Annotated in this window: 49 protein-coding genes and 3 tRNA genes (1 of these 52 running past the window's edge); 23 read left to right on the forward strand and 29 right to left on the reverse strand. The window is 55.5% G+C overall.

Annotated features, from left to right (window positions below):
• Nucleotides 1-43 precede the first annotated feature (43 nt).
• Nucleotides 44-1,318, forward strand: a complete 1,275-nt coding sequence (locus IJT02_08590; GenBank protein ID MBQ7544984.1) for a Glu/Leu/Phe/Val dehydrogenase — start codon at nucleotides 44-46, stop codon at nucleotides 1,316-1,318.
• A gap of 34 nt (nucleotides 1,319-1,352) precedes the next feature.
• On the opposite strand, the gene IJT02_08595 is transcribed toward IJT02_08590, so the two are convergent.
• Entirely contained in the window at nucleotides 1,353-2,636 is a 1,284-nt protein-coding gene (locus IJT02_08595; protein MBQ7544985.1) for an HD domain-containing protein, read from the reverse strand.
• Nucleotides 2,637-2,716: 80 nt separating this feature from the next.
• On the opposite strand from IJT02_08595, the gene IJT02_08600 reads away from it, so the two are divergent.
• The 8 genes from IJT02_08600 to IJT02_08635 all read left to right on the forward strand — a co-directional run bounded on the left by IJT02_08600 (nucleotide 2,717) and on the right by IJT02_08635 (nucleotide 8,732).
• Nucleotides 2,717-2,800: transfer RNA gene (locus IJT02_08600), tRNA-Leu, on the forward strand.
• 15 nt (nucleotides 2,801-2,815) lie between these two features.
• A tRNA-Met gene (locus IJT02_08605) sits at nucleotides 2,816-2,892 on the forward strand.
• 4 nt (nucleotides 2,893-2,896) lie between these two features.
• Nucleotides 2,897-2,973: transfer RNA gene (locus IJT02_08610), tRNA-Met, on the forward strand.
• Nucleotides 2,974-3,222: 249 nt separating this feature from the next.
• Nucleotides 3,223-4,323, forward strand: coding sequence for a nucleotide sugar dehydrogenase (locus IJT02_08615; protein ID MBQ7544986.1), 1,101 nt, complete (start codon nucleotides 3,223-3,225; stop codon nucleotides 4,321-4,323).
• 3 nt (nucleotides 4,324-4,326) lie between these two features.
• On the forward strand, nucleotides 4,327-5,349 hold the full coding sequence (locus IJT02_08620) for an NAD(P)-dependent oxidoreductase (protein ID MBQ7544987.1): 1,023 nt from the start codon (nucleotides 4,327-4,329) through the stop codon (nucleotides 5,347-5,349).
• The gene (locus IJT02_08625; GenBank protein MBQ7544988.1) at nucleotides 5,349-6,065 is read left to right on the forward strand and encodes a glycosyltransferase; all 717 of its coding nucleotides are present in this window, start codon (nucleotides 5,349-5,351) and stop codon (nucleotides 6,063-6,065) included. Before IJT02_08620 ends, IJT02_08625 begins: the two co-directional genes overlap by 1 nt.
• The gene (locus tag IJT02_08630) at nucleotides 6,055-6,756 is read left to right on the forward strand and encodes a class I SAM-dependent methyltransferase (protein ID MBQ7544989.1); all 702 of its coding nucleotides are present in this window, start codon (nucleotides 6,055-6,057) and stop codon (nucleotides 6,754-6,756) included. Before IJT02_08625 ends, IJT02_08630 begins: the two co-directional genes overlap by 11 nt.
• Entirely contained in the window at nucleotides 6,753-8,732 is a 1,980-nt protein-coding gene (locus IJT02_08635; protein ID MBQ7544990.1) for a hypothetical protein, read from the forward strand. The genes IJT02_08630 and IJT02_08635 overlap by 4 nt, the downstream gene beginning before the upstream one ends.
• 43 nt (nucleotides 8,733-8,775) lie before the next feature.
• Here the strand turns inward: IJT02_08635 and IJT02_08640 are convergent, their stop codons facing one another.
• From IJT02_08640 to dprA, 6 genes are all read right to left on the reverse strand, one after another.
• Nucleotides 8,776-10,896, reverse strand: coding sequence for a glutamine synthetase III (locus tag IJT02_08640; GenBank protein ID MBQ7544991.1), 2,121 nt, complete (start codon nucleotides 10,894-10,896; stop codon nucleotides 8,776-8,778).
• 153 nt (nucleotides 10,897-11,049) lie between these two features.
• Entirely contained in the window at nucleotides 11,050-12,354 is a 1,305-nt protein-coding gene (locus IJT02_08645; GenBank protein ID MBQ7544992.1) for an NCS2 family permease, read from the reverse strand.
• Nucleotides 12,355-12,391: 37 nt separating this feature from the next.
• Nucleotides 12,392-14,113 (reverse strand): adenine deaminase, encoded by a 1,722-nt coding sequence (gene ade / locus IJT02_08650; GenBank protein MBQ7544993.1) that lies wholly within the window; start codon nucleotides 14,111-14,113, stop codon nucleotides 12,392-12,394.
• Nucleotides 14,110-14,502 carry a GtrA family protein gene (locus IJT02_08655; GenBank protein ID MBQ7544994.1) on the reverse strand — a complete coding sequence of 131 codons (393 nt, stop codon included), beginning with the start codon at nucleotides 14,500-14,502 and terminating at the stop codon, nucleotides 14,110-14,112. Before IJT02_08655 ends, ade begins: the two co-directional genes overlap by 4 nt.
• Nucleotides 14,499-17,123, reverse strand: coding sequence for a hypothetical protein (locus IJT02_08660; GenBank protein ID MBQ7544995.1), 2,625 nt, complete (start codon nucleotides 17,121-17,123; stop codon nucleotides 14,499-14,501). The genes IJT02_08655 and IJT02_08660 overlap by 4 nt, the downstream gene beginning before the upstream one ends.
• A gap of 72 nt (nucleotides 17,124-17,195) precedes the next feature.
• Nucleotides 17,196-18,269: a DNA-processing protein DprA gene (gene dprA, locus IJT02_08665; protein MBQ7544996.1), complete on the reverse strand. Its 1,074-nt coding sequence runs from the start codon at nucleotides 18,267-18,269 to the stop codon at nucleotides 17,196-17,198.
• A 44-nt stretch (nucleotides 18,270-18,313) separates the two neighbouring features.
• On the opposite strand from dprA, the gene metG reads away from it, so the two are divergent.
• Entirely contained in the window at nucleotides 18,314-20,233 is a 1,920-nt protein-coding gene (gene metG / locus IJT02_08670) for a methionine--tRNA ligase (protein MBQ7544997.1), read from the forward strand.
• A 25-nt stretch (nucleotides 20,234-20,258) separates the two neighbouring features.
• On the forward strand, nucleotides 20,259-21,320 hold the full coding sequence (locus IJT02_08675) for a DUF2157 domain-containing protein (protein ID MBQ7544998.1): 1,062 nt from the start codon (nucleotides 20,259-20,261) through the stop codon (nucleotides 21,318-21,320).
• Between the two features lie 25 nt (nucleotides 21,321-21,345).
• On the opposite strand, the gene IJT02_08680 is transcribed toward IJT02_08675, so the two are convergent.
• The 16 genes from IJT02_08680 to IJT02_08755 form a co-directional block, all read right to left on the reverse strand.
• Nucleotides 21,346-22,860, reverse strand: a complete 1,515-nt coding sequence (locus IJT02_08680) for an Rne/Rng family ribonuclease (protein MBQ7544999.1) — start codon at nucleotides 22,858-22,860, stop codon at nucleotides 21,346-21,348.
• Nucleotides 22,853-23,443 (reverse strand): DUF2344 domain-containing protein, encoded by a 591-nt coding sequence (locus IJT02_08685; protein MBQ7545000.1) that lies wholly within the window; start codon nucleotides 23,441-23,443, stop codon nucleotides 22,853-22,855. The genes IJT02_08680 and IJT02_08685 overlap by 8 nt, the downstream gene beginning before the upstream one ends.
• A complete protein-coding gene (locus IJT02_08690; GenBank protein MBQ7545001.1) occupies nucleotides 23,440-25,200 on the reverse strand; it encodes a radical SAM protein in 1,761 nt (586 codons plus the stop codon). The genes IJT02_08685 and IJT02_08690 overlap by 4 nt, the downstream gene beginning before the upstream one ends.
• A complete protein-coding gene (rodA, locus tag IJT02_08695; GenBank protein ID MBQ7545002.1) occupies nucleotides 25,184-26,302 on the reverse strand; it encodes a rod shape-determining protein RodA in 1,119 nt (372 codons plus the stop codon). Before rodA ends, IJT02_08690 begins: the two co-directional genes overlap by 17 nt.
• A gap of 3 nt (nucleotides 26,303-26,305) precedes the next feature.
• On the reverse strand, nucleotides 26,306-26,581 hold the full coding sequence (gene minE / locus IJT02_08700) for a cell division topological specificity factor MinE (GenBank protein MBQ7545003.1): 276 nt from the start codon (nucleotides 26,579-26,581) through the stop codon (nucleotides 26,306-26,308).
• Between the two features lie 12 nt (nucleotides 26,582-26,593).
• Nucleotides 26,594-27,406 carry a septum site-determining protein MinD gene (gene minD, locus IJT02_08705; protein ID MBQ7545004.1) on the reverse strand — a complete coding sequence of 271 codons (813 nt, stop codon included), beginning with the start codon at nucleotides 27,404-27,406 and terminating at the stop codon, nucleotides 26,594-26,596.
• Between the two features lie 17 nt (nucleotides 27,407-27,423).
• Nucleotides 27,424-28,173, reverse strand: coding sequence for a hypothetical protein (locus tag IJT02_08710; GenBank protein MBQ7545005.1), 750 nt, complete (start codon nucleotides 28,171-28,173; stop codon nucleotides 27,424-27,426).
• 78 nt (nucleotides 28,174-28,251) lie between these two features.
• The gene (gene mrdA / locus IJT02_08715) at nucleotides 28,252-29,964 is read right to left on the reverse strand and encodes a penicillin-binding protein 2 (protein MBQ7545006.1); all 1,713 of its coding nucleotides are present in this window, start codon (nucleotides 29,962-29,964) and stop codon (nucleotides 28,252-28,254) included.
• Nucleotides 29,965-29,985: 21 nt separating this feature from the next.
• Nucleotides 29,986-30,453, reverse strand: coding sequence for a hypothetical protein (locus IJT02_08720; GenBank protein ID MBQ7545007.1), 468 nt, complete (start codon nucleotides 30,451-30,453; stop codon nucleotides 29,986-29,988).
• A gap of 3 nt (nucleotides 30,454-30,456) precedes the next feature.
• Nucleotides 30,457-31,224 (reverse strand): rod shape-determining protein MreC, encoded by a 768-nt coding sequence (locus tag IJT02_08725; GenBank protein ID MBQ7545008.1) that lies wholly within the window; start codon nucleotides 31,222-31,224, stop codon nucleotides 30,457-30,459.
• A complete protein-coding gene (locus IJT02_08730; protein MBQ7545009.1) occupies nucleotides 31,224-32,279 on the reverse strand; it encodes a rod shape-determining protein in 1,056 nt (351 codons plus the stop codon). Before IJT02_08730 ends, IJT02_08725 begins: the two co-directional genes overlap by 1 nt.
• 15 nt (nucleotides 32,280-32,294) lie before the next feature.
• Entirely contained in the window at nucleotides 32,295-32,930 is a 636-nt protein-coding gene (locus tag IJT02_08735) for an MBL fold metallo-hydrolase (GenBank protein ID MBQ7545010.1), read from the reverse strand.
• Between the two features lie 9 nt (nucleotides 32,931-32,939).
• A complete protein-coding gene (gene dtd, locus IJT02_08740; protein MBQ7545011.1) occupies nucleotides 32,940-33,389 on the reverse strand; it encodes a D-tyrosyl-tRNA(Tyr) deacylase in 450 nt (149 codons plus the stop codon).
• A 4-nt stretch (nucleotides 33,390-33,393) separates the two neighbouring features.
• A complete protein-coding gene (locus IJT02_08745; GenBank protein MBQ7545012.1) occupies nucleotides 33,394-35,619 on the reverse strand; it encodes a bifunctional (p)ppGpp synthetase/guanosine-3',5'-bis(diphosphate) 3'-pyrophosphohydrolase in 2,226 nt (741 codons plus the stop codon).
• Nucleotides 35,620-35,726: 107 nt separating this feature from the next.
• Nucleotides 35,727-37,415, reverse strand: coding sequence for a DHH family phosphoesterase (locus tag IJT02_08750; GenBank protein MBQ7545013.1), 1,689 nt, complete (start codon nucleotides 37,413-37,415; stop codon nucleotides 35,727-35,729).
• Nucleotides 37,397-37,849 carry a nucleoside deaminase gene (locus IJT02_08755; GenBank protein ID MBQ7545014.1) on the reverse strand — a complete coding sequence of 151 codons (453 nt, stop codon included), beginning with the start codon at nucleotides 37,847-37,849 and terminating at the stop codon, nucleotides 37,397-37,399. The genes IJT02_08750 and IJT02_08755 overlap by 19 nt, the downstream gene beginning before the upstream one ends.
• A 146-nt stretch (nucleotides 37,850-37,995) precedes the next feature.
• On the opposite strand from IJT02_08755, the gene IJT02_08760 reads away from it, so the two are divergent.
• On the forward strand, nucleotides 37,996-39,507 hold the full coding sequence (locus tag IJT02_08760; protein MBQ7545015.1) for an IMP dehydrogenase: 1,512 nt from the start codon (nucleotides 37,996-37,998) through the stop codon (nucleotides 39,505-39,507).
• A 56-nt stretch (nucleotides 39,508-39,563) separates the two neighbouring features.
• Here IJT02_08760 and IJT02_08765 read toward each other — a convergent pair whose 3' ends face one another.
• The 6 genes from IJT02_08765 to IJT02_08790 all read right to left on the reverse strand — a co-directional run bounded on the left by IJT02_08765 (nucleotide 39,564) and on the right by IJT02_08790 (nucleotide 46,139).
• Nucleotides 39,564-40,907 carry a hypothetical protein gene (locus IJT02_08765; GenBank protein ID MBQ7545016.1) on the reverse strand — a complete coding sequence of 448 codons (1,344 nt, stop codon included), beginning with the start codon at nucleotides 40,905-40,907 and terminating at the stop codon, nucleotides 39,564-39,566.
• 19 nt (nucleotides 40,908-40,926) lie between these two features.
• On the reverse strand, nucleotides 40,927-41,919 hold the full coding sequence (locus IJT02_08770; protein MBQ7545017.1) for a 4-hydroxy-2-oxovalerate aldolase: 993 nt from the start codon (nucleotides 41,917-41,919) through the stop codon (nucleotides 40,927-40,929).
• A gap of 21 nt (nucleotides 41,920-41,940) precedes the next feature.
• The gene (locus IJT02_08775; protein MBQ7545018.1) at nucleotides 41,941-42,867 is read right to left on the reverse strand and encodes a hydroxyacid dehydrogenase; all 927 of its coding nucleotides are present in this window, start codon (nucleotides 42,865-42,867) and stop codon (nucleotides 41,941-41,943) included.
• A gap of 185 nt (nucleotides 42,868-43,052) precedes the next feature.
• Nucleotides 43,053-43,838, reverse strand: coding sequence for a MurR/RpiR family transcriptional regulator (locus IJT02_08780; protein MBQ7545019.1), 786 nt, complete (start codon nucleotides 43,836-43,838; stop codon nucleotides 43,053-43,055).
• 106 nt (nucleotides 43,839-43,944) lie between these two features.
• The gene (locus tag IJT02_08785; GenBank protein MBQ7545020.1) at nucleotides 43,945-45,318 is read right to left on the reverse strand and encodes a ComEC/Rec2 family competence protein; all 1,374 of its coding nucleotides are present in this window, start codon (nucleotides 45,316-45,318) and stop codon (nucleotides 43,945-43,947) included.
• Entirely contained in the window at nucleotides 45,318-46,139 is an 822-nt protein-coding gene (locus IJT02_08790) for a helix-hairpin-helix domain-containing protein (GenBank protein ID MBQ7545021.1), read from the reverse strand. The genes IJT02_08785 and IJT02_08790 overlap by 1 nt, the downstream gene beginning before the upstream one ends.
• 152 nt (nucleotides 46,140-46,291) lie before the next feature.
• Here IJT02_08790 and IJT02_08795 point away from each other — a divergent pair, with 152 nt between their 5' ends.
• From IJT02_08795 to IJT02_08845, 11 genes are all read left to right on the forward strand, one after another.
• Entirely contained in the window at nucleotides 46,292-47,449 is a 1,158-nt protein-coding gene (locus tag IJT02_08795) for a DUF1015 domain-containing protein (protein MBQ7545022.1), read from the forward strand.
• Nucleotides 47,449-48,306 carry a DMT family transporter gene (locus tag IJT02_08800; GenBank protein MBQ7545023.1) on the forward strand — a complete coding sequence of 286 codons (858 nt, stop codon included), beginning with the start codon at nucleotides 47,449-47,451 and terminating at the stop codon, nucleotides 48,304-48,306. The genes IJT02_08795 and IJT02_08800 overlap by 1 nt, the downstream gene beginning before the upstream one ends.
• 7 nt (nucleotides 48,307-48,313) lie before the next feature.
• A complete protein-coding gene (locus tag IJT02_08805; GenBank protein MBQ7545024.1) occupies nucleotides 48,314-49,423 on the forward strand; it encodes a DUF3084 domain-containing protein in 1,110 nt (369 codons plus the stop codon).
• Between the two features lie 2 nt (nucleotides 49,424-49,425).
• Nucleotides 49,426-49,869, forward strand: coding sequence for a ribonuclease HI (rnhA, locus tag IJT02_08810; GenBank protein ID MBQ7545025.1), 444 nt, complete (start codon nucleotides 49,426-49,428; stop codon nucleotides 49,867-49,869).
• Nucleotides 49,820-51,058 carry a hypothetical protein gene (locus tag IJT02_08815; protein MBQ7545026.1) on the forward strand — a complete coding sequence of 413 codons (1,239 nt, stop codon included), beginning with the start codon at nucleotides 49,820-49,822 and terminating at the stop codon, nucleotides 51,056-51,058. Before rnhA ends, IJT02_08815 begins: the two co-directional genes overlap by 50 nt.
• Nucleotides 51,059-51,106: 48 nt before the next feature.
• Entirely contained in the window at nucleotides 51,107-52,624 is a 1,518-nt protein-coding gene (gene murJ, locus IJT02_08820; GenBank protein ID MBQ7545027.1) for a murein biosynthesis integral membrane protein MurJ, read from the forward strand.
• Nucleotides 52,625-52,669: 45 nt separating this feature from the next.
• A complete protein-coding gene (locus IJT02_08825) occupies nucleotides 52,670-54,349 on the forward strand; it encodes a nucleoside kinase (GenBank protein ID MBQ7545028.1) in 1,680 nt (559 codons plus the stop codon).
• A 95-nt stretch (nucleotides 54,350-54,444) separates the two neighbouring features.
• Entirely contained in the window at nucleotides 54,445-55,086 is a 642-nt protein-coding gene (locus tag IJT02_08830) for a hypothetical protein (GenBank protein ID MBQ7545029.1), read from the forward strand.
• Nucleotides 55,087-55,103: 17 nt separating this feature from the next.
• Nucleotides 55,104-55,982 carry a cobalamin biosynthesis protein CobD gene (cobD, locus tag IJT02_08835; GenBank protein MBQ7545030.1) on the forward strand — a complete coding sequence of 293 codons (879 nt, stop codon included), beginning with the start codon at nucleotides 55,104-55,106 and terminating at the stop codon, nucleotides 55,980-55,982.
• Complete coding sequence (locus IJT02_08840) at nucleotides 55,934-56,944, forward strand: pyridoxal phosphate-dependent class II aminotransferase (GenBank protein MBQ7545031.1); 1,011 nt, start codon at nucleotides 55,934-55,936, stop codon at nucleotides 56,942-56,944. Before cobD ends, IJT02_08840 begins: the two co-directional genes overlap by 49 nt.
• A 46-nt stretch (nucleotides 56,945-56,990) precedes the next feature.
• Nucleotides 56,991-57,671, forward strand: the 5' portion of a protein-coding gene (locus IJT02_08845; GenBank protein MBQ7545032.1) for a transporter substrate-binding domain-containing protein. The gene runs 144 nt beyond the window's last position; only the first 681 of its 825 coding nucleotides appear in the window; the start codon lies at nucleotides 56,991-56,993; the stop codon falls past the right edge of the window.

Genomic DNA, 57,671 nt, shown 5'->3' on the forward strand with positions numbered 1-57,671 from the left:
CCGTGTGAAAGCGGGAGGGTTTAATTTTTCTGGAGGTGTATTAATGATGCAGAAACGGCGCAAGTCTTCAAATGTATTGCTTGATACGGCACTTCAGGAGTTTTACGGTGCGGCTGACGAAATGGGATTGAGCGAGAACCTTATAGCCGTCCTGAGCAGGTCAGAACGCAGGGTGCAGGTCTCAATTCCCGTAGAGATGGACGACGGGACTGTTGAGGTCTTCGAGGGCTACCGTGTCCAGCACTCAACGGCACTGGGCCCATCGAAGGGAGGAATACGCTACGACTTGGGCGTTGACATGGACGAGTGCGAAGCGTTGGCCATGCTGATGACGTGGAAATGCTCTCTTGCGGGCATCCCTTACGGCGGCGGCAAAGGCGGAATCTGCTGCGACCCGCTCACAATGTCCAAGAAGGAGAAGGAGAAGCTTACACGGACATACGCGGCACGGATTGAGCCGATACTTGGCCGGTGGAGCGACGTACCTGCTCCCGACATGAATACCGGCGGGCAGGAGATGGTGTGGATTCTCGACACTGTCAGCAAGATGCGCGGGAAACTCGAACCCGCAATCCTCACCGGCAAGCCCGTAACCTACTGGGGAAGTTTCGGGCGCAACGAGGCAACGGGACGCGGAGTCGCGACGTGCGGGCTGGAATTGATGCGCATTCTGGACAAAAACCCCGGCAGTGTTACGGCATCCGTTCAGGGTTTCGGGAACGTCGGGAGCTACACGGCAAAGACGCTCAACGATGCCGGAGTGAAGATCGTGGGCATAAGCGACATCACAGGAGGGTACTATTCGGCGGGAGGCATCGACATACACAAAGCCTTTGAGGCAGTGCGCAATCACCCCAAGAAGCTGCTTGAAGGTTTCGAGAGCATCGGTAACTGCGAGAAGGTCGATGATGTGCTGTTCACGGATTGTGATTTCCTGTTTCCTTGCGCGAGGGACGGCGTAATCAACCGCGACACTGCGGGCAGAGTGAAGGCACGTTACATTGTGGAGGGAGCTAACGGCCCGACGACTCCCGAAGGCGAGGACATCCTTGAGGGTAACGGCGTGATGATTGTCCCCGACTTCCTCGCTAACTCCGGCGGGGTTATCGGCTCGTATTTCGAGTGGGCACAGAACCTTCAGGGTGCGTTCTGGACTGAGGAGGAGTACAACAGCAGGCTTGTGCACATGATGAAGGGGAACTTCCGGCGGGTGTGGGACTACGCGGAGACGAAGCACGTGAAGATGAGGCGTGCGGCAACTATGGCGGCAATTCAGCGTGTGGCTGATGTTGTCGAGATGAGGGGAATGTTCTTGTAGTATGAGTGATTGTGAAACTTTCCCCCTGTCGTCGCTAGGCAGGGGGGATTTTTTTCGCGAAACTTATTAGTTCTTCACGCGAGTTGCTCAGCTCTCCGTCAACTACAGCTTCAAGCAGTGCCGCTAATGTCTTCCCGATTGCCGGGCCCTTAAGCCCCAGTGCAATCATGTCATGACCGTTCACGGCCAAATCCGTAATCTTCAGGCAGGCATCCTCGTCAATAACTTCCTGTATAAGCTCAAATGCACGTCTGAGCTGTGCCTCATTCTCGGGGAGCTCGACATGTGCCGCCAGATCTGCCCTCTGAAGTTCGAGTAGCTTCATCACGTTGTCATACCCATGACGCGACAATAACCGTCTTGCTGTCTTTGTGTTTGCCGGAAAGTTTATGCAGTGCTCAGAGATCAGGAACTCCACCGTCCTCTTTGTGGCGTTGTCGAAACGCAGCCTGTTCATGATAACTTCTGCCGTTTCCGCGCCCGTCTTGTCGTGTCCGTAGAAATGCCCCTGCCCGTTCTCTCCCATGAAGAAGCATCTCGGCTTTGCGATGTCGTGAAACAGTGCCGCCCATCGAAGCTCCGGCGTGTTTTTGACCTCAACAACAACTTTCACCGTGTGTGCGTAAACGTCAAGATAGTGGTACGAGTTGTGCTGCTCGAAGCCTATCATCTCCCTGACCTCCGGGATTACTTCTCCCAGAACGTCCGCAAACTCAGTGAGCACGCTTTCAGCGTACGGTGCACAGAGAATCTTCGTCAGCTCGTCGCGTACACGTTCGGGCGCAACACCCGACAACGTCCCCGCCATCCCGTGAACTGCCTCTGCTGTCTCCTCCTCGACCCTGAAGCCGAAGAGTGCCGCAAACCTCAGCCCGCGAAGAATCCTCAACGGGTCTTCCCCGAACCTCAGGCGCGCGTCAACAACTCCGCGAATGACTCTGTTCCTGATGTCCTCACGGCCTCCGAACGGGTCAATCATTTCCCGCGACGGATGCCAAGCTATTGCGTTGACGGTGAAATCTCTGCGCGACAGGTCATCAGTCAGCGTTTTCCCTCCGTATCTGTACGTAGTAACCTCGATGCCGTGATCCTCTCCGTCAACGATGACCTTCACCGTCCCGTGCTGCTCGCCTGAACCTATGGGGCGGCAGTCAAGCACCCTCTCGACCTCCTCAACACTCGCGCTTGTTGCAATGTCGAAGTCTGCAGGCAGAAGGTTCATCAGGAAGCTGCGCACGCATCCTCCGACGAGAAAAGCATCATACCCGGCGGAATTGAGGCTCATAATAACTTTCAGTGCAGCATCATAACCATTCATAATGCGGAAAATTTTACCGCCTTGACGATAAATAGCAAGTAGAGTAAAATAGCCCTTGTGCTTAATCACCAGCATTGAACGCCGGGCTGGTGGAATGGTAGACACACGGGACTTAAAATCCCGAGGGCGTTAAGTCCGTGAGAGTTCGAGTCTCTCGTCCGGCATTGACAAGTGAACATCGCGGGGTGGAGCAGTTTGGAAGCTCGTCGGGCTCATAACCCGAAGGTCAAAGGTTCAAATCCTTTCCCCGCCACCAACAAGGCGGTATAGCTCAGATGGCTAGAGCATGCGGTTCATACCCGCAGTGTCCCCGGTTCGATTCCAGGTGCCGCCACCAAGACAGTAACGCGTACACAAGCGCACATTATAGAAGCCCGCAAGCAGAGCGGGTTTTTTTGTACACATACCGAAAACTAACCCCGTGATATAATGCACCAAGTTTTCCCACAACATAGAAGGAGGAGTTGTTCATTATGAGCAGAATTGCTATTGTCGGCGGCTGCGGGCATGTCGGTTTCCCGTTAGGGCTTGCGCTAGCCAGCGGTCTAAGTAATTCACACAAGGGGGGGGGGCAAACTACGTATCGCTGATCGACATCAACGCTGAAGTCATCAGCACCATCAACAGCGGCCGCGTACCCTTCCAAGAAGCCGGAGCAGAAAGCATACTCCGCGAAGTCCTCGAGGCAAAGGCACTCCACGCCTCAGACGACATGAATCTTGTGCGTGATGCAGACGCAGTAATCTTCGTAACAGGCACTCCAGTCGACGAACACCTCAACCCAAGAATCCGCGACGTTCTCAGCGTCATAAAGCTCTATCTTCCGTACATGAATCCTGGACAGCTGATAATTCTCAGGAGCACAATCTTTCCCGGAGTGTTCCGTGTTGTCGACAATATGCTGACTAAGTCGTTCGGCACTGCACCGAAGCTGGCGTTCTGCCCGGAGCGCATCGTTCAGGGCAAGGGTATCGAGGAGATCTTCACGCTCCCGCAGCTCGTCTCAGCGAACTCTCCTGAAGCCTTCCGCGAAGCATCAGAGCTCTTCTCGCACATAGCACCGAAGATTATTCCCCTCGAGCCCGAAGAAGCCGAGCTGGCCAAGCTCCTGACGAACTCGTGGCGTTACCTAGAGTTTGCCATAGCCAATCAGTTCTACATGATGTGCGAGGAGAAGGGTTACAGCTTCTACAAGATTCTTGGTGCGCTGAGTGAGGATTACCCGAGAGCGAGGCATTTTGCGCGGGCTGGTTTCGCTGCCGGGCCGTGCCTGTTCAAGGACACGATGCAGCTGTCAGCCTTCTACAACAACAAGTTCTTTCTGGGTCAGGCAGGAATGCTCGTGAATGAGGGATTGCCTGATTTCGTGGTCAGCCAGCTCGAGAAGCGCATGGGAGGAAGCCTCAAGGACAAGAAGATAGCTATTCTGGGAATGGCCTTCAAGCCCAACAACGACGACACGCGCGAGAGCCTGTCGTTCAAGCTCAGGAAGAATCTCGAGTTCAGGATGGCGGAAGTCCTGATACATGACCCGTATCTAGACACAGCACCGCTCGGGGAAGTCCTTGCGCAGGCTGACGGAGTGATACTCGGCGTGCCTCATGACGAGTACTTGGGGCTGAAGATTGCTGTCCCGTTCGTGGACTGCTGGAACGTGTGGGCAACGACATCCGGGAAGGAGGACTAACTCATGAAGATACTTGTTACAGGTTCGGCGGGGTTCATATGCGGCTACCTTGTTGAAGACCTGCTTGAACGCGGGCACGAAGTCATAGGCATCGACAACTTCTCGAAGTACGGTCCTGTCCAGAAATCGTACGACAGCCATCCGCACTACAGGTTCATAGAGGGCGACGCGAAGGACACCGGCCTCATGAAGGAGATTGCCTGCGAGTGCGACCAGATTCTGGCGGCGGCGGCAATGATCGGCGGAATATCGTACTTCCACCACTACGCGTATGACCTCTTGGCCGAGAACGACAGGATAACCGCCTCAACGTTCGACGCGGCGATCTATGCCTACAATCACGGCCATCTGAAGCGCATTAACGTTCTGAGCTCGAGCATGGTCTACGAGTCGGCAGCAAAGTTCCCGAGCGCAGAGGGCGAAGAGAGGCAGTGTCCTCCGCCTCAGAGCACGTACGGCTTCCAGAAGCTGGCCTGCGAGTACTACGCTCAGGGAGCGCGCGAACAGTACGGCCTGCCCTGCACGGTGATTCGTCCGTTCAACTGCGTCGGCACTGGCGAGAGGCGGGCTTTGTGCGACAGCGAGATACTCTCCGGGAACGTGAAGCTGGCCATGAGCCACGTAGTACCTGACCTTGTCCAGAAAGTCCTCAAGGGTCAGAACCCCCTGCACATTCTCGGCAAAGGGAATCAGGTGCGGCATTACACGTACGGCGGGGATTTGGCGCGCGGAATCAGGATGTGCATTGAGAGCGAGGCGGCCGTCAACGAGGACTTCAACCTCTCGACTCCCGTATCAACAACGGTGCTTGAGCTTGCCGAAGCGATATGGCGCAAGATTCACGGGGACAGCCTTCCGTTCGAGTATGTGTGCGACGATCCCTTCAAGTATGACGTTCAGAAGCGCGTTCCGTCGACGGAGAAGGCAGAGAGGATTCTGGGTTTCAGGGCAGAAACGACGCTTGACGAGATTCTCGACGAGGTAATTCCGTGGATAGCAGAGCAGGTCAGGCTCGGGGGAATATAATGCCGCTCCTCAGCATAGTTATTCCCGTCTACAACGAGGGCGGGAACATCAGGACGTGCCTTGAGGCCATAGAAAGCCGCGTTGAACGTGAGCACGAAATACTTATCGTTTACGACTTCGACGAGGACAACACACTTCCGGCAGTACGTGAGCTCATGCCGTCAATGCCCTGCATCCGCCTCGTCAGGAACAAGTACGGGCGCGGAGTCCTCAACGCGATAAAGACCGGCCTTGAGACTGCGGGCGGAAAGTATGTCGCTGTAACGATGGCAGACCTCTCTGACCCGCCGGAAGTCATGAACGCGATGATTGATGCGGCAGAACGTGAGGACGCTGACGTTGTGTGTGCGTCGCGCTACATGAAGGGAGGCCGTCAGGTCGGCGGGCCGTTCCTCAAGGGGCTGATGTCCCGGACTGCGGGGCTGACGCTTCACTGGTTCGCGGGGCTTCCGACGCATGACGCAACCAACAGCTTCAAGCTCTACAGGAAGAGTTATCTTGAGAGTGTTGCGGTTGAGAGCACGGGAGGCTTTGAGCTGGGGATTGAGCTCACGGTGAAGGCATACCGTCAGGGCAGGAAAATCTGTGAAGTTCCCACAACTTGGACGGACAGGACAGCAGGAGAGTCGCACTTCAAGATCATGAAGTGGCTGCCCGGTTACCTGCGCTGGTACTTCTACGCGTTCGGCAGAAAGGAGCGCAGACATGGAGCTTGACAGGCTGTACTCAAACCGTTTCGGCACTGCAGAAATGAAGCGGCGAAACGATATGTGGCGTATTCTGTGCGCTGACTTCTTCGACAGGTACACCAAGCCTTCCGACGATGTCCTTGACGTTGCTGCAGGTTACTGCGACTTCATCAACAACATAGCTTCTCCAGCCTCAGGGCAGACGCGCGGCAGAAGGATAGCCGTTGACCTCAACCCTGACGTGAAAGACCACGCGGCAGAGTTTGTCGAGGTACACAACGTTCCTGCACAGAAGCTGGACTTCCTCGAGGATTCGAGCATCGACACGGTATTCGTGAGCAACTTCTTCGAGCACGTAAGGGACAAGGAAGAGATCCTGAAGATTCTCGGCGAGGCTCTGCGTGTCCTTCGGGACGGCGGGAAGCTGATGATACTTCAGCCCAACATCAAGTACCTCACCGGCGAATACTGGGACTTCTTCGACCACTACACTCCACTGACGGAGAAAAGCATGTGCGAAGCTATAAGTATAATTACTGATGGGGGGGGGGGGCACTTCATTTTGAGGACTGTACTCGATAAGTTCATGCCCTACACAACGAAGAGCAGGCTTCCGCAGTACGGGTGGATGATAAAGCTGTACTGCCATTGTCCGCTGGCGTGGAAGGTGCTGGGGAAACAGATGTTTATTGTCGCTAGTAAGGAGGTTTGCCGATGACAGCAGAAAGAGAAGACAGCATGAAGCTGAGATTCCTGAAGATATGCTATGTGGTTTCAGCGTTCGTAGCTTGTTTCAGGTTCAGGGTCAGCGCAGTATACAACACGGGCGCAGAGTACCATAGTCTGGATTACTCATGGCAGTACGCCATTAACCGCCTGTTCCATGAGGGCAGATTATGGGGCAGTGATGTAATCTTTACGTACGGGCCGCTCGGCTTCATGTTTAATCCGATACCGTTCGGGAACAACGTTGTAATTGCACTGGCATTCTGGAGCGCAGTATCAGTTCTGGCCGCGCTTCTGTTCTCCTACGTAATGTTCTCTGAACGCATGAAGAAGGTAAACACGAGAGCCTCAAATATCCTGCTGTCGTTCATACTCTTTTACGCAGGGAATTACCTTATGGGGAGGCTGTACCCTGAATACGTGCTCTCATTCCTTATACTCTGCCTTTTGTCCGTATGCTGGCACACCGGCGGACTGATCCCTTTCCTGACAGCTTCAGTGCTGAGTGTAGTATCTGCATTCATGAAGTTCAACTCGGGATCGATGGATTTCGTGAGCGTTGCTGTATTTGCGGTGCTTATGTCGATCCGCAAGGGCAGGGAAGGCCTGAAGTTCATTGCTGCGTTGTTTTTCGCGCCGGCAATGTTCTGCGTATGCTGTCTGCTGTACAATCCGAGCCTTCATGAACTTGCTATGTATGTCAGGGGAGCTTACGAGATTGCCGCAGGGTATATTTCAGCAATGAGCAGGCCTGTCATGCCCTCAGCACTTCTTGTGTGTATGCTGTCTGCATTTATCGGCTTCCTGATGCTTGTTATGGTGCTCCTGCTCAGAGCTTTTGCGTTTACGAGGACTCAGCAGTCCGTGCTCTACGCAATGGTTTTCGCTGTAAGCACGGCCGTCTGCTTCAAGCACGCCTTCGTTATGGGGCAGGGGCATTGCTTCATGTTTATGCCGTCGGTGTACGTGTACTGCTCTGTGTACGTTATGTTCATGGACAATGAGCTGGCCGCATCATCAGGGACGAAAAAATTTCTGTGTTACGCAGGAGCTGCGGTTTTCTTCTGCACTCTCGCTATATCTGCCGCAGGTCTCAATAAGTTTCACCTGCCCGATACTGTGAATTTCAGGAACAAGAAGGAACTTAACCGCCTTGTATCCAATATCCTGACTAACCCGCTCGCTGAATTTCACGGCAATATAGCTTCTCTTGGAAGCGCGGACAAAGTTTACGACATGAGGAATCTCAAACTGCCTGAGTGGGTGATAAGCACTGTTTCATCAGACAGCGCGGGATTTTATCCTACAGAGCTCTCGCTTGTACACGATCTGCCGGGCTTTGTGAACATGCCTGTCATTCAGGCTTACAGCGCATATACTTCATGGCTTGACATCCAGAATGCGGGCTTTTTTGCGGATGATGACCGTGCCCCCAAGTTCATAATATTGCGCGGCTTAGCTTTCGACAACAGGTTCGCAGTTATGGATTCTCCTCTTGCCTGTCTTGAAATGCTGAGGAATTATTCGATACGGCGGAAGGAGGACTCTTATTTTCTGCTGGAACGCAGGCCTCAGCCTAAGAATTTCACCCGCAGAGAAATAGCTTCGCGGGAAGTCAGCCGTGACTCGTTCATCGATATTCCCAAGACGGCACAGCACTGCCTGATGAAACTTGAGATGCCCCTCAGCCTTATGGGCAAGGCCGCAAAATTGTTCTGGAAGATTCCTGAAGTCAGGATGGAAGCAGAGCTTGAAGGAGGATTGCGTATCACCAAACGGGTTATCCCTGAGGTACTGGCGAATGATACCCTGATAAGCTCTATAGTTTCCGATGATGAAACGTTCGGTGAGATTATGGACGGACGGACGGACATAAACCGTGTGAAACGCATACATTTTTCCGGGAGCGGCCTGAAATTTTTCGCGCCTGTTATTAAGCTGAAGTTTTTGGAGCTGCTACAGGAATAAGCAGACAATACCCCCGCCAACCACGACGGGGGACAATTTTCTCCTACGCACTCAGCGACAAAAGATTACGATAAATCGGGTACGGCCAGATCTCCGCACTCGTAACGAGTTCCGCCGCATCACACTTCGCCCTTATGCTGTCCATCAGCGGAATAATCTCCGCAAGCAGGAAACCGCTTCTCTCTCGCGCATCCATCCCCGCAAGCCTGCCCTTCAGCTCGAACAGTGCATTAGCGTCCTTGATGAGCGCGTTCTTCGCCCGGCCAAGACCTCCGACGTAGTCCCGCCACGGTGTCATGTCCCCAAAGTCCACGTTCTCAAAGTACAGCATCGAGTTACGCTCAAGTGTGAGCTGCTTCGACAGTGCCGGAAGTACTCCCTCCCAAAGCATGTCGTACAGCACCGCCGCTTCAACCTCAAGCCCCGTCGCAAAACTCTCCATGCGGATATCTCTCAGGTTCTCGAGCTCGTGCGCGCGGTAAACGCCGAGCTTCTCGAGCATCTCCTTGTTCTCGGGCTTTAGCAGAAGGTCTATCCTGCCCGGCATGTCCTCAGCCTCGACAAGCCCCCTTCTGCGTGCTTCGTCCTGCCACTCCTTAGAGTACGCGTCTCCCTCGAAGAGAACTGCGCTGCCCATCCTGAAGGCCTCGCGTGCCGCATCAAGTGCCGCGTCTATCGGGTCAGTGCCTCCTGCGCTGCGGGTCTCAATCATTCCCGTGAGCTGCTCGATTCCCCACGCCCACAGAGACGCAAACATCGTTACGGGAAGGGCTATGCTCTGCGACGAGCCGGGCGCGCGGAACTCGAATTTGTCGCCCGTGAACGCAAGCGGTGATGTCCTGTTCCTGTCGCTGTCGAACGGGATGATGTCAGGAAGTTTCGCCAAGCCGAGATCCATCGTGCCGTGTTCGGGAAGCGACACGTCCGAGCTGTCGAGCCTGCGGATTAAGTCAGTGAGTGCAGAGCCAAGATACACGCTGATGATTGACGGAGGAGCTTCGTGCCCGCCCAGACGGAACAGGTTGCCGTAAGTCGCTATCGAGGCCTGAAGCAGGCTGTGGAACTTCGACACACCAAGCACTAGCGCAGACAGGAACGTCAAGAATATCACGTTGCGCCTGTGCGAGTTCGAGGGCTTCAGGAGGTTGCGGCCTTCGCTGTCCATCAGAGACATGTTCGTGTGCTTGCCGCTTCCGTTCATCCCCGCAAAAGGCTTCTCGTGGAACAGCAGGCGCAGTTCATGCGTGCGGGCGAGCTTCCTCATCGTCTCCATCAGAATCTGGTTCTGGTCGCAGGCTCTGTTTGCGTCGCTGTAGAGGTGCGCGAACTCGAACTGGCAGCGTGCCACCTCGTTGTGCCGCGCGAACACACTCACTCCCAGCCGTGCGAGGTCTCGTTCAACGTCCTCCATGTAGCTCAGCACTCGGCGGTGAATCGCTCCCATGTAGTGATGGTCGAGCTTCTGGTCTTTGGCGGGCTGTGCACCGATTAACGTCCTTCCGCAGAATCTTATGTCGGGTCTCAGCTGTGCTCTTGGCCTGTCCAGAAGGAAATACTCCTGCTCCGCACCTACGGTCATCTTCACGCTCTTCACTCCGCGCTGGCCGAGTGTCTTCAAGAGGCGCAACGCCCTTCCTTCAACGGCATCAAGCGCGCGCAGAAGAGGAGTCTTCAGGTCTAACGGTGTGCCGTCGAACGACAGGAACACTGACGGAATGCACAGCGTCCCTCCTTTCGGCGAAGGAACGATGAACGCCGGGCTTGAGATGTCCCACGCAGAATATCCCCGTGCCTCGAACGTCGAACGCGTCCCGGCACTCGGGAAACTCGATGCGTCGGGCTCTCCCTGTGCGAGGTTCTTGCCCCTGAAGACCTCCATAGGGTTGCCGTCCCCATCACTCATCGTGAAGCCCTGATGCTTCTCGGCGGTCAGTTCGCTCATCGGCTGGAACCAGTGCGCCCAGTGCGTCGCTCCCTTCGACACTGCCCAGTCTTTCATGGCTGTTGCTACGATGTCTGCGGCTTCGGGCGATAACCTCTGGCGGCCTTCCATTGCGGCTATGACCTGCTCGTAGATGTCGGGGTTGAGCTTCTGTTTCATCACGCGCTTATCAAACAGCAGCGAGCCAAAAATTTCGTGTAAAGACGGATATTCTTTATTCATTATGCTAACCTTCTTTCGTTGTTAAGCAAGAAATTTCGCGAAAGATTTGCTTATAATTACAACATTGTAGGCTTAACACGCAAAACTGTCAACGCAAGCCAAAAAAATTGCGGCCTCCCCTTCAAGCGAGAAGACCGCAGAATATTCACCGTCTTACGCCAAGAACTCCTTAGCGATGAACAGCGCAGAAAGCACCACCATCAAGAAAGATATGTCCTTCACCTTGCCGGTCAGGAGCTTAACTGCAACGTATGAGACTATCGCGAACTCGATACCTACCGCGATGCTGTACGCAAACGGCATCATGAAGAACCCGAGCAGTGAGGGGATAAGTTCCGTCCAGTCGTCATAGTTCACATCACGCAGGGACATCATCATGTACACTCCGACGATGATCAACGCAGGAGCTGTCGCGTACGAAGGCACTATTCCGACAAGCGGCGTGAGGAAGATTGCTCCGACGAAGAGCAGTGCCGTTACTATCGCGGTCAGTCCCGTGCGTCCGCCCTGCGCTACTCCCGACGAACTCTCCACGTAGCTCGTTACCGTCGACGTTCCCATAGCAGCACCGGCTATCGTTGCGACTGCGTCAGCCATGAGTGCACCCTTTGCGCGCGAAAGGTTGCCGTTCTCGTCGAGAAGCCCCGACCTGTTGCACACGCCTACGAGCGTCCCCAGCGTGTCGAAGAAGTCCACGAAGAAGAACGTGAACACCACCACCCAGAACTGAGGCTCTTTGATGAGGGAGAAGTCAAGCTGTCCGACGAGGGGCATGATTGACGGAGGCTCAGAGACGAACTTCTCAGGAATCTGTACGAGACCCAGTGCCGCCGCCGCCGCAGTGATGACGATTATTCCGATGAGGAGCGCACCCTTGACGTTGAGGGCGGTCAAGACAGCCATGATGATAAGGCCGACCATCGACATCATCATGGGTACGTTGTTGCGGATGCTCCCGAGCCCGAGAAGCGTCGCGTCGTTGTTCACCACTATTCCCGCGCTCTGAAGACCGATGAACGCGATGAACAGCCCGATACCCGCAGAGATGCCTATCTTCAGGCTCTTGGGAATGCTGTTCATGATTGCCTCGCGGATGTTCGTCAGGGTCAGGACTGCGAAGATTACTCCCTCAATGAAGACCGCCGCTAGTGCCATCTGCCATGTTACGGGAGCTCCGTTGATCTTCATGTTAAGGACGACACCGAAGGCGAAGAACGCGTTGAGACCCATTCCGGGCGCGAGGGCTATCGGGTAGTTGGCGAAGAGTGCCATGAGGAACGTTCCCAGAGCGGACGCAAGGCACGTAACGACAACGAGCGCGTTGAAGTCCATGCCGGTCTGGCTGAGGATGTTGGGGTTGACGAAAATGATGTACGACATTGTTACGAACGTTGTGATTCCCGCGAGAACTTCGGTCATGAAGGTGCTGCCGGTCTCGCGAATCTTGAATAACGACATGATTGTTATCACACTCCGTAAAAAGAATGAGACGTAATTATCTCACAAAAAGGGGCTGTTTTCCGCCCTTCGTTATGTCAACATACCCCAAGTCAGTTATCCTCAGCTCAGGAATCACGCTAAGGCACAAGAACGACAGCACCATGAACGGGTGAGGTATCCTCACACCGAGAGCCCCTGCGGCTGTCTCCATCTTCGTGAGCTCCGCGCAGACCTGCTCGGGTTCAAGGTAGCTCATCAGTCCTCCGATAGGCAGGGCAAAAGATGCCTTCACCTCCGCGCCTTCACTGACTACCAGGCCTCCGCCCATCTCTGCGAGAGCCTTCAACGCCGTGATTATGCTCTCGTCGTCCGCACCAGCCACAACGTAATTGTGTGCGTCATGCGCAACAGAGCTCCCCACAGCCCCGCGCATTATCCCGAGCCCCTTCACGAAGCCGACACCGAAGCGTCCCGTGTCCCTGTGGCGTTCGAGCACGACAATCTTCGCGATGTCGCGTTCAGTGTCAGGCACGGCAAAGCCGCCGCAGGTTTTAGGGGGCAGGGTTAAGGTGTTAGTTATGACTGTGCCTTCGGTTACGCCGATCACGTTCAGCATTCCGTCCTGCGCAGGAACGCGTATCTGTTCCGTTGTGGGGACGTTCTTCACCCTCACGCGCAAAACCGGCGCGGCGTGTTCTGCGTCGTTCGCCGTGAAGACATCATCATCACGCACAGCAAGCCGCCCGTCCTTCCAGACCTCGCGGACAGTGAAATTCTCGTCCATCGTATCAGCATCGAGGAGGGCAAAGTCAGCCTTCATTCCCGGCGCGATGCCTCCTCTGTCGTGAAGCCTGAAGTACTCGGCAGGGCTCAGCGTTACCATCCTCAGGGCAACGAACGGGTCAAGCCCCTCGCTTATCATGATGCGCATCTTCTCGTCCATGTGCCCGCGCTCAAGAAGGTAGCGTGCGGTTATGTCGTCGCTCACAACCATACAGCGTGCGGCATTGAGGGGGTTCTCCTTGATGAGGGGCAGGAGAGTTTTCAGGTCGAGGAAGGAAGCTCCCTCGCGAATCATCAGCCACATTCCCCGCGAAAGTTTCTCCCTCGCTTCGTTGAGGTCAGTGCATTCGTGGTCGGAGTTCACGCCACTCGCAAGGTAGGCGTTGAGGGCTTTGCCGGACACTCCGGGCGCGTGGCCGGTTAATGGTACGTTGCCAGCCGCAAGAATTTTCCCCCATGCTTCCGGGTCTCCGGCGATAACTGCGGGAAAGTTCATCATCTCGCCCAAGTGCTGGACTAATCCCCTGTCGAACATGGATTTCACCGCAACCATGTCGAGCTCCTCAAAGGGTGTCTCGAGCTCGCTCGCCGGTACGCATGACGGTGCTCCGTAGAAGATGTCGACCGGCAGTCCCTGCGATGCCCGGAACATGTACTCTAGCCCCTTAATGCCGAGAGCGTTGGAGATCTCATGAGGGTCAGCAAGAACTGTTCCCGTCCCGAAACGCGCGGCAGTAAGGGCAAAGTTCTGCGGGGTCATCATCGTGTCCTCAATGTGTACGTGCCCGTCAATCATCGAGGGGATTAACACCCTTCCTCCTGCGTCAACATTCACGCGTCCGCTGTAGCCCGTTCCGATGCCCGCAATACGCCCGCCGTAAACTGCCACGTCTGCCGGTTCGTAGCTCAGGCTGTAGACGTTAGCTATCCGTGCGTTGTGTATCACCAGCTCTGCGGGAATGTCTCCCCTCGCACATGCCGCCAGTCTGTTCATGAATTGCTTTCCCCCTTGAAGATTATCAGCTTGCTGAACACGTAATTGAGGATCACCACCAGAACGTTCGAGGCAGTCTTTATGAACACGTCGTGGAAGCCCAGAACGTCAACGAACACGTACATGATGATAACGTCAATCACTCCCGTAGTTATCCTCGCACCGAAGAAGTATGCCGCCTCTCGGAGCATTCCCCTGAAAGAAGCCTCCGTGCTGCGGAAAACGTATTTGCGGTTGGTGTAGTACGCAAAGAAGACTGCGACTGTCCACGCAATCACCGTCGAAGGCACGACCGCCAGTCCCAGAACCCGAGTCAATGCCCAGTACGCAAAGATGTTGAGGACTGTTGTTAATACGCCAAAGATTCCATAGAGTATCAGCTGTTTCATCTCATTAAGCTCAGTACCTGCTGGGGTGTCTGGTTAGCCTGCGTGAAAACGGAATTTGTCGCCTGAAGCCGTATGTTCAGCTTCGTGAACTTCATCATCATTCGTGCCATGTCAGCATCACGTATGCGGCTCTCAGCTTCGTTCATGTTCCTGCTCTCGATGCGCAGCTTCTCCGTGATGTGCTCAAGAGTGTTCTGCGATGCTCCGAGTTTTGCGCGCTGAGAAGATACTTTGTCGATTGCGCCGTCAATCATCGTCAGCGAACGTACTGCCGCTTCCTGCGAGGAGACATTCACGCCGTCAAGGCCGAGTGCTGATGCGGTCATGTTTCCGATGCTGATGCTGAACCTGTCGCCCTCGTACGCGCCCGTCTGCAGCTTCACACTGTTGTCCTTCAGGTGCAGGTCGAAAGAGTATGTGCCCGCAGAGCCCAGAACGTACTTCTTATCCTTGTCGTCCCACTTGGCCGCAACCGGCTTCATCGCGTCGAACTCTACGTCAATGTGTGGGGCAATAATGCCGTGAAGTTTGCTGCCCGTCGTCTTCACGTCCTTAGCGACAATTTCGCCCGAATGTGCCTCGCGAATCGTCGTCTTGTACGTCGCTTCCTTTGAGGACTGTACGGTGTTCAGCCCGAGAACGTTCAGCATTTCCTGGCTGCCCGAGAAGCTGAGCTCGCCCGCTTTTCCCGCAACTACAGAGCGCACAAGCAGGGTGGATGACTCGGTTGCTCCGGTGTCTGCCGTTTCCACTACAGATTCTGACGTGCCGAAGCCTCCGCGCGCTATGTTGCAGAAGTTGTTGTTGTCTTCAGCTTTGGTGAGGTATTTGCTCTGGCCGAGCCCGACGCTTATTGCGTCATTGATCTTTGCGGCGACATCCCGCATCGTGTCAGAAGCGTAAAGCATAACGCTCGCGGTTTTGCCGTCGCCCTGAGTTATCGTGAGCTTCTGCGCATCATCAAGGAGAAAGCGTCCGTCGTCGGTGTAGAACTGCTCTATCTCGCTGAGCTCGTAATCCACCATTTCGAGCCCTGAGCTTATCTCGCGCTTGGGTTTCTCTGGGGTTTCCCTAGCGGCAGGACGCTTCATGTCCTTGTACGTAACATCTGCCGAGCTGGCTCTCTCTCCATGCCCGATAGGCTCTGTCTGCTCAGCGTCAGTGAAGCCGTCAACTGTGAGGTCAAGCCCGTTCTGTATGGTGATAGTTCCGCCCTGAACACCACCGCCGCCTCCGATTGCCGCACCTTTGCCGGTGTATGCGTTTCCTTCGCCGCCCGTCGCAGTTACAGTTCCTCCGCGTATCTTTATCGTCCCTTCGTTGGGGTAATTGCTGCCCGCAGAAACTCCAGAACCTGAACCGATGCCCGCACCGCCTACGCCTCCTGTGGCAGTAACAATTCCGCCGTTGATGGTGATGTTTCCGCTGTGCCCGGGCAGCGAGCCCCCGGCACTTCCTCCGCCGATGCCAGCTCCGTACTCGCCGCCTATCGCAGTAATCGTTCCGCCGAAAATCGTGATGTCGCCAGCAGGTGAAGCTCCGCCTCCGACTGCGTAGCATGAGCCGCCGATCCCTGCTCCGTGCGTACTTCCTTCTGCGCGGAGTTTACCGGCTGTCTGGTAGTCGCCCTTCATGCTGCTTATCGTCAGGGTTGAGCCTTCGGAGGCCTGAATCGCCGAGCTGTGAGGGCCTCCCATGTTCGTGCGGAAAATGTTTTCGTTGTCGTGGTCGCCGGGGTCTATCCACAGGTCAACATCAGCACCGACCATGTCGAATGCGTACTTTGTCGCCTCAATGTGCACGTCGCGGATAATTATCGTTGCCTTGACACCGCCGTCTACCTTGATGTAGTGGCCGGTCGCTATTGTGCCGCCTGATGCGTCGAGAGTACCTATCACGCTGTAAGTTCCGTCCCCCGTGATGTGCAGGAAGCCTCCGTCATCGAACGTCCAGCCCTTGCCTGAAGTTTCGCCGAGTGTGTCCGTACCTTCAACTATGTTGATCTCAAACTCTTCGTAGCGTAGATAGGACTCTGCGTGCTGTATGCTGAAGATGTTTGTCTTCTGGACCTGCCCCTGCCCCGCGTCGTCCACGCTCACGTCGAACTGGTAGTTCCCCTCAAAGTCGCCTTCGGCGTTCCCGCCGTTCTCGCCGGTGATGTATGCCCTTACCCCGAGTTCACTCGCTGACCACTCGAGGCCGGTCTCGCCGTTGAGGAGCTTCTTCTTGTTGAACTGCGTTGTGTGCGCTGTGCGGTCAATCTCCTTCTTGAGCTGGTCTATCTCCTTCTGGATGTGCTCGCGATCCTGCTGGGTCAGTGTCCCCGTCGCCGCCTGAACTGAGAGTTCGCGCATACGGTGAAGCATTCCTGTCGTGTCCTGCAGTGCTCCTTCTGCGGTCTGAAGAAGGCTTATTCCGTCCTGAGCATTCTCAAGAGCAGTGTCGAGGCCGCTTATCTGTGCCCTCATGCTCTCGCTTATCTCCATTCCGGCTTCATCGTCGGCGGCACTGTTTATCTGGAAACCCGTAGACAGTGCCTGAATTGTCCCGTCGAGTTTCTTGCCCGTGTCCTTCATCACGTTGAAGGCACTTAACGCTGATATGTTGTGATTGATCCTCATGATCTCCTTCTCCGTCCTCTGGCTATGCCTCGTTTTTTGTTGGGATAATATTTATTGTCGGAATTTTCCGCTTCATGCTAAAGCTGAGTACCTGCCCCCTGCGTTCGTGATGAGAGCCTCCGCCTCGAGCTCCATCAGCGCGGAGTTCACGCTCACGAAGTCCTGCCCGGTCTCCCTGACGATTTCGTCTGCAGTACGCCCGCCCTGCCTCTGAAGCAATGAGTACACCGCCTGAGCATCTTCCGAGAGTTCAGGAGGTTCACCGAGCCCTAGCGACAACTGCTCACGATGACCGGCAACTGACGCAACGAACTCCTCAACGCTCACGAGAATTTTCGCCCCCTCAGCAATGAGCCTGTTAGTTCCGCCGCAAGTCTCCTCGCTGATTCGTCCCGGAACTGCCCAGAGTTCGCGGCCAAGACGTACGCACATTCTCGCTGTGTGCATCGCCCCGCCGGTCTCCGAACTCTCCACAACAACCGTCCTCCCTGAGAGTGCGGCAATGATTCTGTTGCGCTCTACGAACCTCCAGCCCTCGCCGGTTGTCCCGAAGGGGTATTCAGACACGATTGCTCCTCTCTCTGCGATGCGGCTGAACAAGTCTCTGTTCGACGAAGGATATATCACGTCGATTCCTGTCCCGAACACCGCAACAGTGAACCCATCCTCCGCGAGAGCTCCCCTGTGCCCTGCGCTGTCGACACCTGACGCACCTCCGCTGGTTACGGTTATTCCTGCGCGCGCTAAAGCCCTCCCGAGCTGCGTTGCTGTGTTCTGCCCGTATGAACTTGGCCGACGCGTCCCGACAACTGAGACCGACGGAAGCGAGATGTTCACCGTGCCTTTGACGTACAGCCCGACGGGGGGCTTGTCGAGATCAAGGAGAAGTGCCGGGTAGGTGATGTCCTTGATGGTGATGAATGATGCGCCGAAGGACTCCGTACGTTCGAGCTCCTGTTCTGCCCAGCTGTCTTTGGCGAGAAGGGAGGTGAGACGCTGCTTCTGTGAGCTCGTCATGCCCAGTTCCTCCCACAAGGAATGAGAGCCCGCGTCTTCCGGCGAGAACTCCGAGCAGAGCCGCCTGAACATCGAGCAGGGTACACCGGCGGCATTGAAGAGTAGGCCTGCTGTTGTTATGTCATACATGATATGATTAGCCTATCACAATTTTTTCGGAGGACAATTTTTTCATGGACAAGACGTTCTACATCACCACACCAATATATTACGTCAACGACATTCCGCACATAGGGCACGCCTACACGACGATAGCCTGCGACACGATGGCGCGCTACAAGCGGATGAAGGGCTACAGCGTCCGCTTCCTCACAGGGACTGACGAGCACGGGCAGAAGATTCAGGCGGCGGCAGAAGCTCAGGGCATAACTCCTCAGGCACTTGTCGACAGGATACACGTGAACTTCAAGGACTTGTGGCGTGTCCTCAACATCAGCAACGATGATTTCATCCGCACGACGGAAGAGCGGCACATCAAGGTAGTACAGGCAATGTTCGCGAAGCTGATCGAGCAGGGAGACATCTACAAGGGCACGTATTCAGGTTATTACTGCGTTCCCGACGAGACCTACGTCCCCGAAAACGCGATGGGCCCGAACAAGACCTGTCCCGACTGCGGCCGTCCTCTGACGATAATGGAGGAAGAGAGCTACTTCTTCAGAGGGAGCAAGTACGTTCCGCAGCTTATCGCGTACTACGAAGAACACATGAAGGCCGTAATTCCCTCCGTGCGCTACAACGAGATAATGAGCTTCCTCAAGGGCGGGGTAAAAGACCAGTCCGTCAGCAGAACGTCCCTGAAGTGGGGGATACCCGTGCCCGGCGACGAAAAGCACGTGATTTATGTGTGGTTCGACGCGCTCATCAACTACGCGGCGGCAATCGGCTACCTCGATGACCCGGAGATGTTCAAGAAGTGGTGGCCTCATGTCCGGCACATGGTCGGCAAGGACATCATACGCTTCCACTGCGTAATCTGGCCGCTGATGCTGCTCGCGCTCGGTCTGCCTCTTCCCGTCGAGGTTATCGCGCACGGCTGGTGGACGGTTGACGGCGAGAAGATGAGCAAGACGCGCAAGAATGTTGTTGACCCGTTCAAGATGGTCGACAGGTACGGCCTTGACCCGTTCAGGTATTTTCTTCTGCGTGAAGTGCCTTTCGGGAACGACGGCGATTTCTCGGAGCTCGCGCTTGTGGGGAGGATAAACAGCGACCTAGCCAACGACTTGGGCAACCTCCTCAACCGCACCCTTCAGATGATACAGAGCTACCGTGAAGGTGTTGTGCCTTCGTGCGTCGAACCGTCCTCAGTGTTGAGCGGCATGGCAGCTTCTACGCTGGGGCGTGTCGACGAAGCGATGAACAGCTACGCGTACAGCGAGGCACTCTCCGTAATCTGGGAGTTCATCGGTAGGGCAAACAAGTTCATTGACGAGACGATGCCGTGGAAGCTCGCGAAGGATGAAGCTCAGGCGGAGAGACTCTCATTCGTCCTGCTGAACCTGTACGAGGCACTGAGGCTCTCGGCACTGCTGATTGCTCCGACGATGCCTGACACAGCGCGGCGAATCTGGGCACAGCTCGGCCAAGAGGGCGACCCGCTGTCGATGCAGTACGACGCGTTCACGTGGGGAGACGGCAAGGGCACGGCCATCAAGAAGGCGGAAGTACTTTTCCCGCGCATAGACATCGAGCAGTGGAAGAAGGACAGAGAGGCCGAGAAAGCCCCCGTTATCCCTGAGCCCCCGCACGAAGAGGAGATAGGCATTGAGGATTTCGGCCGTGTAGAAATGCGTGTTGCTCAGGTAACGAAGTGCGAGGAGATTCCGAAGTCCAAGAAGCTCTACAAGCTCGAGGTTGATTTGGGCTACGAGAAGCGCACGGTGTGTTCCGGCATCAAGGCATTCTTCACGACAGAAGAACTCATCGGCAAGCGCGTAATCCTCGTAACGAACCTGAAACCCGCCAAGCTGATGGGCATAGAGAGCAGGGGAATGATTCTGTGTGCGTCGGTCAAGAAGGACGGCAAGTCGGAGCAGTTGACCCTGATAACGCCGGAGAAGGATATACCGTTAGGAAGTCGGGTGAGCTGATGTGCAGGGCATAAGGAAGCGTGAAATGGACTTCCTGAGTTCAGAGGCTAATCTCTGGACGGAGCAGGAAATAATCACTGAGGAGCAGGCCGGAAAGATTCTCGCGCTGTACGAGGTCAAGGAACACAGCCTGAGGAAGATTCTGCTGATTGCGGGAGCTGTCCTTCTCGTGCTGGCGTTCGTGAGCTTCATCGCGGCACACTGGCACACTCTGGGCAAGTTCTTCCGTGTCTGCGTAATCGGAGCGGGATACCTGTTGTCGATGTGCGCATACTCATTCACGGGCAGGAGCCAGACGCGCTGGGGCAGGGCATTTCTTCTTCTGGCGAGCATAATCTTCGGGGCAGGAATTTACCTGATAACCAGAATGTACAACATCAAGCTGAGTTTCTCGGAGGTTCTGGGCTGGTGGCTTGTGGAGCTGGTGTTCACGTCGCTGTTCGCGCTGGACACGTGGCAGGTGTACTTCTCGCAGGCCGTCTCTCTGGTCTATCTGGTCTGGATAAACGCAATCGACATCTTTGCGCTTGAGTTCATAGGTACATCGAGGCTTCCTCTCTCACAGTTCTTCCTGCCTCTCGAGGGCTTCGGGCTGATAGCGGCATTGTGGGTAGTCTGCAAGCGCGTGAATGACCGCACGGCGGTGAACATCAGCATGATGCTGACGCTGCTTCTGCTGGCCTCGCGAATGAGCCTGTGTTTCGGCGGAACATGGACGCTGATAATTCTTGCGCTCGCCGGAGCAGGAGCGTCGTTCTCGAAGTTCGGTGATGCGGAGATTCTGGGGCTTCTTGTTGCGGGGCTGTGCGGGTTCGTGCTGACTTGGCCGGAAGTCTGGCGGGACGGCCTCGCGTCGTGGGGAAGCGTCCTCGCTGTCGTGAGTGCGGTGTTGACTGCGTGCGTAATGGTCGTCAACATCTGGCGCGGGCACGGCGTGATAGGCGTTGTGTTCTGCGTAATGCTGGTGGTGAGGTACTTCTTCGACCAGCTGTTCGGGTACATTCCGAAGGCGTGGGGCTTCGGGCTCGCCGGACTGGCGTTCTTGATTGCGGGGATATATTCCGGCAGGAAGGCAAAAGAAGAATAACGTTATTAAGACGGGGCAGACTTCATCAATCTGCCTCGCCTTTGTTCCCGAGCTCCTTCGCGCGCGCTTCCGCCTCGCTCAAGCTCCTCTGATACTCCAGCCTGAACTTGTCCGTCGGGAAATCCTCCATGCCCGCAAGAAATATCTTCCTCCCGAACTCCTCTTCCCACTCGCTTCGCACCTTGCTTAAGTACGAAGCCATGTGCACGCTCACCTGCAGAAGGAACGCCTCCGAGTTGTTCGCGCCCGTAATCTTCCTGACGAAACGCTTTATCCTCAGCGCAATATTCTCCTCGCGCTCAACGTACCCGCAACCTCCGCAGACCGGACAGTTCCTCGTGAGCAGAGTGCGCAGGTCTGAACGTTCGCGCTTCCTCGTGAGCTCCACAAGCCCCAGCTGTGTGATGCTGAACACCCGTGCCTTGAGCCTGTCGCGGCTTACACATTCCCCGAAGTGTTTCAGGAGTTCGCGCCTGTCCTCTTCCTCTTCCATGTCAATGAAGTCCACAACCACAATCCCGCCAACTGCCCTCAGCCTCAGCTGCCGTGCTATCTCATCTGCTGCCTCTAGGTTCGTCGCTAAGACCGTGTGCCTCATGTCCGGCGCGCTGGTGAACTTGCCGGTGTTCACGTCAACCACAGTGAGTGCTTCCGTCTGGTCGATCACAAGATATGCCCCGCTCCTGAGCCAGACCTTGCGTTCGAGGGCTTCCGCAATCTCCTTCTCGATGCCGAAATACTCGAAGATAGGAGTTGTGCCGGTGTATAGCTGAAGGTTAGGCTTCTCAGGGAAAAATCTTTCCACGAACGCTTTTGCGCGCTCAAATTCGTCCGGGTCATCGACAATGATTTCGTCTATTCCGCCAGCTATCTCATCACGCAGGACTTTACCCAGCGTCCCGGTGTCGCGGTAAAGCAGGCACGGCGAGGGGATGTGCTTTGCCTTGTGTCGTATGTCCTTCCAGAGCTCGAGCAGCGAAGCCATGTCCGCCCTCAAGAGTTCTTCGCTCACACCTTCTGCGGCAGTCCTGATGACCACTCCGAAGCCGGGTGCTGAGGCCTTGAGCTGTTCGGCGATTGCGCGGAGACGTTTGCGTTCTGCGTTGTCGGCAATCCTGTGCGAGACACCGAGCTCTGAGCTTTCCGGGACAAGCACGAGCCACCTGCCGGGAACTGACACCCTCATGCTCACTCTCGGAGCTTTGTTCTGGCGTGCGTTCTTCGTTACCTGAACGATGATGTTCTGTCCGGGCTTGACTTCGTCTGTGTCGGCAATGTACATGAAGGCGTTGCGTCCTTCGCCGTTCTTGCGGCCGTGAGAGGTCAGGGCAACAAAAGCTGCGTTTATCGCGGGAAGTATCTTGTCGACGCGCGCCTTGAAGATGTCCCCCTGACGGGAGAGACGCGAGACCTTTGCGCCCCGTTCGTCGTCCTCAAAGCTGTAGTCGATGAAGACTTCTGCGAGCCGTCCGTCCTCAAGTATAGCCACTCTGGACTGTTCGTGCTCCCTGAGGTCAGCGATAATCTTCACGTCAGGCATAAATCAACACTTCGCCTTCTTGTTCGTCGTATATTCCTACCCCAACGCGTACGATGTTCATTTCGTGCCATCCTGCTATTATGTTTTCGTGAATCATGTGCCTCACCAGCCCGCCTATCGGGTTCTGCGACGGCGCGGAGAGTATCAGCCTCAGCCAGCCGTCATTGTGCTCCATCATGAAGACTGCATCACCGTAGAAGTCTCTTGCAATGCCTTCGAGTTCGAGGCCGTTAATGTTCCTGAGGAGGTATTCTGCGTGAAGGCAGAACTTGCCGAGATTGGGTGAGTCTTCGTGAGGATAGAGTGCTCCTACAATGCTTAAGCCTTCGGGAAGCGATGCGTTGAGCCGCGCGGCAATGTCCTGCGGTTCGTCACCAAACCAGACATCGACGGGTTCACGGAGTGCGACGACACCTGCGGGGAGTTCCGGGCCGAAGGATATTTTTGCTCGCGGGGAGAAGCCCTGCGTCATCATGAGCCTGAAGCCTGCCCTTGTTGCTGAACGCGAGAATATCTGCGCCAGCGCGATATGTGGCACGAAACACGCTCCGCCTCTCTTTGCGTAAATCAGACGTACTCTCATCTTGCGCACCCTATTCCGCAGGCCGCACACCCAGACAAACAATCAACCGTAAGTTCTCCGGCGTATGCTTTGTGCCTCTCCCTGAGCAGAAACTCTTTGCTGACACCAGTCTTCACGAAATCCCACGCAAGAGTCTCTGCCTCTCCTCTCTCTCGCGTAAACTCTTCCGGCTCAAGCCCGCAGTAACTGAACGCCTCGAGCCACCGCGACAGGTCAAAGTACTCCGTCCAGTTGTCGAACCTTGCTCCTGTCTGCCACGCACGCAGGATAACTTCACCCGTCCTCTTGTCGCCGCGTGATAACACTCCCTCAAGGAAGGTCTGTTCCGGCTCGTGGTATGCGGCACTTATCGCGCGGTCGTGAATCTGCGACTTTATGTGCCGTCCCTTGTCGCGGAGCTCCTCGATGGAGTTCTGGCGTTCCCATTGAAACGGCGTGTGTGCCTTCGGGACAAAACCCGACACCGACACGCTCACAGTAACTTTTCTGCGTCCCATAGAACGTCCGAGCTTCAGTATCTGGTAGGAGAGCTCGGCTATTGCGTCAAGGTCGTCGTACGTCTCCGTAGGAAGTCCCATCATGAAATACAGCTTTACCCTGTCCCATCCGCGCGAGAATATCTCCCTGAGACAGTTCATTATCATTTCTTCGTTGATGCCCTTGTTGATTACGTCCCTCATTCTCTGTGTTCCTGCTTCCGGCGCAAAAGTTATGCTCCCGTGCTTCGAGCGCAGACCCTCGAGCCTCTCCGCCAAGCCCACAGAGAAGCCGTCCATCCTGAGGCTCGGAAGACTGAGCTTCGCGCGGCGTTCGTTGAGTTCGGGCGACAGGTCGTCGATGAGCTGCTCTATCCCCGAATAGTCGCAAGAAGCCAGCGACAATAACCCGGCTTCCTCCCAGCCTGTGGTCTTGAGTATGCTGAGTATCGATGTCTTGGCCTCGTCGACCGGCCTCTCGCGTACGGGTCTGTTGACCATTCCGGCCTGGCAGAACCTGCACCCGCGCGAACATCCCCTGAAGAGTTCGACAGCCGCACGGTCATGCACAATCCCGACGCTCGGGACAATCATTGACGAGAGCGTGAATATTTCCCGTGAAATCTGACGCACCACATTGTGGGGAAAAAGAGGCACGTACATTCCCGGAAGAGAAGCAATCTGCTGCAGGCGTTCAGCTCGAGGCAGTCCCTTCGTCTCCGCGAGCACGGGCAGCAGCGACGGCAGCAACGCTTCAGCCTCTCCTACGCAGAACACGTCGATGAAGCTGCTCATGGGTTCGGGGACATATGCTCCGTAACCTCCCGCGATGACTATCGGGTCAGCCTCCGAACGCTCTGCGCTCCTTACCCTCAGGCCTGCTAGGTCTATCATCGTGAGAATGTTCGTGTAACCCGCCTCGTGAGGGAGTGTGAACGCGATAACGTCAAAGTCCTTCAGAGGCTTGCGGTGCTCCGTCGATGTAAGGGGAGTGTTTGTGCGGCGCATAAGCTCTTCCATGTCCGGCCACACGCAGTATGCCCTGTCAGCAAGATACCCGCCATCCATTCCGTAAATGAACGCCTCGATTATCTGGAAGCCGTAGTAACTCATGCCGATTTCGTACACGTCGGGGAAAGCAAGGCATATTTTGAGCCTCGAAGCATCCCACTCCGTTTTAGGGTACGGCCTCCACTCGCTCCCGGCGTAACGCGACGGACGCGATACCTGAGACATCAACGCCCATTCAGGACTGGCGAACTCCTCAAAATCTCCGGCCATTGCTCGTACCCTCCACATAAACGCTCGCCACAAGTCCCAGTGCCATAAACGTAGCAAGCAAAGAACTTCCTCCGTAGCTCAGGAACGGCAGAGGCAGCCCGGTTACTGGCGTGAAGCCTATGCTCATTCCGATGCTCTCGACCGTCTGAAACCACAGCCACGACGCTACTCCCGCAACAAGAATCTTGCTCCGCCTGTCCCTGCTTCTCGTTCCGGCCAAGATAACGCGGTACAGCAGAAGACCGAACAGGAACACGAGCAGGAGGTTGCCGATGAAGCCGAACTCCTCAGAAAAGACGCTGAAGATGAAGTCGGTGTGAGGTTCGGGGAGGAATTTCAGCTTGCTCTGCGTTCCCATCATGAAGCCCTTGCCCGCAAGTCCACCAGAACCTACGGCGATGCGCGACTGTATCACGTTGTAGCCCGCGCCGAGAGGGTCTCTCATCGGGTCAAAGAAGACAAGTATTCTGTTGCGCTGGTAGTCTTTCAGCAGGAAGAAATACATCAGCGGTCCGGCAGCAATTCCCAGCCCCACGAGACCGCCCAAGTACTTCATGGGAGTTCCGGCGGCAAGAAGCATCCCGAACGAGATCACCATGTACACGAGCGCGCTCCCTGCGTCGGGCTGAATCAGAACCAGAACAACGGGCAGCATTATCACTCCCAGTCCTGCGGAAAACGTCTTGAAGTCCAGCGGCGGGTAACGGCTGAGGAACTTCGACATCATGAGGATTATCGCTATCTTCGCGAACTCTGAGGGCTGGAAGCGTATTCCGCCGACACCTATCCAGCTCTGCGCTCCCTTGACCTTCGGCGCGAGAAGATCCGTCAGCAGCAGCATCAGCAGCATCAGCCCGAACAGCGGATAAGCTCCCTCGAGGAACTTGTGATGCCCGAACACCATGACCAGCAGCATCGCGAGAATGCTCACCACCAGCCACGCTGCCTGCTTCATCGCGTAGTCGAAGCCGCGCCCCGAAGTCCCTGCCGCCGCACTGTAGATACAGAACACCCCCCACAATGACAGCATGACCGCACAGCCAAGCATCAGCCTGTCCGTCATGATCAGGTCGTCCTTGAGGGAGGCAAAAAAGTCCTTCATCCGTTACTGCAGCTCTATGCTTCCGCGCTTTATCCTGATTACAGGGATGTTTGCCACGAGAGCTGTGGCCTGGTCGTCCTGGTCAAGGCTGATCTCTATCTTGTTGGTCTCGATGTCCATATATTTGGTCAGAACTTCCACTATCTCGTCGCGGAGATTGTCCAGAAGCTGGGGGGATATGTCCGTCCTGTCATGCATAAGCACTATCTGTAAGCGGTTCTTGGCCTTCTGGCGTGAACCCTCGCTGCCTCCTCCGAATAATTTTTTCAGGAAATCCATCGTTATCCTCCTTTATCTTTTGCGTCTGCCCGTGAAGAACTGCTTTATCTTGCTGATGAAGCCTCTCGTTGCGTAACTCTCCAGATCCATCAGAGGCACGTCATGGCCAAGAAGACGCTCCGCAATGTTCAGGTACGCCTGAGCCGCAGGAGAGTCCAGCGTCATAGTCATGGGTTCGCCGTTGTTGGTGGCGCGGATAACGCTCTCGTCTTCCGGCACAACGCCGATGAGGTCGATCGACAGCACATCGAGAATATCATCCTTCGCGAGCATGTCGCCGTCCTGAACCATGTTAGGCCTCAGACGGTTAATGATCAGGCGTATAGGGGACTTGCCCATTGATTCGAGCATCCCGATTATCCTGTCCGCGTCCCTGACTGAGGGGATTTCCGGCGTTGTAACAACAAGAGCCTCGTCAGCACCTGCGGCCGCGTTCTTGAAGCCGCCCTCTATGCCTGCGGGACAGTCCAGAAGCACGAAGTCGAAGTCCGGCCTGAGCTCCTCGCACAGAGCGACCATCTGTTCCGGGTTGACCGCGTCTTTGGTGCGGGTCTGCGCGGCGGGAAGAAGGTACAGTCCCGGCACTCTCTTGTCCTTAACGAGAGCCTGAGCCATCTTGCAGGTTTTCTCTATGACATCGATGAAGTTATACACGACTCTGTTTTCGAGGCCCATTATCACGTCGAGATTGCGCAGGCCTACATCCGCATCAACCGCAACGACTTTCTTGCCGAACTTGGCCAGAGCCGCCGCGATGTTTGCAGTGGAAGTTGTCTTGCCTACCCCGCCTTTGCCTGAGGTAGTTACTATTACACGTGCTGACATTTAGAGTTTATGCCCTCCTATAGTTTTTTCTCAGCTGAGAAGAATTTATGTTCCCGTATGACCGGCGCGCCGTCTTCAAGAGTGATTAATACTCCTTTGCGCCAGCATGTTGTGGATTTGGGATCAGCGTAACACAGTTTGTTGCCGATTCTGACCTGAGGTGTCTCGAAGCTCCCTGCCCACACGAACACGTCATCACGTCCGAACCCTCCTGCGTGGACGACTCCGAGCAGGCGGCCTGCGACAATGACGCTTCCTCCGGCCTTGACCTCCGCGCCGGGATTCAGGTGCCCCCACACGAGGACATCGCCGTCGGTCTCGATTCTCTGGCCGCTCCTCATGGACGTGTAGACCACGCGGAGTTCGGGAGCGCGGATGAGTTCGGGGGGAGTTTCGGGCTTGGGAGCGTTGTCGATCTCCTGCATTGGCTCTGTCGTACACAGTCCGGCGGCCTTGAAGAGTGAGACGCTGTTCTGGTTGCTCGACAGCCAAGCGAGAATCTTCAGCCCCTTCTCCCACACGACGCTCTGAAGCATGTTGAGCACGAGACGGCGGGAACACTCGCGGCTTCCGAAGTCGAAGACCATTCCCTGACTGTCAGAGAGCTTGTAGACGCTTGACGGTATCCCGACGAGCGTGTCGAACAGTTCCTTCTCCGTCAAGGTCTCAGGCAGGTTGAACTTTATGCCGTAGTGAGTCCTCTCAGGTTTCGGCTGAGCTCCGGGCCTCTTGATTTTGCGCAAAAGATTCAAATTGGGTATCTTCATCGTTAGGTCATCATGTCAAAAAATTTTGTGTGCTGGTGTAATGTTATGTGAATGCTGAAATTTTGCAAGTGTTAATTTCTAGTGAGACAGCAAATACGCTAACAATTCCCCGACCATAGGACCGGCTACCGAGCTCCCGTGCTTGCCGCCTTCAACCACAGCTACCGCAACATACTTCGGAGCTTCCGCAGGAGCATAGCCCGCAAAAAGTGCGTGGTCATCACCGTGAGAGTTCTGCGCCGTTCCTGTCTTGCCCGCAACGTGAACACCGAAACGCCCCGCACGCGAGCCCGTGCCCCTGCTCACGACAGCTTCAAGCCCCTTCTGTACAATAGCCAGCTTCGCGGGGTTCAGGCCGATGTTCTCGGGAGTCTTGTAGCCTTTTGCGTTGAGGTGAGGAGTAACCATCTTCCCGCCGTTCGCAACAGCAGCATAGACTCTCGCAATCTGCAAAGGAGTCATGAGCATATAGCCCTGCCCTATCGAGTAGTTCACAGTGTCGCCGCTTCCCCAAGCCCTGCCGAAACGGCGCATCTTCCATTCATCTCCGGCTATGTTTCCGCCGCTCTCGCCCGGAAGGTCAATTCCTGTAGGCTCTCCCAAGTGAAACTTTTTCCCCCACTTTATGAGCCGCTCAATCCCTGTCCTCAGTCCTACCTGATAATAGAACACGTCGCACGAATGCTGAAGCCCGCCGATAACGTTCAGGCTTCCGTGCCCAGAATGCTTCCAACACTTGAACAGGTGCGTACCCATTCTGAGGCCTCCCCTGCAGGCAATCATTGTGCTCTGGGTTATCGTGCCTTCCTCGAGCGCGGCGATCGACATGAAGGCCTTGAACGTCGACGCAGGGGGGTACACTCCCGCAATGGCTCTGTTGAGCATGGGACGTGCAGGGTCGTTAATGAGTGCGTTCCACTCGCGGCCGGAAACTCCCCACGCTAAGGGGTTGTTGTCGTAAACGGGGTTTGAGGCCAGCGCGAGGACTTCACCGGTGTTGACATCCATTGCGACAATCGCACCCTTCCAGTCCTTGAGGAGTTCGACGGCCAGCTTCTGCGCCCCCATGTCAAGCGTGAGGTGAATGTCCTCTCCCTTGACGGCGGGGTTAGCGTCGAGAGTGCGGATTCTTCTGCCCCTCGCGTCAACCTCCAGGGACTCTTGGCCGGGCGAACCGCGAAGTTCTGCCTCGTATGCCCGCTCAATCCCCGACTTGCCGATGAGGTCGCCTCCGACGTAGCCTTCGTCCGAACGTGCCTTGAGCTCACTCTCCGAGATTTCGCCGACGTAACCCAAAACGTTCGCGGCCGTGCTTCCTGCGGGGTAAGTCCTCCGCCACACGCTCAGCGGGAAGAGTTCGCGCGGAAAGTCATAGTCCGCTACGAGTTCCGCCATCTGCGTCATCGTGAGGTTGGGGACGATCTTCATCACGCGGTAAGGTGCTAACCTCTGTTGCTTGATGGTCTTCTCGAGGTCAGCGACGCTCATCGGGATGCCGTGCCTCATGAGAATCTTGCTGAGGTGCTCGAGCTTCTCGGGGGTATTGAGGTCGAGGGGGTAGCCCATTATGCTGAAGGTAGTGTCGTTGACGGCCAGAGGTACGCCGTTGCGGTCGAAGATTTCGCCTCTTGGTGCGGCGAAACGTATCAGACGAAGCCTGTTGTTGTGCGCGAGGCGTATATACTTGTCGCCTTGCCTGATCTGACAGAAGTACAGCCCGCCGACGAGAATAGCCAGAATCAGAAACATAAGATACCTGAAGTTGTTTAGCCTGCTGTCCAATAATTCCATGCCGTGAAAATCTCCTGTAATCTAGACTTTGCTGTTCCTGACATGACGCAGATAAACATACATGCTGAAGAGTATTGCGGGCAGTGAGTACATCTGCTGCATGAGAAAGAAATTCCAGCCCGCCGCCCATCCGAGTATCAGGACGGGAAGCATCGGTGGCACAAGCTGCGAGACCTCGAACAGCCCGAAGACCAGAAAGCTCGTCCCGCTCGCCCGACCCTGCGGAGGAATCATCCCCCAGACCTGAATCACGACCACCACCACAATAACATAGCCCAGCGTGAAGAAGCCGGGTATTCCGACCCACCGCAAGTCCCAGAGTATTCCGCCAGCCCACGCCGCCCATATTGCCCACAAGGAATCCTCGCTACCTTCGTCGGTCAGGAGCTTGTAGACGATGCCGAGCATGAACAGTCCTGGAAGCTGCATTCCGCCGCCGGTGAAGACGGTCAGCAGGTCCTGAACGAGCCACAAGATAACCAGCGTCATCGTTCAGTAGCTCACGGTGTAGAAGCCTGACATGTCTGCGCCGGGTTCTACTCTGTACGTCGTATAGCCGTCAACACCGGCCATGAGCTCACCGGCAATCTGTCCTATGGGAAGCCCGGGCGGGAGCTGTTCGCCAATCATCGCGGTGCTGACCTTCATTCCGGCTCTCACTCCTCTTCCTGCAGGAATATACCGCAAGAGCACCGCACCTGTCCCGTCTCCGGCAACGACTCCGAGTTCGCGGGTCTCCTCGATTACCGCAGGAATCATGAACGACGGCGAAGTGATTAACTCAGCCCACGAGGACATTGCGGAAACGGAGCTTATCCGTCCGACGAGATAACCTCTGCTGAAGACAGGCAGCCCCTGCGTAATCTTGTCCTGTCCGCCTCTGTCTATGCGGATCTCGCTCCACCAGGACATGGGCGAACGCAGAGTTACACGGGCAGTACGTGCCTCGCTGTCCGCAGAGGTGTAGACGCTCTCCCCCGCGAACTTGGCCAAGTCAAGGCGCAGGCGGGCATTCTCGTTCTTTAGGCGCGAGACTTCCTCGTTGAGCTTGTCCACGTCGGACGAACGGGACTTCCAGCCGAGATATATATCTCTCAGGACTACGGCAGGATACTCGGGAATGAAGAGAATGCTTCCCCACAGGTCAACGATGTCCTTCATTACTCCGAGCCCCGAACTTACGCCCAGAAGGAACACACCGAGAATAAGGGCAGTAAGCCCGTGAACAAGCTCACGTGTGGTGCTGCGAGTGTTGTCCATCAGCGTGAACCGCGCTCAACCGACATGAGCACGCGGCGCATCGTCCCGAGATTGTCGAGAATCTTGCCGACACCCAACGCTACGGAGTTCAGGGGCTGTTCTGCGACGATTACGGGGGTGTTTATGGCTCTGGATAGCCTCTCGCTGAAGCCCCGCATCAACGCAACGCCGCCCGTGAGGATTATTCCTCTGTCGACGACATCTTTGGCGAGTTCGGGTGGCATCTTCTCGAGCGCAACCTTGACCATGTCTTCAATGCCCGTGAAGATGGGCTCCATTGCCTCGCGAACCTCGACTGACGAAATCGTGTCGCTCTTCGGAAGGCCGCCCGACAAGTCCCGTCCCTTGACGTTCATCTCGAGTTCTGAGGCAAGCGGAAGAGCACTCCCTATCGTGTTCTTGACCTCCTCAGCTGTACTCTCGCCGATAAGCAGGGCATAGCGTGAACGCACCATCGCAATTATTGTGTTGTCCATCATCTTGCCGGCAGTTCGGAGAGAGCTTGTTACGACGATTCCGCCGAGAGAAATCACGCTGACTTCGCTCGTTCCGCCGCCTATGTCGATAACCATGCAGCCATTGGGCTTGTCGATGGGAAGTCCCACCCCCAGTGCCGCACTTATCGGCTCTTCGACGACGTATGCTTCACTTGCTCCTGCTCCGAGCGTCGCATCAATTACAGCTTTGCGTTCAACCTCCGTAACTTCTGCTGGTATCGAGATTACTACGCGCGGATGAACCATGAAGGTATTGCTGGAACTTACGCGCTTTATGCAGTAGCGTATGAGCTCCTGCGTCATGTCGAAGTTCGCGATGACTCCGCCTTCAAGAGGCCATATCGCGTCAATCCCTGCCGGAACTTTCCCCGACATTGCTTTTGCGTCCGAACCCACAGCTATAACGTCGAACCCCTCGCCTCTCGGCCTTCTCTTAACGGCGACTGCAGAAGGTTCGCTGAAGACTATTCCTTTGTCCTTGACGTAGACTACTATATTTGACGAGCCGAGATCTATTCCTACGTCCATGCCTAACATGCCTGATAACAGCTTGAACATTGTGCGGTGCTTCTCCTATCTCGGCCAGTACGGATTCATTTCGCGTTCCGCCGCAATGCTGGTGTCCGGGCCGTGTCCGGGAAGGACGTGCAGGCCGTCAGGCAGGGTGTCGAGCCGTCGGAGCGAGGCCTCAAGTTTCAGGTCGTCTCCGCCCTCGAGGTCAGTGCGCCCGACGCTCTGCGCAAAGAGAGTATCCCCCGACAGCAGGACGTGATGCCCCTCTTTGTCCGTAACCATGTAGCACACGCTGCCTTCTGTGTGGCCGGGTGTCTCCATGACCTTGATTGTGTAGCCGGGAAACTCGATAACTCTGCCTTCCTCGACCTCCTTGAAGTTCGCTAAGCCCTTGCACTTCACCCCGAGCAGTGCCTGAAGGCGTGTTGACGGGTGAGCGAGGCTGAACGCATCACGCGCACCAATATAGACGTTGTCCCCGACGTAGTCCGTGAGTTCGTGGATGCCGGCGATGTGGTCTATGTGTCCGTGCGTCAGCAGAACCATCGTGAGCTTCAGGCCGTGTTCCGCGATGAAGTCCCTGACCTCTTGGGTGTCGCCGCCCGGGTCGACAAAGAATGCTTCTCTGGTTTCGTCGTCCCAGAACAGATAGCCGTTCGTCCACAATGCTCCCAATGGGAAACTCTTATAGTTCATGAAAATAATTTATCCTTTCTGCGGTGAATCTATTATAAACGTAAGCGGGCCGTCATTGATAATTTCCACTTCCATGTCCGCACCGAACTCACCAGTTGAGACTTTCTTGAGGCCAAGCCCCCGCACCTTCTCCACAAAATAATTGTAGAGCCTCTCTGCCTCGTCAGGTTTCGCGGCATCAGTGAAGCCCGGCCTTCTGCCCTTGCACGAAGCATACAGCGAGAACTGCGACACCAGCAGAACTTCGCCGTTAATGTCCTTAAGCGACAGGTTGATTTTGCCGTTCTCGTCCGAAAATATGCGGAGGTTGATGATTTTGTCGGCCAGCCAGTCTGCGTCCTTCTCGGTGTCTCCGTGAGTTACGCCGATCAGCACGCACATTCCCTGAGCTATCTCGCGGCGGTCATTGCCTTCAATGGTAACCGCGCTCCTCTTTACCCTCTGAATTACGAGCCTCATAAGTTTACCCCCTTACGACTTCGATAATGCCTCTGACTTCATTGAGCCTTGCCATCGCGGAATACAGGTGCTCGAGGCTGCGCACGCTGAGTTCTGCCTTGATGCGCATCAGGCTGTTGCCTACCATTCTCCTCTTGATGCCGATAACGCTCGTCCCGTCGAGGCTTAATGCGTGAGTTGCGTCCGCTACAAGGTCTTCGCGTGCAATGCCCTCCGCCTTCAGCCTCACAGTGTAGAGGCCTCCCCTGCGGTTAGGGTTGCCTTCGTCGTCGTTGTGTGCCGCCCACTCGACGCGGATTTTTCTGTCGCGCTTGATGGTCTTGATTACGCGGCAGCCTTTGCGGTGAATCGTGATCCCCCTGCGTTCCGAAGCGTAGCCCACGATGTCGTCGCCCGGAACAGGCGTGCAGCATCCCGCGAGAGTTACGCTGACACCGCTTTCGCCCTCGACGAGAATATCACTCTTGCCGTCGCGCCGTCTGACTTCGGGGCGGTTCTCGAGCTCTGCGGGAGTTATCTGCTGTGCGACGGTGTGGTGCTGAAGGTACGTTAGAGAGAGTTGCTGTGCCGCTTCGCCCGGACCGAGCGACCCTGCTCCTACAGACAGAAGCTGCTCGTCAATGTTGCCGAAGTCCTCGCGCGTAACATCAGGGAAATTCCGCCGTTTGAGCTCGCGCTCTATGAGCTTCCAGCCCCGCTCTATCTTCTCCTCGCGGTCTGCCTTCTCTGCCTGCCTGAAGTAGCTCTTGATTTTCGCCTTCGTCTTGGCCGAACTCACCATCTTGAGCCAGTCCTGAGACGGAGAACCGTTCGGCGACGTGAGAATCTTCACCATGTCTCCGCTGTGAAGCTGTGTGTTCAGCGGGACAATCCGGCCGTTAATCATCGCACCGGCGCAGTGATGCCCAACCTCCGTGTGAACTGCATACGCGAAATCCAGCGTCGTCGAGCCGTTGGGCAGAATCATCGGCTTTCCGTCCGGCGTGAAGACGTAGAGCTCGCTCGTCAGGAGAATGTCGTTCTTCAGCACGTCCATAAACTCCTGAGAGTCTCCGTCCTGCCCGGCCTCTAGTGCCTGTCGTACCCACATCAATTTTGCGTCCAGACCCTTGATGGCTCTCTTGCTGCTGCCGGACTTGTACACCCAGTGCGCCGCTATGCCGTACTCCGCAAAGTGATTCATCTCGTAGGTTCGTATCTGCACCTCGAGCGGCACTCCGAACGCCATCACTGTTGTGTGAAGCGACTGGTACATGTTGCTCTTCGGCGTGGCTATGTAGTCGTCGAACTGTCCGGGTATCGGAACCCACAGAGCGTGAACGATTCCAAGAACGGAATAGCAGGTAGTTACGTCGGCAACAAGCACCCTGACCGCAAGAATGTCGTAAAGCTCCTCGAAGGAGAGCTTCTTCCTCTGCATCTTCTCGTAAATGCTGTAGTAGTGCTTCGAGCGTCCCTTTATGCGGCAGGGGATGTTCTCCTTCATGAGACGTTCCTCAAGCATCGTCTGAGCCTTCTCGATGACTTCCTCCATCTTCGGAAGACGCCGCTTTACCCTACGAACGATCTCGTTATACACGTCGGGCTGAAGGTACTTGAACGACAAGTCTTCCAGCTCGCGCTTCAGGTGGTAGATACCCAGCTTGTGGGCAAGAGGAGCGTATATCTCCATCGTCTCGAGGGCTATCCTCTGCTGCTTGTCCGGCCTCATAACGTCGAGCGTCCTCATGTTGTGAAGCCGGTCAGCCAGCTTTATGAGCACCACTCGTATATCCTGCGCCATAACGAGAAACATCTTGCGCAGGTTCTCGCCCGTAATGTCATCGCGCGACATGAACTCCTTGACCTGCTCGCGTGCAAGTTTCGTTACGCCGTCGACGAGCATTTCTACATCAGAGCCGAATTTTTCCCGAAGTTCATCGTGGCTTACTTCCGTGTCCTCTAACGTGTCGTGAAGCAGTGCGGCTTCCAGTGTCGCCATGTCGAGCCTCATACCTGCAAGGATAAGGGCTGCGTTCACGGGGTGGATGATGTACGGGTCGCCCGACTTCCTGAACTGGTCTTTGTGCGCAACCGCAGAGAACACGAAGGCTTCACCGAGCTGCTGCATCTGTTCGGGAGTGAGCGAGAGCATTGCCCGTGCCCAAAGTTCCTGCCAGACAGAACGCACGCCTTCCTGCTGGCATTGTTCCGGGATACGCGAGAAGTATTCATCACGCAGAGAATACATGTCGCGCAAGAAGTTCGACGGTTCATCGACTATCGACGGAACGCTGTTGATGATGGACGAGAAAGTATCCTGGCCGCTGTCAATTGTCTCTATATTATCCGGCACAACTACGCGCCTCCTTCCGTAACGGCACAGTCAAGGATAAACTGTAACTGTTCCTCATTCCTCCAGTAGTCAAGTCTTGGGTGGTATATCCATCCCCTTACCCCGCGCCCCATAAGTTCCGCGACATCACGCGCGCTCGTGTTGAAGGCAAGAAGCCTCTTGTTGTGCACGAGAATATAGCTGTGTTTGCCTTCTTTGCCCATCGGGTTAATCTCTGTGCTTGGGTTGATGTCAGTGTAGAACTTAGGGGAAGGGTTGCTGTTGCCGAATGGGCCGAGTGCCGAGACAGCCCGCCAGTCGGAGATAGAGATGTCTGACGGCGAAATGCTGATGACCGGCGTAACTCCCTCCGGCTTTATCTCAATGTCAGTGAGCATACGTTCAAGCTCGTTGCAGACTTCGCGCCAGTTCTCAATGAGCACGGAGAACCCTGCGGCATACTTGTGCCCGCCCCAAGCATCGAGCTTCGGCGCAATCTCCCGCAGTATACCCACAGCATCCCCGCCCTCAGGCACTCTCAGCGTCCCGCGAATAACCTTCGAGCCTACAGGAGCAGCAAGCACAATCGGCCTGTTGTACTGCGCGCAGATTCTGCTGGCAACGCCGCTTAGTACTCCGATAGGCCACGACTCGTTGTAGAGGACGTTGTGTTTCACCCTGCCGGTCAGAATCCCGTTGTCTATCTCGTGGGCAATATTCTCGGTGAGGCTCTGCCGTTTGCGGTTGATTCGCGTGAGGTCGTTCACGCAGGCGTAGACGGCATCGCTGCTTCCTGCACCTAGAAGCGCGCGGACTCCTGTGTCTGCGGTGGCGATCCGTCCGGGAGCGTTGAGGCAGGGGATTACTCTCATCGAGAGGTGCTCTTCCGTGAGCTGTGCTTTGTTGATGCTGAGGCAGTCGAACAATGCGGCGAGGCCTCGTCGCGGGTTGCTGCGCATGAGGTTCATCCCGTAGCGTACGATGGAGCGGTTGAGGTTGTGCAGGGGCATACAGTCAGCGATTGTTGCGAGGGCGGCGAGGTCTACTTCGTACTGAAGGAACTGCTTCGAGACGATGTTCTCCTTCCACGCCCAGCACCACAGAACGGCCGTCGCGCAAATCTTTTGGTGGTCGCCCGCGTCCATGTTAATGCTGGGATTGACGATCGTCGGTATCGTTATCGGTGCAGAGACCGAGTGATGGTCGAACACAAAGATGTTGATTCCGGCCTTCCTGAGCTTCTCGAGCATCTCGGAGTCATTAGTCCCGCAGTCTACCACTATGAGGGTGCTGCAGCCAGTGCCTGCGATTTTGTCGAGCACTCCGGCATTGAGACCGTAGCCGTGAACGTCCCTTCGCGGAATGAAGTACCGTACCTGCGCGGCCTTGTTGCGGAAAATCTCCATCGCCAGAACAGTAGAGCTTATGCCGTCAGTGTCGTAATCCCCGTAAACCAAGACGTTCCCGAATGAGCTTTTGGACTCCCAAAGTTTTCTGGCTTCTGCGCTTGCTGTCCCCAAGTCGAGTGTCTCCATCTGCTTCACGAAGTCCGGGTGAATCCACTCTCGCAGTACGTCAATGTCCTCCGTGCCCTTGAGCATCTCGAGGACTCCTGCGGCGAGTTCCGGGCATGATAGTTCGCTGGCTAGCTGCCGCGTGTAGTCGCCGGGCTGGTAAATCTTGAGGTCAGAGATTAAGCATGTAGGGAGCATCTCTTCCCCGCCTCCCTTCTGCGCAAGAAGTAACCCTGCAGAATCTCCAGGCACTCGGTCTCCATTATGCCGGCTCTGACTTCGCACGTGTGGTTAAGGCGCGAGTCATGAAGAATGTTGTAGAGTGTCCCTCCTGCTCCGCTCCTGTAGTTTTTCGCGCCGTAGACTACCCGCGAGACACGGGCGTTGACGCACGCACCGGCACACATCGGGCAGGGCTCAAGGGTAACGTACAGCGTACAGCCGGACAAGTTCCAGTGCCCGAGCTTCCGGCAGGCCGAACGTATCGCGATGATCTCGGCGTGCCCTGTCGGGTCGTCAGCCTTCGTGTCGCTCCCTGAGGCAAGTACAGCACCGTCCTTCACCAGCAGTGCCCCGACGGGAACATCTCCGCGCGACAGTGCATTCTGTGCCTCGTCGAGTGCAGTCCGCATGTAGCAATAGTCTTCAGATGTCATGAACTGCTAATCATCTCCCAGTTGTTAATGGTTTGAGTTTGAGGGATATTATACACGCCGGACAGACTGGCTTAGTGTGGTATCATACGGGGCAAATTTTTCGAAGGGAGAAATCTTCTGCTATGGCATATTATTACAGCGAACCGTCTCACACATTCTCCGAGTACCTGCTTATTCCGACGTACTCATCAGCTGAATGCGTGCCGTCAAACGTCTCACTAAGGACTCCCTTATGCAAGTTCAGGAAGGGAGAAGAATCGCCGCTCTCAATCAACATACCGTTAATCAGTGCATGCATGCAGTCAGTCTCCGACGACACGATGGCAATTGCTCTGGCGCGTGAAGGCGGAATAGCTTTCATCTACTGTTCGCAGCCCGTCGAGAAGCAGGCCGAGATGGTCGCCCGTGTGAAACGCTACAAGGCCGGTTTTGTCGCCAATGACTCAGCCATCAGCCCGGAGCAGACTTTGGCGGACGTTCTTGCCCTCAAGGAACAGACAGGACACACAACCGTAGCAGTAACGCACGACGGCTCAACGACCGGCAAGCTCTTGGGCATCATCACGAGCCGGGACTACAGGGTGAGCCGCACTCCCCTCGACACGAAGGTGAGGGACTTCATGACTCCGACGGACAAGCTGATCTTTGCGCACGACGGGCTGAACCTCAGCGAGGCGAACGACATTCTGTGGGCGAACAAGCTCAACGCGCTTCCTGTTGTCGACGCAGATGGCAACATGGTAGCGTTCGTGTTCAGGAAGGATTACGACATGCACAAGGAGAACCCGTTAGAGCTCCTCGACGACCAGAAGCGTTACATGACGGGAGCAGGCATCAACACGCGCGACTATGCGGAGAGAGTTCCTGCGCTCGTGAATGCGGGAGCTGATGTGCTGTGCATAGATTCTTCTGAGGGCTTCACCGAGTGGCAGAGGAGGACGCTCAGGTGGATACGCGAGAATTACGGCGACAGCGTGAAGGTAGGCGGAGGGAATGTAGTTGACGCTGACGGTTTCAGGTTCTTGGCCGAAGCGGGAGCGGACTTCGTGAAGATAGGTATAGGCGGCGGGTCAATCTGCATCACGCGCGAGGCGAAAGGTATCGGGCGCGGGCAGGCTACGTCAGTGATAGAGGTTGCGAGGGCAAGGGACGAGTATTTTGCTGAGACGGGAATCTACGTGCCGATATGTTCGGACGGCGGGATAGTGATGGACTACCACATAACTCTTGCGCTGGCGATGGGCGCGGACTTCTGCATGCTGGGAAGGTACTTTGCGCGGTTCGACGAGAGTCCGACAAATCGCGTGATGGTGAACGGCAACTACGTGAAGGAGTACTGGGGAGAAGGAAGCTCGAGAGCAAGGAACTGGCAGCGTTACGACTCAGGGGATTCGTCGCAGGCGAAGCTGTCGTTTGAAGAGGGAGTAGACAGCTACGTACCTTATGCGGGAAGCCTGCGGGACAACGTGAGCGAGACGCTGAGCAAGATACGTTCAACGTTCTGCAACTGCGGAGCACTGACGCTCGCGGAGATGAGGGAGAAGGCGAAACTGACACTCGTATCACCCGTAACACTTATGGAGGGCGGAGCGCACGACGTAATCATGAAGGAAGCAGTAAGACGGAGCAAGTAAGAATGAGAAAAATTCCCCCTGTACGAGAAATGCAGGGGGAATAATTTTAGCGTAGGTTAGTTCTGTCTGCGGATGACAAGCTCGCCGAAGAGCAGACACGCCAGAGTTACAGCACCGCCGAGCCCCACAATGTACCACTGGGACTGCATAGCCAGAGGAGGAAGGATAGCCGCGAAGGTTGACGTGAAAGGTGTAGTTACTCCGATCGCGAACCCGAACGCCTTCCAGCTGTCGGACTTTGACGAAGGGTCAACGCATCTCGCGAGTGCCAGGCCGCTGGGGGTTGAGCCGTGCCCCTGACCGAAAGCCATCAGGCCGAGTTCGAACCATTCACGTTTTAGCCAGCGTCTAACGAGGAACATGCACACAAACGACATCAGAAGGATAATCACAACCATGTGAAGCAGTATCGGCACAAAGAATGACGCAAACAGTTTGAGGTTCAGGGTAGCGGTTGCCGAGCACACGCAGATTTCCAGAGCAACGCCGCCGATGTTCTTGATGCCCTCAAGGTCAGCATAAGTGTCTGTGTGAGTCTTCCTCATGATGTACCAGACTATGAACGCGCCGACTATGCCGTAGAGCAGGGCGGGAATTGTCTTCATTACGGAGGCGAATGCAGGGATAGGCACAAGAGCTAATGACTTGAAGAGTTTTTCGCCGATGAACATGCACAGCAGGACAATCGCTAACTGAAGGGCGAGGCCGTTCACGACATCAGATGACACAGTCCCGACACCGAGAGACCTTCTTTCGCTCTCAGGCAGCAGTACCGGCGCATCTCCCGTGCTTGCCTTCTCCTTAGTGTACGACGACCAGCCTAACCTTGCGCCGATGTTCACCCAGACCATTCCGGCGAGCATTGCAACGATGAGGCCGAGAGTTGCCATGATGATGCCGAGCCCTAACATTCCGGAGTTGCCCATCTCCTCAAAGATTGTTCCGGCAGTCGTAGCCGCGCCGTGTCCGCCCCAGTAGGTATATATCGCCATCATTCCCCAAGCGTAAGGCATATCGGGCCAGTGCTTGGAGAGGAATATACCTGCGAGCGTACCTATTATCATCTGTGAAAAGTACGTGAGGAAGATTAGATTAACAGCACCCGCATACTTCTTGAGCGTCTCCTTGTTAATCATCGAGCCGAAGATTGCCGTAGTCAGAACGACGTTAATCATGGGTGTCGCCATTCCCGCCCAAGTTTTGGGGATGTCAATCCAGCCCAAAACCTGCGGACCGAGTATCAGCGCAACCGCACCGCCGATTAATCCTGCAGGGAGGAAGAGATTCTTGAGGGGCTTGCAGATTCTCAGCAGGAAGACTCCCAGAAGAAGGAACACCATCAGCAGAGCAAGGTCATTGACCGCAACCGTAAACACCTGTCCGAACGCTACATTAGTCATAGTTTCCGCCTCCTCTTAATTACTTCAGCGAGTCCGCAACCTTCTCGACGAGTTCACGTGAAGGGTTCTTGCGGTCCTCTTTCGACACCTCAAGGATTAACTTGTACAGCGACACGCCCTTAGTCTCCGCAACTTCCTTGAACATCTTTGTGAAGCTGGAGTGCGCACCTGCGAGGCCAAGAATCAGGTCGAAGGGTTTTACTGCAACGTGATAGCTGTACGCTTCCATAGCTGGGATTAATTCCTTGTCCTCGAAGTCGAGCATTGCCATGAGGTCAACGTCCTGAAGAAGCCCGAGCCTCTGGAAAGCCGCCGCCGCAAGTTCAGTCGCGCAGTTTCCGGCACTTCTTGCCATTCCGAGAAGCCCGCAGTCGAACACGTCAGCACCTGCCTCATGAGCCGCGAGGGCATTAGCTACGGACAGCCCCAGATTGTTATGGCCGTGAAACGCTACGGGAATCTTCACGCTGGCTTTGAGAGCCTTGACGTAAGCACCGGCATCCTGCGGCATCATCGTACCGGCGGAGTCCATAACCGTAACTTCATCGAGCCCGCAACTTTCGAGCATTGCGGCTTCTTCTGCGAGTTCGTCGGGAGTCGACACATAAGCCTTCATCATCGAGAACCTGCAGATCATTCCGGCATCCTTTACGCGCTTGATGGCATCACAAGCATTTTTGCCGTCGCCTGCGTTTGCCCCGACGCGCAGGAACTTAAGGCCGTAACTCTTCGCGAGGCTGACGTTCTCAGCTGTGCCATTCTTCCAACCCATGAACATACCTATTTCCGCCTGAGGCAGGAAGGGCTGTATGACTTCAAGATATTCTTTGTCGGTACAGGGAGCTATTGAGCTGTTCGCCTCGTATGAGCCGATGCCCGTGCAGTTGCCCATCTCGATGACGCGGACATTACTGCGGATAAGCCCTCTGATTATCATTGCGGTCATCTCTGCGTTGAAACCGCGTCCAACGACGTTTCCGCCGTCCCTAAGCGTGCAGTCAAGTAACTTCATTGTTTTACCCTCCTCTGTGATTTACGCGACTCTGTGAGCGGGTTCTCCTCCGCCCAGAACCTTGATGACTTCCTCTACAACTTCCATTCCCATGCGGTAAAGTGCCTCTTCTGCACACGCGCCGATGTGCGGAGTCCCCACGAAGTTATCAAGCTCGAATAAGTTAGTGTTCTGGCGGGTAGGGGGTTCTGCGACGAAGGCATCACACGCGGCGGCTCTGAGCTTTCCGGCCTTGAGTGCGTGATACAGGTCTTCCTCGTTGACGATCCCGCCTCTTGCGGCATTAACGAGGATTGCACCCTTCCTGAAACAGTCGAAGGTGTCTCCTGCGATGAGATTCCTTGTCGAGTCGGTGAGTGGAACGCTGACGTTCACGATGTCAGAATTTGCGATGAGCTCCTGAACTGTCTCGTATTTCTCGTAGCCGAACTTTGCCATGACTTCACGCGAAACATACGGGTCATAGCCGATTACCTTAACGCCGAATCCATTGCGGAGAATTTCTGCTGCTCTGCGGGCAATGTTGCCTGTTCCTACGAGGCCGAGCGTCTTTCCAGTAAGCTCCATACCTGTCATCTCGGCGGGAGCAATCTTCTTGAACGCTCCGCCCTGCGTCTTGTTGTGCGCAAGAGTGATGTTGCGCGAGATGTCCAGCATCAGCCCGACGATGAGTTCTGCGACGGAGTTGCTGTTTGCGCTGGGAGTGTTGAGGACGGTGATGCCGCGTTTCTTGGCCTCATCGAGGTCGATGGTGTTGCAGCCGACTCCGTGCTTGCCGATTACCTTAAGGTTCTTGCAGGTGTCCATTACCGTAGCGTTCACTTCAAAAACTCTCAGGATGATAGCTTCTACTTCATCTGCTCTGTCGAAATTGTCAACGACAGAACAATTCTTCCTGAGGAGCTCCAAAGCGTCAGGATGTATGTACTCGCTTAAGAATACTGACATTGATGCTTCCTCCATGTATTAGATTGTGTGCGGGAAATGTTGTAACGTTTACTTCATGTTTAGAATTATACATGTAGTTAATATTTTGCGCAATACTTTAAACGAAATTTTTGCTACAAATTTTCATGAGCGTGTGTGCACAAAAAAAGTCCCTGCGTTCGAGGGACTCTGTATCGGAAAAAGGGTTATGCGTCTATTCGCTGGTAGGCTGTGAGTTCGTCTCGCTCGTCGAGGCGTGATTTGTAGTCAACTTCCTGGCCGGTAAGTATGAGGATGTATTCAGAGAGTGCCGCCGCACCTAAGACTGAGTGAAAGAAGCTCATTCCTGCGGTTGAGACGTAAAGCACCGTATCTGTGTACTGCTTCAACGGTTCAGGAAACTCGTTAGTGATGAGGCAGACCCTTGCGCCGTTCTTCTTGGCGGTCTCGAGATATTTTGCGTCGGTCTTGTAGTAGCGCGAGAACACGAACATTATCACCGCGTCGCCCGCATCAACGTCCTGCATCCTGCTGAGGGACATACCTTCGCTGTCGTCAAGGTAAAACACGTTCGGGAGCATGAAGGTCAATGTTCTGCTGAAAGTCAGCGCAAGCCCCCTGCATCCTCTGAGGCCGATAATGTACTTGTGCTTTGCGGATGTCAGAGCTTCAACTACCTTGTGAATGTCCTCCGGGCTGTTGGTGAAAGCTGATAACATGTTCTGCTGGATGAATGCCTGAAACTGTATCATAGGGTCAATGCGCTGAAATTTCTGGCTGCTCTGCGTCATTCTCTCTCCGAGCGAAAGTCCCGCAAACGAGTTTTCTACAAGCATGTTATAGACGTGAGCTTTGAGATCCTTGAAGCCCTCGTAGCCGATAATCCTGCAGAAGCGAATCACTGATGCATCACTAACGCCGATTTCACGCGCAACGTCCTGCGAGGACATTCCGGCTAATTTCTCCTGATTGTTCAGGAAGTAATCCGCCATCTTCTGCTGAAGTTTCGTGAATTTCGTGTGCCGAAGCCTGTCCGTTAATGTTCCTGTTATGGTAATTTTGGGTTGCCTCCTAATGAAGATTTGAGCGTCTACGATTCTACAGGAACATCATGAACGCCGCAAAGCTCATCCCCGCCGTAACAGCAATCACCCTCAGCGGAGCAAGCCGGAAATAGTTGCACAAGCACCACACGAGAGTTCCCGTGCCGATCCACGCGGTAAAGTAATTCCAGCCCATCGAGTAAGGGACAGCTTCCGCGACGCAGTCAGCCGCTTTCTCCCAGAGCAGGAAGCCGCCTTCCGCCGCGAGCACAGCATAACGCACGCCCAGAAGCCGCAGAGCTCCCAACGCAGAAGCAATAGTGAGAGCAAACGTGAAGTATATCGGCGCAATGACATTCAGCACTATTCCAACAATAACAACTTCGCCGAAGGTACTGCTGACCTGCGGAAAGCTCACGAGGAACATCAGAGAACTCAGCGCGAGCCAGAATTTGCGGGGGATTGTCGTTATCGTGAGTGCGCAGAGCATCGACAGCCTGAATCCTATGTCCCAGAACATCAGCGGAGACCACATCAGAATCATTACTCCTGCGAGGCTGACTGAGTTCACGCCGTTCACCGGTCGGCCAAGACCACGCGCGATTAACCCTGCCTGAAACATCAAGCCCGCCCGCAACGCACTCGGAGCCGCACCAGTCAGGAGAATGTACAGCCACATAATCACCGACAGCATCACCGAACTTTCCCCGAAGAAGAACGACGCGCACAGCACAATTATTCCGACATGGAAGCCCGACACAGCCAGAAGGTGAACAGTTCCCCAGCGTCGGTGCATTCGGTTGAGGAGGTCATCGCGCTCACCTAACCACATTGCCTTCAAGTATGAGGCTGTCGCGTCGGGAAGGTACATCGTGAGTTTCTTCGAGAGCCTGTAACGGAACAGAGCAAGGCTGAACTTTTCCCCAAGTTCTTCGACGTTGTAGAGGCTGAGCCACGAAGTTATTCCCCTTGCCTGCCAGTACCTGCCTTCGTCAAAGTTTCCGTTCTTCCTGAAGCTCCGCGTAACTCCGTCGAACTTTATGCGCGTTCCCTGCATGTATTCGGCGAACGGAAGACGCACTGCGTACCGGCCTCCTCCGTCAACGTCGACAGTCAGGACGTACTGCCTTCCCCAAGTGCGCACAGCCGTAACCGTCCCCGCCGCTTCCGTAAGAGTTACGTTGTCTGCGGGAGGACGCGAGAGAACCCAGCAGCACCTAAGCGAGCACAACGCGCAGATAGCCAGTCCCGCAAAGAACAGCGGCCATTGTCCGGGAAGTTCGTGCTCGTAGGACGAGAACATCACCGCGACGTACAGCGCAGGCACCATCACGGCGAACGCCCACATTCCCGCGCGGTCATAGAGTGCCAGCCCGGCAGTCAGTCCCGCGAGAACTGCGAGCATAGGCGAACGTCTCAGAACTTCCATCAGCGAATCACTATCTGCGTGCGAATCTGCTTTAGCTTGGCCGCACCGATACCCTTGACGTTCAGGAGGTCTTCGGGCTTCGAGAATGAGCCGTGCTTCTGCCGGTAGTCGATGATTCTTTGTGCCGTAGCTTTGCCCACTCCGTTGATGCGCTGCAGTTCCTGAAGGTTAGCGCGGTTGATGTCGACGAGCGAACTCCCGCCGGATGACGAGCGTGTGAATGTCAGCTGCCCCCTCATCTGCTCGAGCCGTGATGAACCGATGCCCTTGACGTTGAGGAGGTCTTCAGGGCTCGTGAAGCTGCCGTGCTTCTTGCGGTAGTCGATGATCCTCTGAGCGATTGCCGGGCCAACGCCGCTGATGCGCTGAAGTTCGTGAACGTCAGCACGGTTGATGTCGACGAGACCGCCTGACTGCGGGGATGTTCCGGGTACTGGTGCGTTCGGCGATGCCTGTCCCTTCTCGGGAATGTCGATGTGCAGGTTCGGCGACAAGAAATCAGCGAGGTTCAGTGATGCCTGGTCGGCTTTCGGCGTGAAACCTCCGGCGGCGTTGATTGCCTCGTAGATTCGCGAGCCCTCAAGCAGCTTGTACACTCCTGGCTTCTTCACCGCACCAGTAACATAGACGAACCAGATTTCCGGCGCAGAAGGCTTCTCTGGTTCACTCGGGGTGGCGGCAGGCGCAGTAGCTTCGGGGACAGGCGCAGGGTTGTCGGCGGGCGTAGATTGCGGCGAGGGACGGAAGAGCATCGTGAACGTTCCGGCCAAGAGAAAGAGTATCACTCCTGAGACGGTGATTACGAGTTTGCGGGACTGCATGGGCAATTTCTCCTGATGTGAAAATTTATGCTGATTATATAACGCATTGACGCGCATTTGACCCGCGAATAAAATTATCTTCATCCTTAACACGAAAGGACTGACAGATTATATTCAGAGCAGCCGACTTCCTCCTGCCCAACTCTGAGGACTTGTCTTCGTGGGCAGTTGTTGCCTGCGACCAGTTCACATCACAGCCCGAATACTGGGACAAGGTCAGAGACATAGCGGGCATTTCGCCTTCCGCGTACAATCTCATTCTGCCGGAAGCACTCCTGAGCTCCTCGACACCAGAGACCTGCGCGCACATAAATTCCATGATGGCAGACTACCTCGAACACGGCTTCTTCACCGAGTACAGAGACGCGTACATTTACGTTGAACGCACTCTCCTCGACGGCTCGATACGTCCCGGCATAGTGGGAGTGATTGACCTCGAAGAGTACGACTACCTTCCAGGCACAACGCCCCGCATCCGCGCGACCGAGCAGACCGTCAGCGAACGAATCCCCGCCCGCAAAGCCATCCGACAGAACGCCGCGCTCGAACTCTCGCACGTTATCCTTCTGTGCGACGACGAACGCCGCGAACTCATCGAGCCCCTGAAGCACTCAAAGCATAGCATGAGGAAGCTCTACAGCTTCGAGCTTATGCTGGGAGGCGGGAACATTCAGGGCTGGCTGGTCGAAGGAGACCACGCAAGAGCCTTCAACACACGGCTTGCCAGCTACATCCGGCGCAAGAGCAGAGACCTTCCGTTGGTGTTCGCTGTCGGGGACGGAAATCACTCTCTAGCGGCGGCGAAAGCATGTTACGAGGAACAGCGCAGCACCAACCCCCTCGCACGTTACGCGATGGTCGAGCTCGAGAACATTCACGACGACTCGCTGAAGTTCGAGCCGATTCACCGCATCGTCAAAGGCGTTGACCCTGATACTGTGCTCGCATCGATGAAGGCTGACATCTGCGCTCCGATGTTCGGGGCTTCCTGGCCGATAAAGTATTACGCGCGCGGAAAGTCCGGCACTCTGCACCTCGACAAAGCACGCGGAGCATCAGCCTTAATCGTGCTTCAGCAGTACCTTGACGCGAAACGCTGCAGCATTGATTACATTCACGGGACGGACACACTGATTCAGCTGTCGTCTCATGAAGGATGCATAGGCTTTGAGCTTCCTCCGTTCGACGAGGCGGCAAAACGCGACTTCTTCAGGGTCATTGCAGAGTCAGGAGTCCTGCCGCGAAAAACTTTCTCGATGGGTCATGCCCAAGAGAAACGCTACTACCTCGAGGCAAGGAAGATACGTTAATGCTCGCGGATCTCGGCCTTCTGTACTGCGCGTTCTTCTGGGGCACGAGCTTCGTAACCATGAAGATACTCGTGGGGGTTTACCCTGCGTGCTGGCTTCTGTTCCTGAGGTTTTCAACAAGCTCGGTGATGCTCTATCTGTTCTTTCACAATCGCATCAATAAATCCTTCCGCCATGTCTTCAAGGACGGAGTAATACTAGGCTTCCTGCTGTTTGTTGCGATAACGACGCAGACCGTAGGGCTGAACTACATCGGCGGAGGACGGAGCGCGTTCATCTCTGCGACGTATGTGCTGATGGTGCCGCTGATGCTCTGGGCACTGCAGAAGGATTTTCCGGGCTGGGTGAAACTTTTTGCGGCGGCGTTGTGCGTTGCGGGAATGTACTTCCTCACGGGCGAAGATGTCTCGGAGGCTTCGGCACTCGGAGACGCTTTAACGGTGATTTGTGCGCTGACGTTCGCGGTTCAGGTTATCGTGATAAGCCGGAGCACTCAGGGGAGCGACCCCATCGCGCTGAGCTTTGCGGAGTTCGTGAGCTTCTCGGTGTTCGCACTCGTTGCGTCGCTGATGTTCGAGACACGCCCCGTGCTTCTGGACGCTGGAAGTCTGCCCGAGCTTCTGTTCACGATAATCTTCGCGACGTTCGGGTGTTACTCGATGCAGATAGTCGCCCAGAAATACGCCGAACCTTCACACGCAACAATCATCATGAGCCTCGAGTCAGTCTTCGGCCTAGCGGGAGGGATAATCTTTCTCGGAGAGAGCCTGACCTTCCGCGCTGGTGTCGGCTGTGCGTTAATCTTTGTGTCGGTGCTGATCTCAGAACTTGAACCCTACTTCCGCAAAAGGAGCTGAACGGTAATTGCTTGAGCGTTTCTTCTCGGGTACTAACTGGCTGTTGATTCTGTCGCTGGTTTTCGGCAGTGCTGCCCTCGCCGTTCTGGGGGATTCGCTCGGCTCTAAGTACGGCAAAAAGCGAATGTCCCTCTTCGGCCTGCGTCCCAAGTACACCAGCCGCCTCATAACTGCGTTCACCGGAGCATTAATCGCGGCGGGAGTTCTGGCGGTCATGTCCGTATTCTCGCAGGACGTGAGAACCGCGCTGTTCGGGATGAAGCTCCTGAAGCAGCAGATGTACGATCTGCAGTTCCAGCTGACACGTAGCGAGGAGAACGCACAGCAGGCACGCGTGAGCTTGGCCGAAGCCTCAGCGAGCCTTGACCTCACGAGCTTTGAGCTAGACACGATGAAGAATGACCAGCTGCTCCTGCAGTTACAGCGCGATGAACTTCAGGCCTCGTTGCGGGTGATGCGCGAGGAGTCCCAGCAGCTGCGCGAGGAGATACGTTCACTGAGGAGCGAGGCGATCGCCATGAACGCGAACGTACTTCTCGGGCAGGCGGCGTTTGAGCCAGGGATGTCGCGGGAGGAGATTGCGGCGGGGATAGCGGCCTTGAAGCAGCGCGTGAGGCTGAACGTGCTGTCGCTAATCTCTAACCAGTCCTTCACGCGGATGCGGGACATTCCCGTAGAGTTCGACGCAGAGGCAGAGGCGGCACTAATTGACGAGCTTGCGGGTTCTGACATGAGGCAGTACGTGCGCGCGCTGTCGGGAGAAAATTACGTTTTCGGCGATAACATGAGAATCATGGTGAGGCTTGAGACCGGCACGAGCATAATCATCTACCCTGACGGTTCGCCTGTGTACAGAAAGTTCTTCGCTAACGGCGGCTCGGCCAAGAGTGAGGAGACATTGCACGTGTTTCTGCGGGAGCTCAGGGAGAAAGTGATTAATGACGGAGTTCTGCCCGACCCTGCGACGAACAACGTCGGCACTCTCGAAGGGGAGGCGTTCTTCAGCGCAGTAGAGGCTCTGAACGCGATAAACTCTCCCGTGATAATCAGCGCGCTTGCGTCGGGCGACATCTACACTGAAGGCCCGGTAGTGATTGACATAGTCTTCGAGGAATGACGATGCCGCACGTAATCATCTACACCGACGGCGGAGCATCACCGAATCCAGGTCTCGGAGGCTGGGCGGCAATTCTCCACTCTCCCGCTCACAGCAAGACCCGCGAGATCTGGGGCGCAGAGCCCGACACCACCAACAACCGCATGGAACTCACCGCCGCAATCCGTGCCCTCGAAGCCCTGAAAGTTCCCTGCGAAGTGGATCTTTACACGGACTCGGCCTACCTGCAGAACGCTTTTGTGAAACGCTGGCTCGTCAGCTGGAAGCGCAAAGGCTGGAAGACTTCCGCAGGCTCTGATGTGCTCAACCGCGATTTGTGGGAACGCCTCGAGGAACTCACGAAGATTCATCATGTCTCGTGGCACTGGGTGAAGGGACATTCCGACGACGCACGAAATGAACGCTGTGATGAACTTGTCCGCAAAGCTCGCGAAGAATACCGCTGAAGCACTCCTGCACTTCCTCTTCCCCGTCAGCTGTCCCGTGTGCGGCCGTCCGGGCGTTAAAGTCTGCCCCGAATGCCGCCCCTACCTCGACGATGAACCCGCAGTTGTCCTTCCCGATGCAGCGATTCCCGAACTGTTTAGCGGAGATGTAATCACACGAAGCATCAGCGGCCTGACGGTACATTCTGCCGTGAACTGCGACACCTCCGCCGCAAGGGAGGCAGCAAGAAGCCTCAGGCATTCACGCGAGCTCTGCCGGACGCTGGGCAGGCACATGGCGAGGAGTTTCGGGGACTGCGACGCAGACATCATCATACCTGTGCCGCTACGCCTCTACAGCAGGAGAGCTTTTAACCATGCCCGCGAAATCGCAGAAGGATTGTCGGACGTGTGGGGTATCGAGGTGTGGGACTTTGCGCTGTGGACGAGAGAGATTATCCACAAGGACACGATAACCTATGAAGACTTCCGGCTCACGAGGGATGTTTACGGCAAACGCGTTGTGCTGGTCGATGACGTTGTGAGTTCGGGAAGGACGCTGTCGTGCCTCGCCAAGACATGCCGCAATGACGGCGCAGAAGTCGTGTGCGCGTACACTTTCGCGTCGGAAGGATTGAGCGGGGAGGCCGCACCTTCCCCTGCTGCTGCTGGGCACTCCGAGAAACGCTACAAGGAACTGTACAGGTTCTTCACCGGCGACGTAATTACGCGGCAGATTAACATTCTCACGGTGTATTCTGCTTGCCGTTACCACGAGGGCGGCATCAGGGAGGAAATCCACAAGTTCAAGTACAGCGGGGGTTACGGACTTTGCTGGTACATGGGCAGGCACATGGCGGAGAAGTTCGGCGAATGCAGAGCGGATTACCTTATGCCCGTACCTCTTCACCTCAACAGCGAGAGGACGTACAACCAGACGCTTCTTCTTGCTGAGGGGATGTGCAGTCTGTGGGAGGCAGAGATTCTTGACGCGGCGGTGTGGACGCGCGACGTAACCAGACGTGCAGTCAGCACAGGGAGACGCGAGCTCACGCCTTCTGACTTCGCGATAACTCAGGACATCAGGGGGAAGAGAATAGCCCTCGTTGATGACGTGTGTACATCGGGAATGACTTTGTCGTGCCTAGCCTCTTCCTGCAGACAGAATGGAGGCGTAATAGTCTGCGCATACACTCTGGCTTCTGTATAATCTCTGCGAGGTGATAATATCTTGCAGAACAATTCATCAAGTCCTTCGATGGTACGTCATGCAGTGTTCATGATGGCCGGAACTCTCATAAGCAGAATATTAGGTTTGGCGCGTGAAGTCATGGTGGCAGCCCTTTTCGGGGCAACCCGCGCAATGGATGCCTTCAACGTAGCTTACACGCTCTCGAACCTTGCCCGCCAGCTCCTAGCCGAAGGAGCACTGTCCGCCGCGTTTGTCCCCGTGTTCTCGCAGGCACTCGCCAAAAGCCGCGAGAAAGCCTTAGCCCTCGCTCGCGGAACTATGACGGTGTTAATGTGCGCTACATTGTTTGTTGTGGGATTGGGGATTGCGGGAGCTCCTGCACTCGTAAAGATTATGGCTCCCGGCTTCAGTGAAAGTGATAGCGTGCTGGCCGTCGGATTGACGCGCTGGATGTTCCCATTCCTGATATTCATTTCGCTCGAGGCACTAACGATGGGTGCGTTAAATTCTTTGGGTTCGTTCTTTGTTCCTGCGCTCTCTCCGGCGTTGAGCAACCTAGTATTCATCATCACTGCTCCGTTCTTCGCGGCGAGGTTCGGGGTGTACGGTCTTGCGTTGTCGGTTTTGTGCGGAGGGTTCGCTCACTTCATGACGCAGTGGCTCTACGGCTTCAAGATGAAGGCTGTGCTTTACCCAGCGCGCCCGGACATGTCAGACCCGGACCTGAAGCGCATAATGAAGCTCTTTCTCCCCTACGCGGCCGGCCTATCGCTGAATCAGGTCAACCCCGTCATAAGCAGAATGCTCGGCTCGTTCCTTCAGGCGGGGAGCATCTCCGTGCTGAACTACTCGAACAGAATCCTTCAGCTTCCTCTGGGACTGTTCGTTATCGCGATTTCTCAGGCAGTGCTTCCTCAGCTTGCACGTGCAAAGAATGACGACGAGTTCGTCGAGACATTGAGGCAGGCAGTAAGGTTCGCGCTGTTCGTTGTTCTTCCTGCGTCGCTTGGAGTTATGGCGATCTCGCGGGAGTTCGTTCACCTCGTGTTTGTGCGCGGACAGTTCGGGGCGTGGGCGTGGGACGCTACGACAACAACACTGGCCTTCAGTATGCTCGGCCTTCCCGGAATGGCGTGCTCGACGGTGATAATGCGCGCTCTCTATGCTCTCTCGATGCCGAGACAGGCCTTCAGGGTTACGCTGTTCAGTGTGTGTGCGACGGCGGTTCTGTCAGTGATTCTGGTCTGGCCGATGGGTTACAACGGTCTTGCTCTCGCGCCGGGAATCGCCTTCACGTTGTCGGCAGGGCTGGGGCTTCACTACGTCCGCCGTAAATTAAGCCGTCCCTTAGGGATAATCACCCGCAAGGTCTTCGGTAACTACCTTGTTGCGCTGGCAGTTCTTGATGCGACGGTGCTGCTCTGCAGGTTCGTCATGCCCTATGACCCTGCGGCCGGGCTGGCAGTTCGTGCGCTGTGGGTGCTGGGAGTGATAGCGGCGGCGGCAGTAGTGTACGGAGCTGTTACGGTGAAGATGAAGTTTGAGGAATGGGGACTGCTTGTGCAAGCGTTCAGGAGGAAGTGAGTTAGGCTATAATTACACGAAAATTTTTGAGGAGGAATAATCATTATGGCATTCACAGTATGCGTACTAACAGCCGCCAAGAAGCGTGATACATACATAGCCAGCTACATAGCAGGAGAATCGCCGGTAACGGGGCACGAAGTCATGACGGAGATGATAACCAAGCACGACATGCCGCAGAGACGAGTCATCGCGTGGTTCGTGAACAACTACACGCGCCCGCTGGACTGGCTGGTCGATGAGGACGCGACGGTAGAGTTCATAACGTCGACTTCACCGATGGGACAGAGAATCTACAAGCGTTCGCTGGGCTTCGTGCTGATAATTGCTTGTGCGAAGGTTCTAGGGCGCAAGGCGATACTCCGGCACTCGATAGCCGACGGGCATTACTGGGAGTTTGAGGACGGCGCGGTAACACAGTCTGATGTTGACAGGATCAAGGCAGAGATGATTGACATAATCCGTCATGATACGACGATAACGCGCGAGATTTTGACCATCGACAAAGCAAGACGGGTTTTCCAGCGTCAGGGCGAGCCGGAGATAGCGGAACTTTTTGTGCGCGCCAATCTTGACCCGATAGAGGTGTACAGATGCGGGGACAGGTACGGTTATTTCTGCGGCGGGCCTATCGCTCCGTCGACGGGAATGCTCAAAACGTTCGACATCGTGCTTTACGAGCAGGGAATGTTGCTGCGCTTCCCTGACCCGGAAGACCCCGAGCACATCCCCGAGCTGAAACTTGACCCGTCGATGGGAAAAGTATTCTTCGACTATGCGCACTGGCTTCAGGTTCTCGACCTCAACTACCTCAACAAGCTGCATCACCGCGTAACTGAGGGCAGAATACAGGAGCTTATCCTCATTGCAGAGGCCTTTCACTCGCAGAGCTTGGGCAACATCGCCGAGAGCATTGCCGAACGTCCCGTGAAAGTCGTAACGATTGCCGGGCCGTCGGGCTCAGGCAAGACGACATTCTCCGAACGCCTGAAGGTTCAGCTGATGGTGTGCGGCAAAACTCCCGTAACCCTTCCTCTGGATAACTACTTCAAGGAGCGTGAGGACAGCCCCAAAGACGAGATGGGCGAATACGATTACGAGAGGCTAGACGCGTTAGACCTTGACCTTCTGGAGGACAACCTCACGAGGATTCTTGCTGGCGAGGAAGTAACAACCCCCGTCTACAACTTCATCAAGGGCAAGAAAGAGCCGGGCAAGGTGATAAAGCTGAAGCCTTCTGACGTTCTGATAATGGAGGGCATTCACGGCCTCAATGACCACATATTGGGGATGCTGCCGGAGAGTTCGCGCTACGGAGTGTTTGTGTCTCCGCTCACGGGAATATGCATTGACCCGCACAACAGAACCAGCACCAGCGACAACAGGTTACTCCGCAGAATTATCCGCGACTACAGGACGAGGGGGAAGAGCGCGCAGGTTACGCTGGAGGTGTACCCGAAGGTTATACGCGGCGCGAGGAAGTACATTTTCCCGTACAGGAGCAGGGCAAACGCTATCTTCAACTCGTCGCTTCCGTATGAGCTGGGAGTCCTGAAGCCCTACGTTGAGCCCTTGCTTCACACCGTCGACGAGAACTCGAGCGTGTTTAGTGAGGCTTTGAGGCTGCTGAACATCCTGCGGTTCGTTCCGGCACTGAACAACGACGGGATTCCGAACAACTCGGTGATAAGGGAGTTCATCGGCGGGAGCTGCCTCGATGTATGAGCCAGTCCGTCAGTCCCGGTAATCCTGATTGGGATTGAGCCGTAAACTGCTATAATCTCTCTAACAAATCACATTACACAAAGGAGTGCATAATCATGACAAAGAAGTCTCTCATCCTCGCGGCACTGCTTGTCGCTGTCTTGGCCACCGCCTCACTCGCCGCACCAGTCCCTCCCGCAAAAGGCCAGTGGGCTTGGATTCTCGAGGACACAATACGCCTCTACGATGAAGCCGACATCGAGTCCGGCTACACGGAGATTGACGCTCCCGGCAAATGGATCAGCGTACCCAGCGCAGTCCGCGACGACGACAACTATCTGTGGTACAAGGTCAAGATCGGGAAAGACTCCGGCTGGCTTCCTCAGAACGGCGTGCGTCTCAAGATGGGCCCGAAGAGCAAATCAGCCGCCAACCTCTACAAGGCCTACCTCAAGAACCGCCGCAGGACAGAATACAGCGAGGACGACACCTTCACCATCGACGACGCAAAAATCTGCAGGCAGCTTCTGGGCGTGAACCTCATCAACCTGCCTCAGCCGGAACTCCGCAAGAAACTCGGCACTCCGACCTTCAGGGAATCTCCCTATGACGACAAAGACCTCAACATCCTGTCGTTCGAGCTGTCTGACCGCAACATGACCCTCTCAGTTACCGAGAAGCGTTCGGGCATGGACAGGGACGGCAAAGTGATAGCCATAGAGGTCTACGAGGGCAGGGCAGGCGAGCAGGTATATTAGCCTTTGTCCTTGCGCTTTTGCTTGATGCAGTCGTCGGAGACCCGAAGTTCTTTCCTCATCCCGTTGAACTCATCGGCAGGTTCATAGCCGTACAGATGAACACCAGCTCCCGTACGTTCGCGCGGGGGCTTCTTCTTTGCGCAAGTACCATCGCGGTTACAGGGCTTGCCGTATGGCTGATGCTGTACCTCACGGGCTGTAATCTCGTTGTCCGCGTGTATCTGCTGTATTCCGCGCTGGCTTGGAGAGACCTCAAGGACGAGACTGCTCCAGTTCTGTCGTGCCTCATGAATAACAACGTAAACGGTGCGAGGTTCTGGCTATCGCGCGTTGTCGGAAGGGACACAGAGAATCTCAGCGAGGCCGAAATTTCCCGCGCAACGATCGAGACCATCGCGGAGAACTCCATTGACGGAGTGATGAGCGTAATGTTCTGGGCATGTCTCGGCGGGCTCGTGAATGCATCTTACGGCGCGTGTGTCGCAGTGTGGATGTTCAAGGCCTCTAGCACTCTCGACAGCATGGCAGGCTACGAGAGGTTTGGTGTGTACGGCTGGCCAAGTGCACGGCTCGATGACCTGCTGAACTTCATCCCTGCGCGGCTCGGAGGACTGGTGATAGTTCTTGCAGGCGGAAGAGGTTTCAGCGTGTTCATGAGGGACAGGCTCAAGCACAAGAGCCCCAACAGCGCGCACGGTGAATCTGCGTTCGCGGGAGTGCTGGGGGTTAGGCTCGGAGGAGGGGCGTACTATGGCGGGAAGTTCGAGCATAGAGACTGGCTGAACGCTGAAGGACGGGACGCAACGCCGGAAGACATTATCTCCGCGTGGAAGGTGCTTGATTCGTCGTGCTCAGTCTTCGCGCTTCTGGTAACATTGCTGCTATGCTTGACGTAATTCACGGTGCTAACCCCGAACAGCTCTATCGCGCGTTTGGCCTTCCGATGCCGGAAGAAGTTATCGACTTCAGCACAAACACTAACGCGCTCTCTTGGCCGGACATTAACATTGATGTTAGGGAGCTTGCATCCAGCTACCCAGACCCGGAATGCTCTGCTCTGCGCGAACTCGTCTCATCACGCGAGAATGTTTCGCCTTCACGCATACTCTTCACCAGCGGCACGAACGAGGCGATTTTCCTTCTCTCGCAGGTGATAACCGGCAGCACAGCGATTCTCCAGCCCGCCTACTCGGAATACTTCCGGGCATTCAGGGAACTTAGCGGCTGCTCCGGCCTTGCGGAAGCGTTGAAGCACCAGAACATCATCGTCGTCAACCCCAGCAACCCGACGGGAAAATACATTCATCTTTCACAGACCATCAACAACCATCCCGACAACCTCTTCATCATCGATGAAGCCTACAGAGATTTTCTGTTATGGGAAACTCCCGAACGTCTCTGCAGCTTCCCTAACGTCATACTTCTCCGCTCTCTCACGAAAATCTACCACCTCAGCGGAGCTCGGATAGGCTACGTCATTGCACCAGAACACATCATCGCACGCCTTCGTGAACGCCAGCCCTCTTGGAGCGTCAACGGCATTGCTCAGGCTCTGGCTCTGCAGTTCATGAGGGACAAAGACTTCATCAGCAGGACGAGAGACTTCTACCGCAGGAACACTCCGGCGTTCATCGAGGGACTTAGACGCGCGGGCTGTGAGGTCATGAGCAGTGATGTACACTTCTTCCTCGTGAGGGTCAACGATGACGAGAAAGTCATCAGGCATCTCCTTAAGAGAGGAATTGTTGTGAGGCACACAAGAAATTTTGCCGGGCTCGGTGGAAAGTACATCAGAGCTGCAACGATGCGGCCGGAGGACAACAAAAAACTTATCGCCGCGATGAAGGATATTGTATAATTCTTGCCCAAAACTTACAGCGAAAGTGTGGCATCCCATAACTCCCATGAAGAAATACTTGCTCTTATTCATGCTGATTACGGCAGCCCTGCTCTACAACTACCTTGCTGCTCCGAAAACAAAGCCTGTTCTCCGCATAGGCGTTGAGTGCGACCACGTCCCTTACAACTGGGAGACAGGCACTCCCAACAAAGACAATTTCCCCCTCGCCAACAACCCGGGCTTCTACGCTGACGGCTATGATGTGCAGATTGCCGCGATGATTGCCGCCCGTCTCGAGGCACAGCCTGAGTTCTACAAGATACCGTTCGACAACCTTATTGGTGCGCTGAACAGGGGCGAGATTGACGCGATATTTTCCGGCATGGTTGACACTGAGGACCGCAAGCAGAGCATTGACTTCACGATACCATACGAGATGAGGAAAACGGAATACGCCGCACTTGTCCACATCGACAGCAAGTACATTGCCGCGAGGTCAATACGGGAGCTCAGGGGCGCAAGGATGATGGCACAGTCCGACTCGCGCTTCGACGAAGTTATTGACCAGATACCAGACGTGATTCACTTGCCTGCGAAAGGCACACAGGCGGAAGTTATCAGCGAGCTCCTGAAGTTCAGCATTGACGGAACAGTCTTGAACTACGACACAGCATTATCTTACGCACGAAACCACAAAGAATTTCGGGCTGTACGTTTTTCGGAGGGGAACGGCTTTGACTTGGGC

It is taken from the genome of Synergistaceae bacterium (genome assembly GCA_017450125.1).
Classification (GTDB): domain Bacteria; phylum Synergistota; class Synergistia; order Synergistales; family Aminobacteriaceae; genus JAFUXM01.

Bases quoted from the DNA above. Each gene is read 5' to 3' on its own strand.
- IJT02_08735 (MBQ7545010.1), bottom strand. From the start codon at position 32,930: ATGAACTATAAGAGTTTCCCATTGGGAGCATTGTGGACGAACGGCTAT.
- IJT02_08725 (MBQ7545008.1), bottom strand. From the start codon at position 31,224: ATGGACAACACTCGCAGCACCACACGTGAGCTTGTTCACGGGCTTACT.
- IJT02_08630 (MBQ7544989.1), top strand. From the start codon at position 6,055: ATGGAGCTTGACAGGCTGTACTCAAACCGTTTCGGCACTGCAGAAATG.
- IJT02_08595 (MBQ7544985.1), bottom strand. From the start codon at position 2,636: ATGAATGGTTATGATGCTGCACTGAAAGTTATTATGAGCCTCAATTCC.
- IJT02_08680 (MBQ7544999.1), bottom strand. From the start codon at position 22,860: ATGCCTGACGTGAAGATTATCGCTGACCTCAGGGAGCACGAACAGTCC.
- IJT02_08800 (MBQ7545023.1), top strand. From the start codon at position 47,449: ATGCTCGCGGATCTCGGCCTTCTGTACTGCGCGTTCTTCTGGGGCACG.
- IJT02_08625 (MBQ7544988.1), top strand. From the start codon at position 5,349: ATGCCGCTCCTCAGCATAGTTATTCCCGTCTACAACGAGGGCGGGAAC.
- IJT02_08640 (MBQ7544991.1), bottom strand. From the start codon at position 10,896: ATGAATAAAGAATATCCGTCTTTACACGAAATTTTTGGCTCGCTGCTG.
- murJ (MBQ7545027.1), top strand. From the start codon at position 51,107: ATGGTACGTCATGCAGTGTTCATGATGGCCGGAACTCTCATAAGCAGA.
- IJT02_08745 (MBQ7545012.1), bottom strand. From the start codon at position 35,619: ATGTATTCTCTGCGTGATGAATACTTCTCGCGTATCCCGGAACAATGC.
- IJT02_08815 (MBQ7545026.1), top strand. From the start codon at position 49,820: ATGAACGCTGTGATGAACTTGTCCGCAAAGCTCGCGAAGAATACCGCT.
- IJT02_08720 (MBQ7545007.1), bottom strand. From the start codon at position 30,453: ATGACGCTGGTTATCTTGTGGCTCGTTCAGGACCTGCTGACCGTCTTC.
- minE (MBQ7545003.1), bottom strand. From the start codon at position 26,581: ATGGATTTCCTGAAAAAATTATTCGGAGGAGGCAGCGAGGGTTCACGC.
- IJT02_08775 (MBQ7545018.1), bottom strand. From the start codon at position 42,867: ATGTCAGTATTCTTAAGCGAGTACATACATCCTGACGCTTTGGAGCTC.
- dtd (MBQ7545011.1), bottom strand. From the start codon at position 33,389: ATGAGGCTCGTAATTCAGAGGGTAAAGAGGAGCGCGGTTACCATTGAA.
- minD (MBQ7545004.1), bottom strand. From the start codon at position 27,406: ATGTCAGCACGTGTAATAGTAACTACCTCAGGCAAAGGCGGGGTAGGC.
- IJT02_08770 (MBQ7545017.1), bottom strand. From the start codon at position 41,919: ATGAAGTTACTTGACTGCACGCTTAGGGACGGCGGAAACGTCGTTGGA.
- IJT02_08785 (MBQ7545020.1), bottom strand. From the start codon at position 45,318: ATGGAAGTTCTGAGACGTTCGCCTATGCTCGCAGTTCTCGCGGGACTG.
- IJT02_08765 (MBQ7545016.1), bottom strand. From the start codon at position 40,907: ATGACTAATGTAGCGTTCGGACAGGTGTTTACGGTTGCGGTCAATGAC.
- IJT02_08645 (MBQ7544992.1), bottom strand. From the start codon at position 12,354: ATGTCGTTATTCAAGATTCGCGAGACCGGCAGCACCTTCATGACCGAA.
- IJT02_08635 (MBQ7544990.1), top strand. From the start codon at position 6,753: ATGACAGCAGAAAGAGAAGACAGCATGAAGCTGAGATTCCTGAAGATA.
- rnhA (MBQ7545025.1), top strand. From the start codon at position 49,426: ATGCCGCACGTAATCATCTACACCGACGGCGGAGCATCACCGAATCCA.
- IJT02_08760 (MBQ7545015.1), top strand. From the start codon at position 37,996: ATGGCATATTATTACAGCGAACCGTCTCACACATTCTCCGAGTACCTG.
- IJT02_08730 (MBQ7545009.1), bottom strand. From the start codon at position 32,279: ATGTTCAAGCTGTTATCAGGCATGTTAGGCATGGACGTAGGAATAGAT.
- metG (MBQ7544997.1), top strand. From the start codon at position 18,314: ATGGACAAGACGTTCTACATCACCACACCAATATATTACGTCAACGAC.
- IJT02_08825 (MBQ7545028.1), top strand. From the start codon at position 52,670: ATGGCATTCACAGTATGCGTACTAACAGCCGCCAAGAAGCGTGATACA.
- IJT02_08690 (MBQ7545001.1), bottom strand. From the start codon at position 25,200: ATGGCCGGAGATTTTGAGGAGTTCGCCAGTCCTGAATGGGCGTTGATG.
- IJT02_08655 (MBQ7544994.1), bottom strand. From the start codon at position 14,502: ATGAAACAGCTGATACTCTATGGAATCTTTGGCGTATTAACAACAGTC.
- IJT02_08660 (MBQ7544995.1), bottom strand. From the start codon at position 17,123: ATGAGGATCAATCACAACATATCAGCGTTAAGTGCCTTCAACGTGATG.
- dprA (MBQ7544996.1), bottom strand. From the start codon at position 18,269: ATGTATGACATAACAACAGCAGGCCTACTCTTCAATGCCGCCGGTGTA.
- IJT02_08620 (MBQ7544987.1), top strand. From the start codon at position 4,327: ATGAAGATACTTGTTACAGGTTCGGCGGGGTTCATATGCGGCTACCTT.
- IJT02_08710 (MBQ7545005.1), bottom strand. From the start codon at position 28,173: ATGAAGATACCCAATTTGAATCTTTTGCGCAAAATCAAGAGGCCCGGA.
- ade (MBQ7544993.1), bottom strand. From the start codon at position 14,113: ATGAACAGACTGGCGGCATGTGCGAGGGGAGACATTCCCGCAGAGCTG.
- IJT02_08780 (MBQ7545019.1), bottom strand. From the start codon at position 43,838: ATGGCGGATTACTTCCTGAACAATCAGGAGAAATTAGCCGGAATGTCC.
- rodA (MBQ7545002.1), bottom strand. From the start codon at position 26,302: ATGAAGGACTTTTTTGCCTCCCTCAAGGACGACCTGATCATGACGGAC.
- IJT02_08590 (MBQ7544984.1), top strand. From the start codon at position 44: ATGATGCAGAAACGGCGCAAGTCTTCAAATGTATTGCTTGATACGGCA.
- IJT02_08790 (MBQ7545021.1), bottom strand. From the start codon at position 46,139: ATGCAGTCCCGCAAACTCGTAATCACCGTCTCAGGAGTGATACTCTTT.
- IJT02_08830 (MBQ7545029.1), top strand. From the start codon at position 54,445: ATGACAAAGAAGTCTCTCATCCTCGCGGCACTGCTTGTCGCTGTCTTG.
- IJT02_08755 (MBQ7545014.1), bottom strand. From the start codon at position 37,849: ATGCGGACTGCACTCGACGAGGCACAGAATGCACTGTCGCGCGGAGAT.
- mrdA (MBQ7545006.1), bottom strand. From the start codon at position 29,964: ATGGAATTATTGGACAGCAGGCTAAACAACTTCAGGTATCTTATGTTT.
- IJT02_08750 (MBQ7545013.1), bottom strand. From the start codon at position 37,415: ATGCTCCCTACATGCTTAATCTCTGACCTCAAGATTTACCAGCCCGGC.
- IJT02_08685 (MBQ7545000.1), bottom strand. From the start codon at position 23,443: ATGAGAGTACGTCTGATTTACGCAAAGAGAGGCGGAGCGTGTTTCGTG.
- IJT02_08675 (MBQ7544998.1), top strand. From the start codon at position 20,259: ATGGACTTCCTGAGTTCAGAGGCTAATCTCTGGACGGAGCAGGAAATA.